General features: G+C 64.3%; 50 protein-coding genes and 1 pseudogene (1 of these 51 running past the window's edge). 21 read left to right on the top strand and 30 right to left on the bottom strand.

Annotation, left to right across the window (positions count from 1 at the left end):
• A protein-coding gene (locus TL10_RS20060) for an NADH:flavin oxidoreductase (RefSeq protein WP_043986998.1) crosses the window boundary here: on the bottom strand, positions 1–1,866 show its 5' portion. The gene continues 183 nt to the left of window position 1, outside the view; 1,866 of the gene's 2,049 nt are visible here — the first part of the coding sequence; it begins with the start codon at positions 1,864–1,866; its stop codon lies beyond the left edge, outside the window.
• A 164-nt stretch (positions 1,867–2,030) separates the two neighbouring features.
• On the opposite strand from TL10_RS20060, the gene TL10_RS20055 reads away from it, so the two are divergent.
• Both TL10_RS20055 and TL10_RS20050 read left to right on the top strand, forming a co-directional pair.
• Positions 2,031–3,428, top strand: coding sequence for an L-serine ammonia-lyase (locus TL10_RS20055; RefSeq protein WP_043986997.1), 1,398 nt, complete (start codon positions 2,031–2,033; stop codon positions 3,426–3,428).
• Positions 3,429–3,455: 27 nt separating this feature from the next.
• Positions 3,456–3,695, top strand: coding sequence for a hypothetical protein (locus TL10_RS20050; protein ID WP_043401961.1), 240 nt, complete (start codon positions 3,456–3,458; stop codon positions 3,693–3,695).
• A 24-nt stretch (positions 3,696–3,719) separates the two neighbouring features.
• Here TL10_RS20050 and glmM read toward each other — a convergent pair whose 3' ends face one another.
• The 14 genes from glmM to eccCb all read right to left on the bottom strand — a co-directional run bounded on the left by glmM (position 3,720) and on the right by eccCb (position 20,316).
• Positions 3,720–5,057 carry a phosphoglucosamine mutase gene (gene glmM, locus TL10_RS20045; protein WP_043986996.1) on the bottom strand — a complete coding sequence of 446 codons (1,338 nt, stop codon included), beginning with the start codon at positions 5,055–5,057 and terminating at the stop codon, positions 3,720–3,722.
• An 88-nt stretch (positions 5,058–5,145) separates the two neighbouring features.
• Positions 5,146–5,625, bottom strand: coding sequence for a 30S ribosomal protein S9 (gene rpsI / locus TL10_RS20040; RefSeq protein ID WP_043401957.1), 480 nt, complete (start codon positions 5,623–5,625; stop codon positions 5,146–5,148).
• Positions 5,626–5,636: 11 nt separating this feature from the next.
• Entirely contained in the window at positions 5,637–6,080 is a 444-nt protein-coding gene (gene rplM, locus TL10_RS20035) for a 50S ribosomal protein L13 (RefSeq protein WP_043401953.1), read from the bottom strand.
• Between the two features lie 176 nt (positions 6,081–6,256).
• Positions 6,257–7,531, bottom strand: coding sequence for an HAD family hydrolase (locus TL10_RS20030; RefSeq protein ID WP_043986994.1), 1,275 nt, complete (start codon positions 7,529–7,531; stop codon positions 6,257–6,259).
• 16 nt (positions 7,532–7,547) lie between these two features.
• Positions 7,548–8,330, bottom strand: a complete 783-nt coding sequence (gene eutC / locus TL10_RS20025) for an ethanolamine ammonia-lyase subunit EutC (RefSeq protein ID WP_043401949.1) — start codon at positions 8,328–8,330, stop codon at positions 7,548–7,550.
• A 2-nt stretch (positions 8,331–8,332) separates the two neighbouring features.
• Positions 8,333–9,742 carry an ethanolamine ammonia-lyase subunit EutB gene (locus TL10_RS20020; RefSeq protein WP_043986993.1) on the bottom strand — a complete coding sequence of 470 codons (1,410 nt, stop codon included), beginning with the start codon at positions 9,740–9,742 and terminating at the stop codon, positions 8,333–8,335.
• Positions 9,739–11,184, bottom strand: coding sequence for an ethanolamine permease (eat, locus tag TL10_RS20015; protein ID WP_043986992.1), 1,446 nt, complete (start codon positions 11,182–11,184; stop codon positions 9,739–9,741). The genes TL10_RS20020 and eat overlap by 4 nt, the downstream gene beginning before the upstream one ends.
• Positions 11,185–11,351: 167 nt before the next feature.
• Complete coding sequence (gene adh, locus TL10_RS20010; RefSeq protein WP_043401945.1) at positions 11,352–12,875, bottom strand: aldehyde dehydrogenase; 1,524 nt, start codon at positions 12,873–12,875, stop codon at positions 11,352–11,354.
• A gap of 114 nt (positions 12,876–12,989) precedes the next feature.
• Positions 12,990–14,282 (bottom strand): GAF domain-containing protein, encoded by a 1,293-nt coding sequence (locus TL10_RS20005; protein WP_043986991.1) that lies wholly within the window; start codon positions 14,280–14,282, stop codon positions 12,990–12,992.
• A gap of 98 nt (positions 14,283–14,380) precedes the next feature.
• A complete protein-coding gene (locus tag TL10_RS20000; RefSeq protein ID WP_131630776.1) occupies positions 14,381–14,650 on the bottom strand; it encodes a hypothetical protein in 270 nt (89 codons plus the stop codon).
• 279 nt (positions 14,651–14,929) lie between these two features.
• On the bottom strand, positions 14,930–15,226 hold the full coding sequence (locus TL10_RS19995) for a WXG100 family type VII secretion target (RefSeq protein WP_043401937.1): 297 nt from the start codon (positions 15,224–15,226) through the stop codon (positions 14,930–14,932).
• 13 nt (positions 15,227–15,239) lie between these two features.
• Positions 15,240–15,563 carry a WXG100 family type VII secretion target gene (locus tag TL10_RS19990; protein ID WP_043401934.1) on the bottom strand — a complete coding sequence of 108 codons (324 nt, stop codon included), beginning with the start codon at positions 15,561–15,563 and terminating at the stop codon, positions 15,240–15,242.
• A gap of 74 nt (positions 15,564–15,637) precedes the next feature.
• Entirely contained in the window at positions 15,638–16,777 is a 1,140-nt protein-coding gene (locus TL10_RS19985; RefSeq protein ID WP_052506477.1) for a type VII secretion-associated protein, read from the bottom strand.
• On the bottom strand, positions 16,774–20,316 hold the full coding sequence (gene eccCb / locus TL10_RS19980; protein ID WP_043986990.1) for a type VII secretion protein EccCb: 3,543 nt from the start codon (positions 20,314–20,316) through the stop codon (positions 16,774–16,776). The genes TL10_RS19985 and eccCb overlap by 4 nt, the downstream gene beginning before the upstream one ends.
• Before the next feature lie 111 nt (positions 20,317–20,427).
• On the opposite strand from eccCb, the gene eccD reads away from it, so the two are divergent.
• Positions 20,428–21,699, top strand: a complete 1,272-nt coding sequence (gene eccD, locus TL10_RS19975; RefSeq protein WP_082068019.1) for a type VII secretion integral membrane protein EccD — start codon at positions 20,428–20,430, stop codon at positions 21,697–21,699.
• Complete coding sequence (mycP, locus tag TL10_RS19970; RefSeq protein ID WP_043986986.1) at positions 21,696–23,015, top strand: type VII secretion-associated serine protease mycosin; 1,320 nt, start codon at positions 21,696–21,698, stop codon at positions 23,013–23,015. Before eccD ends, mycP begins: the two co-directional genes overlap by 4 nt.
• 958 nt (positions 23,016–23,973) lie before the next feature.
• Here the strand turns inward: mycP and TL10_RS19960 are convergent.
• Positions 23,974–24,735, bottom strand: a complete 762-nt coding sequence (locus tag TL10_RS19960; protein ID WP_043986985.1) for a membrane protein — start codon at positions 24,733–24,735, stop codon at positions 23,974–23,976.
• A 251-nt stretch (positions 24,736–24,986) separates the two neighbouring features.
• Here TL10_RS19960 and TL10_RS19955 point away from each other — a divergent pair, with 251 nt between their 5' ends.
• The 7 genes from TL10_RS19955 (at position 24,987) to TL10_RS19925 (ending at position 33,416) form a co-directional block, all read left to right on the top strand.
• Positions 24,987–26,183 carry an MCE family protein gene (locus TL10_RS19955; protein WP_043986984.1) on the top strand — a complete coding sequence of 399 codons (1,197 nt, stop codon included), beginning with the start codon at positions 24,987–24,989 and terminating at the stop codon, positions 26,181–26,183.
• Positions 26,183–27,214 carry an MCE family protein gene (locus tag TL10_RS19950; protein ID WP_043986983.1) on the top strand — a complete coding sequence of 344 codons (1,032 nt, stop codon included), beginning with the start codon at positions 26,183–26,185 and terminating at the stop codon, positions 27,212–27,214. Before TL10_RS19955 ends, TL10_RS19950 begins: the two co-directional genes overlap by 1 nt.
• The gene (locus TL10_RS19945) at positions 27,204–28,271 is read left to right on the top strand and encodes an MCE family protein (protein ID WP_043986982.1); all 1,068 of its coding nucleotides are present in this window, start codon (positions 27,204–27,206) and stop codon (positions 28,269–28,271) included. Before TL10_RS19950 ends, TL10_RS19945 begins: the two co-directional genes overlap by 11 nt.
• Complete coding sequence (locus tag TL10_RS19940; RefSeq protein ID WP_043986980.1) at positions 28,268–29,671, top strand: MCE family protein; 1,404 nt, start codon at positions 28,268–28,270, stop codon at positions 29,669–29,671. Before TL10_RS19945 ends, TL10_RS19940 begins: the two co-directional genes overlap by 4 nt.
• On the top strand, positions 29,668–30,852 hold the full coding sequence (locus tag TL10_RS19935) for an MCE family protein (protein ID WP_043986979.1): 1,185 nt from the start codon (positions 29,668–29,670) through the stop codon (positions 30,850–30,852). Before TL10_RS19940 ends, TL10_RS19935 begins: the two co-directional genes overlap by 4 nt.
• A complete protein-coding gene (locus TL10_RS19930) occupies positions 30,852–32,570 on the top strand; it encodes an MCE family protein (RefSeq protein ID WP_043986978.1) in 1,719 nt (572 codons plus the stop codon). The genes TL10_RS19935 and TL10_RS19930 overlap by 1 nt, the downstream gene beginning before the upstream one ends.
• Positions 32,571–32,741: 171 nt before the next feature.
• Positions 32,742–33,416: a TetR/AcrR family transcriptional regulator gene (locus TL10_RS19925; protein WP_043986977.1), complete on the top strand. Its 675-nt coding sequence runs from the start codon at positions 32,742–32,744 to the stop codon at positions 33,414–33,416.
• 223 nt (positions 33,417–33,639) lie between these two features.
• Here the strand turns inward: TL10_RS19925 and TL10_RS19920 are convergent, their stop codons facing one another.
• Together TL10_RS19920 and TL10_RS31745 are read right to left on the bottom strand one after the other, a co-directional pair.
• Positions 33,640–34,227 carry a TetR/AcrR family transcriptional regulator gene (locus tag TL10_RS19920; RefSeq protein ID WP_043986975.1) on the bottom strand — a complete coding sequence of 196 codons (588 nt, stop codon included), beginning with the start codon at positions 34,225–34,227 and terminating at the stop codon, positions 33,640–33,642.
• A 169-nt stretch (positions 34,228–34,396) separates the two neighbouring features.
• Positions 34,397–34,543: a hypothetical protein gene (locus TL10_RS31745; RefSeq protein WP_234711490.1), complete on the bottom strand. Its 147-nt coding sequence runs from the start codon at positions 34,541–34,543 to the stop codon at positions 34,397–34,399.
• Here TL10_RS31745 and TL10_RS19915 point away from each other — a divergent pair.
• The gene (locus TL10_RS19915; RefSeq protein ID WP_234711489.1) at positions 34,533–36,017 is read left to right on the top strand and encodes an FAD-dependent oxidoreductase; all 1,485 of its coding nucleotides are present in this window, start codon (positions 34,533–34,535) and stop codon (positions 36,015–36,017) included. The two genes, TL10_RS31745 and TL10_RS19915, sit on opposite strands and share 11 nt — an antisense overlap.
• 87 nt (positions 36,018–36,104) lie before the next feature.
• On the opposite strand, the gene TL10_RS19910 is transcribed toward TL10_RS19915, so the two are convergent.
• A complete protein-coding gene (locus TL10_RS19910; RefSeq protein WP_423136073.1) occupies positions 36,105–37,514 on the bottom strand; it encodes a cytochrome P450 in 1,410 nt (469 codons plus the stop codon).
• Here TL10_RS19910 and TL10_RS19905 point away from each other — a divergent pair.
• Entirely contained in the window at positions 37,480–38,061 is a 582-nt protein-coding gene (locus TL10_RS19905; RefSeq protein ID WP_234711488.1) for a TetR/AcrR family transcriptional regulator, read from the top strand. The genes TL10_RS19910 and TL10_RS19905 overlap by 35 nt on opposite strands.
• 123 nt (positions 38,062–38,184) lie before the next feature.
• Here TL10_RS19905 and TL10_RS31290 read toward each other — a convergent pair whose 3' ends face one another.
• The 3 genes from TL10_RS31290 to TL10_RS19890 form a co-directional block, all read right to left on the bottom strand.
• Positions 38,185–38,520, bottom strand: coding sequence for an Imm51 family immunity protein (locus TL10_RS31290; protein ID WP_043986972.1), 336 nt, complete (start codon positions 38,518–38,520; stop codon positions 38,185–38,187).
• 31 nt (positions 38,521–38,551) lie between these two features.
• Positions 38,552–39,562: a leucine-rich repeat domain-containing protein gene (locus TL10_RS31285; protein ID WP_043986971.1), complete on the bottom strand. Its 1,011-nt coding sequence runs from the start codon at positions 39,560–39,562 to the stop codon at positions 38,552–38,554.
• 82 nt (positions 39,563–39,644) lie between these two features.
• Positions 39,645–42,110, bottom strand: coding sequence for a polymorphic toxin-type HINT domain-containing protein (locus TL10_RS19890; RefSeq protein ID WP_131630775.1), 2,466 nt, complete (start codon positions 42,108–42,110; stop codon positions 39,645–39,647).
• Positions 42,111–42,398: 288 nt separating this feature from the next.
• Between TL10_RS19890 and TL10_RS32040 the strand changes: the two genes are divergently transcribed.
• Positions 42,399–42,587 carry a hypothetical protein gene (locus TL10_RS32040; protein ID WP_338048668.1) on the top strand — a complete coding sequence of 63 codons (189 nt, stop codon included), beginning with the start codon at positions 42,399–42,401 and terminating at the stop codon, positions 42,585–42,587.
• 18 nt (positions 42,588–42,605) lie between these two features.
• Here the strand turns inward: TL10_RS32040 and TL10_RS32035 are convergent.
• Positions 42,606–42,758: pseudogene (locus TL10_RS32035) on the bottom strand (MerR family DNA-binding transcriptional regulator); the annotation flags it as partial.
• A 57-nt stretch (positions 42,759–42,815) separates the two neighbouring features.
• On the opposite strand from TL10_RS32035, the gene TL10_RS19880 reads away from it, so the two are divergent.
• The 5 genes from TL10_RS19880 (at position 42,816) to TL10_RS19865 (ending at position 46,978) form a co-directional block, all read left to right on the top strand.
• The gene (locus TL10_RS19880) at positions 42,816–43,772 is read left to right on the top strand and encodes an oxidoreductase (protein ID WP_043986967.1); all 957 of its coding nucleotides are present in this window, start codon (positions 42,816–42,818) and stop codon (positions 43,770–43,772) included.
• A 388-nt stretch (positions 43,773–44,160) separates the two neighbouring features.
• Positions 44,161–44,460, top strand: a complete 300-nt coding sequence (locus TL10_RS30695; protein ID WP_110789150.1) for a tetratricopeptide repeat protein — start codon at positions 44,161–44,163, stop codon at positions 44,458–44,460.
• A complete protein-coding gene (locus TL10_RS19875) occupies positions 44,423–45,385 on the top strand; it encodes a GlxA family transcriptional regulator (RefSeq protein WP_043987016.1) in 963 nt (320 codons plus the stop codon). The genes TL10_RS30695 and TL10_RS19875 overlap by 38 nt, the downstream gene beginning before the upstream one ends.
• Before the next feature lie 248 nt (positions 45,386–45,633).
• Positions 45,634–46,053 carry a RidA family protein gene (locus tag TL10_RS19870; RefSeq protein WP_043986966.1) on the top strand — a complete coding sequence of 140 codons (420 nt, stop codon included), beginning with the start codon at positions 45,634–45,636 and terminating at the stop codon, positions 46,051–46,053.
• A 184-nt stretch (positions 46,054–46,237) separates the two neighbouring features.
• A complete protein-coding gene (locus TL10_RS19865; RefSeq protein ID WP_043986965.1) occupies positions 46,238–46,978 on the top strand; it encodes an SDR family NAD(P)-dependent oxidoreductase in 741 nt (246 codons plus the stop codon).
• Positions 46,979–47,310: 332 nt separating this feature from the next.
• Here the strand turns inward: TL10_RS19865 and TL10_RS19860 are convergent, their stop codons facing one another.
• On the bottom strand, positions 47,311–47,607 hold the full coding sequence (locus TL10_RS19860; RefSeq protein WP_043986964.1) for an antibiotic biosynthesis monooxygenase family protein: 297 nt from the start codon (positions 47,605–47,607) through the stop codon (positions 47,311–47,313).
• Between the two features lie 432 nt (positions 47,608–48,039).
• Between TL10_RS19860 and TL10_RS19855 the strand changes: the two genes are divergently transcribed.
• Both TL10_RS19855 and TL10_RS19850 read left to right on the top strand, forming a co-directional pair.
• Positions 48,040–48,936 (top strand): uroporphyrinogen-III synthase, encoded by an 897-nt coding sequence (locus tag TL10_RS19855; RefSeq protein ID WP_082068015.1) that lies wholly within the window; start codon positions 48,040–48,042, stop codon positions 48,934–48,936.
• Between the two features lie 395 nt (positions 48,937–49,331).
• Positions 49,332–49,553, top strand: coding sequence for a hypothetical protein (locus tag TL10_RS19850; RefSeq protein WP_043986963.1), 222 nt, complete (start codon positions 49,332–49,334; stop codon positions 49,551–49,553).
• A gap of 165 nt (positions 49,554–49,718) precedes the next feature.
• Here the strand turns inward: TL10_RS19850 and TL10_RS19845 are convergent, their stop codons facing one another.
• The 6 genes from TL10_RS19845 to TL10_RS19820 form a co-directional block, all read right to left on the bottom strand.
• Entirely contained in the window at positions 49,719–50,933 is a 1,215-nt protein-coding gene (locus TL10_RS19845) for an acetyl-CoA C-acetyltransferase (RefSeq protein ID WP_043986962.1), read from the bottom strand.
• Positions 50,934–50,997: 64 nt separating this feature from the next.
• Positions 50,998–51,828: an SDR family oxidoreductase gene (locus tag TL10_RS19840; RefSeq protein WP_043986961.1), complete on the bottom strand. Its 831-nt coding sequence runs from the start codon at positions 51,826–51,828 to the stop codon at positions 50,998–51,000.
• Between the two features lie 96 nt (positions 51,829–51,924).
• Complete coding sequence (locus TL10_RS19835) at positions 51,925–52,866, bottom strand: AraC family transcriptional regulator (RefSeq protein ID WP_043986960.1); 942 nt, start codon at positions 52,864–52,866, stop codon at positions 51,925–51,927.
• 238 nt (positions 52,867–53,104) lie between these two features.
• Positions 53,105–54,403, bottom strand: a complete 1,299-nt coding sequence (locus TL10_RS19830) for a lipase family protein (protein WP_043986959.1) — start codon at positions 54,401–54,403, stop codon at positions 53,105–53,107.
• A 361-nt stretch (positions 54,404–54,764) separates the two neighbouring features.
• Positions 54,765–56,279, bottom strand: coding sequence for a long-chain-fatty-acid--CoA ligase (locus TL10_RS19825; protein ID WP_043986958.1), 1,515 nt, complete (start codon positions 56,277–56,279; stop codon positions 54,765–54,767).
• 50 nt (positions 56,280–56,329) lie between these two features.
• A complete protein-coding gene (locus tag TL10_RS19820; protein WP_043401900.1) occupies positions 56,330–57,298 on the bottom strand; it encodes a polysaccharide deacetylase family protein in 969 nt (322 codons plus the stop codon).
• Between the last annotated feature and the right edge of the window lie 373 nt (positions 57,299–57,671).

Here is a 57,671-nt window from a genome sequence, read left to right as displayed (position 1 = left end):
CCCGAAGTAGAGCTCGTCCGACGGCAGGGTGCCGTGTTCGACGACGACGTGGTCGACCATGCGCTGCCGGGTGGCGTGCGCATATTCGTTGTACAGATCCACTTCGAGCCGACCGTCCTTGCGGCGCACCGCAGTCAGCCGCTCGTTGAGCGTGACGTGCACGTCGTGCTCGGCGAACACCTTGAAGTAGCCGGGGTAGTTCACGCCACCGACGTCGGGCGCCAATGTCCGCTCCGGCGTGACGAATTCGACGGCGACGCCACTGCGGGCCAGCACCTCGGTGGCATCCAATCCGGGGTGACCACCATTGTCGTCGTAGAGCATGACCTCGCCGCGCGGATGCACCGCACCGCACAGCACGTCCCAGCCGTCGGTGACCAGATTGGCTCCCTCGGTGAGGAATTCGGTGTTCGGCACGCCTCCGGTGGCGACCACGACGATGTCGGGATTCTCGGCAAGCACCTCGTCGACGTCGACATAGCGGCTGGTCCGGATGTCGACCCCGAGCAGTTTGCACTCGTCCAACCGCCACTCGATGATGCTGATGAGATCGCGCCGGCGCGGTGACGACGCCGCGATCTTGACCTGGCCGCCCGGCGTATCGGCGGCCTCGAAAACCACGACCCGGTGGCCCCGCTCGCCGAGCACCCGGGCGGCCTCCAGTCCTGCCGGTCCTGCCCCGATGACCACCGCGGTCCGCGCTGGCCCGGTCGCCTTGGACACGTGATGCGGTAGCCGATCCTCACGGCCGGTGGACGGGTTGTGGACGCACTTCGCGTCGCGGTTCTGGTAGATCTCGTCGAGGCAGTAGGTCGCGCCGACGCAGGGACGAATCCGGTCCTCCTCGCCCGCTTGGATTTTCGCGACGATGTGCGGGTCGGCGATATGCGCGCGCGTCATGCCGACGAGGTCGAGGAGGCCGTCGCGGATCGCATGCCGGGCGGTGGCCACATCGTTGATCCGGGCAGCGTGCATGACCGGGATCCCGAGTTCCTTCTTGACCTGTCCGGCGAACGACAGGTGCGGGGCGACCGGGGTGCCCATCGGCGGGATGACGCGCGACAGCGCCTCGTCACTGGCCATGTAGCCCTTGATCACGCTGATGAAGTCGATGCCCTCGGGCACCAGGCGTTTGGCGATCTCGATGCCGTCCTCGTACTGCAACCCGCCGGGCAGGTCCTCGTCGAGTGACATCCGGATGCCGACCGCGAAGTCCGGTCCGGCGGCCTCGCGGACGGCGCGAATCACCCTCAGCGGGAAGCGAAGTCGATCCTCCATGCTCCCCATGCCGTACTCGTCGTCGCGGTGGTTGGTCAGCGGCGACCAGAACGCGTCGAGCAGATGCGTGTAGGCCTCGAGTTCGATGCCGTCCAGGCCGGCTGCGCGGCACCGTGCGGTGGCGTCGGCGTATGCCTTGACGATGCGGTCCATGTCCCACTCCTCGGCCACCTTGGGGAAGGACCGGTGGGCGGGCTCGCGGATGGCGGACGGGTACACGACGGGCAGCCAGTCGCCGTCGTAATTGCTGGTCCGGCGGCCCAGGTGGGTGATCTGGCACATGACGGCGGCGCCGTGCTCGTGGACGCCGTACGCCAACTCGCTCAGCCACGGCACGATCTCGTCTTTGTAGACGTGCAGATTGCCGAAGGCGGACGGGCTGTCCGGCGCGACGACGGCCGAGCCACCCATCATGGTCAGCGAGATGCCGCCCTTGGCCTTCTCCTCGTGGTAGAGGCGGTAGCGGCGCTTGGGCATGCCGTCCTCGGTGTAGGACGGCTCGTGCGACGTGCTCACCACGCGATTGCGCAGGTTCATGTTCTTCAGCTGGAAAGGCTGCAGGAGCGGATCGATGAGCTGATGCGCCATGGGCGAGTCCGTTTCTTTCTGATGGTTCGGACGTGCTTCACACGTCGTCTTCAACCCCACAAGTACCCCTTGACCAGCGACGAATGCTGATCTACCGTATGTGAGATAACTAATATATCACTCGTCTATCAACCCGTCTACGGACTTCAAAGGGGGAGATTCCGATGACCATCAGCGTGTTCGACCTCTTCTCGGTGGGCATCGGTCCGTCGAGTTCACACACCGTCGGACCGATGCGGGCAGCCGCGCGATTCGTCGACGATCTGCACACTCTCGGGGCCTTCGAGGGTGCCACCGGAGTCGCGGCCGTCCGCGTCGATCTCTACGGCTCATTGGCCGCCACCGGCGCCGGCCACGGCACCATGACGGCGATCCTGCTCGGACTCGAAGGCAACCGTCCCGAGGAACTCAGGACCGATGTCATGGAACAGCGCGTCGAGGAGATCCGGGCCGGCGGCCACATCATGCTCGGCGGCCTGCGCCCGATCCCGCTCACCGAGGCCGACATGACCCTGCGCCCGTTGACGGTGCAGCCCTTCCACCCCAACGGCATGACGCTGACCGCGCTCGATGCCCACGGTGCCGAGTTGCACCTGCAGACCTACTTCTCCATCGGCGGCGGATTCGTCGTCACCGAGGCGGAAAGCCTGGAACCGGCCGCGCGGACCGCCGCGACCCACACCCTGTCCTTCAACTCGGCCAAGGAGATGCTGGAACTCTGCCACCAACGTGGTTGCAGCATCAGCGATCTCATGCTCGCCGTCGAATGCGAGACCCGAACCGCCGATGAGGTCCGGGCCCGGCTACTGCATATCCGCGATGTGATGGTCGAATGCGAACAGCGCGGCATCGCCCGCGACGGCTACCTGCCCGGGTCGATGCGAGTGCGCCGCCGGGCCAAAGACTGGTACGAGCGTCTCAATGCCGAGGATTGGAACAAACAGCCCGAATTCGCCGAGGACTGGGTCAATCTCGTCGCACTGGCCGTCAATGAGGAGAACGCGTCCGGCGGCCGGGTCGTCACCGCTCCCACCAACGGCGCCGCCGGCATCGTGCCCGCGGTGATGCACTACGCCGTGCACTACACCCGGGCCGGCCGCCGGGACCCGGACGGCACCGCGGTCCGTTTCCTGCTGACGGCCGGGGCCATCGGTTCGCTCTACAAGGAGCGGGCATCCATCTCCGGCGCCGAGGTCGGGTGCCAGGGCGAGGTCGGCTCGGCCGCGTCGATGGCTGCTGGTGCACTCGCCGAAATCCTCGGCGGCACAACCGAACAGGTCGAGAACGCCGCCGAGATCGCCATGGAGCACAGCCTCGGGCTCACCTGCGATCCCATCCAGGGCCTCGTGCAGGTGCCGTGCATCGAGCGCAACGCCATCTCGGCCGGTAAGGCCATCAACGCAGCGCGGATGGCCCTGCGCGGCGACGGCGCCCATTACGTCTCGCTGGATCAAGTCATCGAGACCATGCGGACCACGGGTGCCGACATGCTGTCCAAGTACAAGGAAACGTCCACCGGCGGCCTCGCGGTCAACGTGCCGGTGAACTACGTCGAATGCTGAATGTTGTTGTAGGAGAGGGAGACAACCATGCACCTCGACTGGTACGACCGGGGCATCCTCGCCTTTGTGCTGGGTTGCGAGTCGGGTTCAGGACCATCCGACGACGCGTCCCTGGCACAGTTCGGGATCACCACGCCCCGGGTGATGCGTCGCTTCGACGCCGTCCTCGACACCGTCAGATCACATCAGATCCCGCTTGATGACGCTGACCTGACGCTCGTCCGCCAGGCTGTCGACTATCGAGACCACATGCCGCGCACGGGGTAACCCGGCCACTCCCGCCGAAACTCGCTAGGGCTGGTCGCTGACCGACTCTGCGACGCGGAACGCCACCATCCGCGCGGTGTCCTCGTCGGCGGCTTCCACCATGACCCGGACCACCTGTTCGGTTCCGGAGGGCCGCAACAGGATTCGGCCAGTATCGCCGAGTTCGGCCTCGGCTTCGGCAACCGCGGTCTGCACTGCCGGCGCCTGCGCCACCGTGGTCTTGTCGGCCACCTCGACGTTGATCAGCACCTGCGGCAACGTCTTCATGGGCGCGCACAGCCGCGCCAGGGACTCCCCCGTCTGCGCCATGCGCGACATCAGCCGCAGTCCGGTGACGATGCCGTCACCGGTGGTGCCGAGCTCGGGCATCACGATGTGGCCGGACTGTTCGCCGCCGAGGGCGAACCTGCCGGCGCGCAGCTCCTCGAGCACGTACCGGTCCCCCACGCCCGTGATGCGAACCTCGATGCCGGCTTCGCGCATGGCCAGGTGCAGACCGAGGTTGCTCATCACGGTGGCCACCAACGTGTTCGAGACCAGCTCGCCCGCGTCGCGCATGGCCAGCGCCAGCACCACCATGATCGCGTCACCGTCGACCAGCGCGCCCGACGCATCGACGGCCAGACAGCGGTCGGCGTCGCCGTCATGGGCGAGGCCCAGGTCGGCCCCGTGCTCGATGACGGCCTGTTGCAGCTGCGCCATGTGGGTGGAACCGCAGCCGTCGTTGATGTTGAGCCCGGTCGGCTCGGCGCTGATCGCGATGACAGTCGCGCCCGCGGCCCGGTACGCCTGCGGGGCCGCGGCCGAGGCGGCGCCATTGGCGCAGTCGACGACCACTTTCAACCCGGCCAGCGGCGCAACCGCGGCCTTGGCGGCGTGGGTGAGGTAACGGTCCAGCGCGTCGGCGGCGTCGAGAACGCGTCCGATGCCGGCGCCCGTCGGCCGGGTACCCGGACCGGCAGCGACCAGTTCGGCGATGCGGTCCTCGGTGTCGTCGTCGAGCTTGTGCCCGCCGGCGCCGAAAATCTTGATGCCGTTGTCCGGCATTGGGTTGTGCGAGGCGGAGATCATCACGCCGAGCTGCGCGTCATAGGAGGCGGTCAGATACGCCACCGCGGGGGTCGGCAGCACGCCGGCCCGCAGCACGTCGACGCCCTCGCTGGTGATGCCGGCGATGACCGCGGCCTCCAGCATCTCGCCGCTGGCCCGGGGATCTCGTCCAACCACCGCGACACAACGGCCGGCTCCTGAGGTCGAGCACAGCCGTCGGGCTGCCGCAGAACCCAGCGCCAGCGCCAACTCGGCCGTCAGATCACGGTTTGCGACGCCACGTACGCCATCGGTGCCGAACAGCCGACTCATAGACCCGCTTTCCTTCAGAGATGTCCTCATGAAACGCCGAAGGCGGGCGTGTCCAGACTGCGACACGCCCGCCCACGAGCAGAAACGATCAGCGCTTGCTGTACTGAGGCGCCTTACGGGCCTTCTTGAGGCCGTACTTCTTGCGCTCGATGGCACGCGGGTCACGGGTCAGGAACCCGGCCTTCTTCAGTGCCGGACGATCCTCAGGCTGAACAATGATCAGCGCACGGGCGATGGCCAGACGCAGCGCGCCGGCCTGGCCCGAGGGGCCGCCACCGTCGAGGTGGGCGTAGATGTCCACCGTCTCGACGCGGTCGACGGTCACCAGCGGGGCCTTGATCAGCTGCTGGTGCACCTTGTTCGGGAAGTAGTCCTCGAGGCTGCGGCCGTCCAGGTTGAACTTGCCGGTGCCGGGCACCAGGCGAACGCGGACGACGGCTTCCTTGCGGCGACCGACGGTCTGGATCGGACGGTCGATGTACACGGGCTCGCGGGGGGCCGACTCTTCGGCCGCCTCGAACTCGGGCGCTTCGATTACTTCTTCGGTCACTTCGGTCACTTCAGTCACGTCAACTTCAGTCACTGGGCCACCTGCTTGATCTCGAAAGGAATCGGCTGCTGAGCGGCGTGCGGATGGTCAGGACCCGCGTACACCTTCAGCTTCTTCTGCACCTGGCGCGCCAGCTTGTTGTGCGGGAGCATGCCGACGATCGCGTTCTCAACGGTGCGGGTCGGGTGCTTCACCAGCTGTTCGCCAATGGAGCGCTTGCTCAGACCGCCCGGGAAACCCGAGTGACGGTAAGCAAACTTGTCGGTGAGCTTCTTGCCCGACAGGGCAATCTTCTCGGCGTTGATGATGATGACGAAGTCACCCTCATCGGAGTTCGGCGTGAACGTCGGCTTGTGCTTGCCGCGGAGCAGCTTGGCTGCTTCCACGGCGAGCCGGCCGAGCACCACGTCTTGGGCGTCGATGACGTACCACTTACGCGTGGTGTCACCCGCCTTCGGCGTGAATGTAGGCACAGCTATACCTCTTCTTCTCGGGTTGAGTCCCGGTGCTATCCGGGTGTCGGTCAAGTGCGCGACCTGGTATTTCCCGGCGACCGACGGTGACCCGGGAACCACTGGCCTGACGGCCTGCAGCGCACCAACGTGGGAGCTTACCCGCGGGCGTCGCCGCAGGTCAAAACGCGCAGAGGTCAGTACACCCGGTCCTGCTGGTCAGGCACGACGCTGCCGTCCGGCCGGTGCAGCGGCGCCTTCGCGCCCGTCGGCTCGATGTAGCCCTTCGTCGCGCAGGCATACGGCTCGCTCTGCTTCTTGGGGTCGATGAACATCGGGTTGACCAGCCAGTTTCCGCCCGCGTTGTCGTACGCCGTGCACATCAACTCGGTCTTGTTCCGGTTGAGTACCAGGCGCAGGGCAGTGGCGTCGGTCAGGAACGTGACGTCGGTGTCGGAGTCGCCGGCGGCGAACGCGGCGCGCTTGGGTTCAGGCAGTTGGGTGAACGCGGCCGGGCCGCTGACCCCGAACACCTCTTCATTGACCCGACAGCGCTTGCCCTCGATATAGGTGATGGCGGTTTCGCCGCCGCAGGGCACCAGCCGCGGTGTCAGCACATCGCCGTCGCGTTCGGTCCGCACACCCATCACGTGATCGGCGGGGATACCGAGTTCTTCAGCCCACACCCGGGCAATCAGCTCGGGCGAGGCCGAGATGACTCGCACGTCGAATCCGTTGGCGTGCAAGGCTTCCACGAGGTCGCGCATCTGCGGGTAGTAGCGCACCCAGGCGGTCTCCACCCCGCTGCCGATCTTCTGCTCGGCGCCGACCGGGGCATCGAGGTTCTCCGTGCGGGCCGCCTTCGCGAATTCGGTCAGCTCGGATTCCGACCAGCCGGCGAGCATCTGCGCGTTCCAGGCGTACGCCGGTTCGACTCGGCGGGCGTTGAACCCGGCGAATGCGGGTTCGCCGGCCTTCGTCTCGCTGCCGGTGTAGACCGAGATGATCTCGTCGGCGCACGCGGTGTCGGTGTCGGTCGCCATCGGCTGGCCCGGCTTGGCCGCGGCGCAGGCCCGGCTGAGGGCCGAGGCGGCCTGCGGGGTCAGGAACGTGCTGGTAGACGCCCAATTGCCGTCGGACGGTGCCCGCAGCTTGCCGTTGCGCACCATCCAGAAGAACGTGGCGTCGCCGATGTCGTTCTTGACCAGGGTGTTGTCCCAGTCGAACAAAGCCAGGGGCGCACCCGCGTTCACCGAACCGGTCGCGCCGCACGTGCCCAGCTTGGCGAGCATGGCGTCGATCCGGTCGCGGTTGTCGCCGTACCAGGCCGCGCTCTCCGCCAGCGTCCGGCACGACGCCTTGCTGGTGGCCGGCGATTGCGCCGCCGGGGTGCTGTCGTGGCTGCTGCAGCCGGACACGGCGAGGAGGCCGGCCAGGGCAGCGGCACCGGCCAGTCGGGTAAAGCGGGTCACGGTTCTCCTGGTGGTGTCAGGTCAGTTCGGCGGCGCTGGGCGCCTCGAGCGAGGTGTCACGTGAGGTGTCCTTGAGGTCGACGCCGGACCGGCCCAAGGCGCGGGCACCGGACACCAACCCCGCGGCGACCCTCGCGGCCTCGGTGTAGCCGAGGCCCTCGGGCGGATGGATGTTCGAGATGCAGTTGCGGTCGGCGTCGGTACGCCCCGGGATGGGCAGATGCGTCAGGTAGATGCCCAGGCTGTCGGCGACGGACAGGCCCGGCCGCTCCCCGATGATCACCAACAAGGTCCGCACTTTCGCCGCCGCGCCGATGTGGTCGCCGAGGGCGACGCGGGCCTGGGTGGCGATCACCGGCGGCGCCAGCGTGTAGTCGTCACGCAGGGTGGCCACCAGTTCGGCGAGCAGCGCCGGACCGTGTTTGGCCAGGGCGTAGGGCGAGAGCCCGTCGGCCAGCACGAAGCCGATGTCGGCCGGCGTCTCCAGGACATTCATGGGCTCGGCCGGGATCCGGCCCAGGTCGGGACGGCGCAGATACTCGCTGCGGGACTCGGCCTGGCTGCGGACCACCGCGGGTTCACCGAGGCCGATGTCCCGGACCCGGGCCGCGAGGGTGTCGACGTCGAGCGGCTCGTGCACGGCGTCCCGGGCAGCGGCATGGGCCGCCGCCAGTTCGAGTACCTCGCGGGTGGGCAGCGCGTTCCCGGCACGGCCCAGCCCGATACGGGCCTGGGTGGTCTTGCGGAGCTCGTCCCAAAACTGTTGGACGGCGACGGCTTCAGAGTTCTCCGAGGTCATCGTCAGCCCGCCGCCGTCAGCGCACGCAGCGCCGAGCGCTGCAGATCGAAGTTGGTGAGCTTGCCGGCGTCATCGGTCATGCCGACCTTCTTGAGCCAGGCCTCGAACTCGGGCGCGGGCTTCAATCCCAAGGTGCGACGGACCGCCACGACGTCGTGGAAGGACAGGCTCTGGTAGCCGAGCATGACGTCGTCGGCGCCGGGCACCGTGATCACGAAGGCGCAGCCCGCCGCGGCGAGCAGGGTGAGCAGGGTGTCCATGTCGTTCTGGTCGGCTTCGGCGTGGTTGGTGTAGCAGACGTCGACGCCCATCGGCAGGCCGAGCAGCTTGCCGCAGAAGTGATCTTCGAGCCCGGCGCGGATGATCTGCCGGCCGTCGTAGAGGTACTCGGGGCCGATGAAGCCGACGACGGTGTTGACCAGCAGCGGGTCCAGGGCGCGGGCGACGCCGTAGGCGCGGGTTTCCAGGGTCTGCTGATCGACGGGCCGGCCGCCGGTGCCGAGGTGGGCACCGGAGCTCAGGGCCGAGCCCTGCCCCGTCTCCAGGTACATGACGTTGTTGCCGACAGTGCCGCGGTTCAGGGACCGGCCGGCCTCGTTGCCTTCCCGCAGCAGCGCCATGTCGACACCGAAGGCCTTGTTGGCGCCCTCGGTGCCCGCCACGGACTGGAACACCAGGTCCACCGGAGCGCCGGCCTCGATGAGACCGATCGTGGTGGTGATGTGGGACAGCACGCAGGACTGCGCCGGGATGTCGTAACGGCTGCGGATGTTGTCGAGCAGGTGCAGCAGGTCGGCGGTGGCCTGCGGCGAGTCGGTGGCCGGGTTGATGCCGATGACGGCGTCGCCGCAACCCATCAGGAGACCGTCGAGCACCGCGGCGGCGATGCCGCGGGGGTCGTCGGTCGGGTGGTTGGGTTGCAGCCGGGTGGCCAGGGTGCCCGGCAGCCCGATGGTGCTGCGGAAGGCCGCGTGCACCTGGGTGGCCGCGGTGACGGCGATCAGGTCCTGGTTGCGCATGATCTTGCTGACCGCGGCCGCCATCTCCGGCGTGATGCCGGGTGCGACGGCCGCGATCCGGCCTGCGGCGTCGTCGCCGGCCACCGCGTCCAGCAGCCAGTCCCGGAACGCTCCCACCGTCAGGTGGGAGATTTCCGAAAATGCCTGCTGGTCATGGGAATCCATGATCAGACGGGTGACCTCGTCGGTCTCGTAGGGCACCACCGCGTCATTGAGGAAGGTGTCCAGCGGAAGCTCGGCCAGCGCCCACGCCGCGGCGGCCCGCTCGGCGTCGCTGTGGGCCGCGCACCCGGCGAGTTCGTCACCGGAGCGCAGCGGCGTGGCCTTGGCCATCAAGTCGACAAGGCCGTCGAAGGTGTAATTCACCCCCGAAATCCGCTGGTGGTACTTCATTTCAGCTCGTCCTCGGCTTCTGCGAGCATCGCGAACTCTTCATCAGGAGAGTTTGCCACCAAACGGTGCCGGCTGTAGAGCGCGAAGTACAGCATGAACGCGCAGAACACCAAGAGACACAGACCGGCGGCGACCGGGTTCACCAGGAAGGTCGCGATAACCGCGACAACCGCGATGACGAGAGCGAACGACGTGGTCACGATGCCACCCGGGGTGCGGTACGGCCGCGGCATGTTCGGCTCGCGACGACGCAGCACGATGTGACTGACCATCATCAGGACATAGCTCACCGCAGCGCCGAAGACGGCCATGTTCAGCAGCAGGTCGCCCTTGCCGGTCAGCGACAACAGGAAGCCGATGACGCCGGGGACGATGAGCGCGAGCGTCGGCGCCTTGCGCGAGTTGGTCACCGACAGCTGGGTCGGTAGGTAGCCCGCCCGGGACAGGGCGAACAGCTGGCGCGAGTAGGCGTAGATGATCGAGAAGAAGCTCGCGATGAGGCCGGCCAGGCCGATGTAGTTGACCAGCTTGGCTCCGGCGCCGGAACCGAGTGCCTCCACCAGCGGGTTGCCCGAGCCCGACATCTGTTGGGCCCCACCGACACCCGTGGTGAGGATCAGCACGACGGCGCAGGTGACCAGCAGGACCGTCATTGCCGCGATGATGCCGCGCGGCACGTTCTTCTCCGGGTTGGCGGTCTCTTCGGCGGCCAGCGGCACACCTTCGATGGCCAGGAAGAACCAGATGGCGAACGGGATGGCGGCCCAGATGCCGAGGTATCCGTGCGGCAGGATGTCGGAAGCTCCGGCCGCTCCGGTGTCAACGGCGATGGTGGTCAGGTTCGAAATGTCGAACTGCCCGACGGCACAGACCGCGAAGATCACCAGGCCCAGCAGGGCGATCGCGGTAATCACGAACATCACCTTGAGCGCCTCACCGACGCCGGACAGGTGGATGCCGATGAAGAAGGCATAGGCCGCGAGATACACCCACCAGCCGTTGTGAATCCCGAAGAGCCCCAACGATTCTACGTACGCGCCGATGAAAGTCGCGATGGCGGCCGGGGCGATCGAGTACTCGATCAGGATCGCGGTGCCGGTGGCGAAACCACCCCATGGACCCAGCGCGCGGCGGGCGAAGGTGTAGCCGCCGCCCGCGGCGGGCAGCGCCGAGGACAGCTCGGCCATGCCCAGCACCAGGGCCAGGTACATGCCGGCGATGATGACGGCCGCGATGGCGAGGCCACCGAAACCGCCTTGCGCCAGACCGAAATTCCAGCCGGAGTAGTCGCCGGACACCACGTAGCTGACACCGAGGCCGGCGAGCAGCAGCCAGCCCGCCGTGCCCTTCTTCAGCTGACGTTTCGCGAGGTATTCGTTGCTCTCGACGTGTTCTTCGACACCGTGAGCGGAGTGCTCACTGGGTGGATTGGTGATGGACACTGCAGACTCCTGAGGGGGATGGCGGGATGCCGAGGTGGCCTGCCCCCAGGAGCTATCTGGTGCCGGCCGGAATCATTTTGTCGCCGTACGCATTTGAGATGCGTCGACCGAGCCCGAAGCGAGCGCCCGCGTATTCGGGGGTTACGCGGGCGCTCGCGGATCGGGGATCAGAAGAAACCTTGAGCCTTCGTCGAGTACGAGACGAGCAGGTTCTTCGTCTGCTGGTAGTGGTCCAGCATCATCTTGTGGTTCTCCCGGCCGATGCCGGACTGCTTGTAGCCGCCGAACGCGGCGTGCGCGGGGTACATGTGGTAGCAGTTGGTCCACACGCGACCGGCCTTGATGTCCCGGCCGGCCCGGTAGGCGACGTTGCCGTTGCGCGACCAGACGCCGGCGCCCAGGCCGTACAGGGTGTTGTTGGCGATGGAGATGGCGTCGTCGTAGTCCTTGAACGACGTCACCGACAGGACCGGCCCGAAGATCTCTTCCTGGAAGATGCGCATGCCGTTGTGGCCGGAGAAGACCGTCGGCGTCACGTAGTAACCGCCGCTGAGATCGCCACCGAGCTCGGCCCGCTCACCACCGGTGATCAGCTGGGCGCCTTCGGATTTGCCGATCTCGATGTACGACAGGATCTTCTCGAGCTGGTCGTTGGAGGCCTGCGCGCCGATCATGGTCTCGGTGTCCAGCGGGTCGCCCTGGCGGACGGCCTTGGTGCGGATCGCGGCCAGCGCCAGGAACTCGTCGAAGATGTCGGCCTGGATGAGGCTGCGCGACGGGCAGGTGCAGACCTCGCCCTGGTTCAGCGCGAACATGGTGAAGCCTTCCAGGGCCTTGTCCTGGAAATCGTCGTTGGCGGCCATGATGTCGCTGAAGAAGATGTTCGGGCTCTTGCCGCCCAGCTCCAGGGTGACCGGGATCAGGTTCTGGCTGGCGTACTGCATGATCAGCCGGCCGGTGGTGGTCTCACCGGTGAAGGCGATCTTGGCGATGCGGTTGCTCGACGCCAGCGGCTTGCCCGCCTCGACGCCAAAACCGTTGACCACGTTGACAACACCCGGCGGCAGCAGGTCACCGATGAGCGAGAACAGGAACATGATCGAGGCCGGGGTCTGCTCGGCGGGCTTGAGCACGATGGCGTTGCCGGCGGCGAGCGCGGGCGCCAGCTTCCAGACAGCCATCAGGATCGGGAAGTTCCAGGGGATGATCTGGCCGACGACGCCGAGGGGCTCGTGGAAGTGGTAGGCGACGGTGTCGTCGTCGATCTCGGAGAGCGAGCCTTCCTGGGCCCGCAGCACGCCCGCGAAGTAACGGAAGTGGTCGACCGCCAACGGGATATCGGCGTTCAGGGTCTCGCGCACCGGCTTGCCGTTGTCCCACGACTCGGCAACGGCGATGGCCTCGAGGTTCTGCTCCATGCGGTCGGCGATCAAGTTGAGCACCCGGGCGCGGGCGGCCGGCGCGGTCTTGCCCCAGGCGGGCGCGGCGGCGTGCGCGGCGTCGAGCGCCTTCTCGATGTCGGATTCGTCCGAACGGGCGATCTCACAGAACACCTGGCCCGTCACCGGGGTACGGTTCTCGAAGTAGCGTCCGGCAGCGGGTGCCACCCACTCGCCGCCGATGAAGTTCTCGTAGCGGGCCGGGTAGGTCATCACCGAACCCTCGGCACCGGGACGCGCGTAAACAGTCATGGGTTCACTCCTCGCAATGGGTGACATACACAGATGTGCTGCTGGTCACTTACGGTACGCAGAAGTGGGTTGCAACACAGTTGCATCGTTCAACGCGATTGAACCGGGACCGCGTCAGCCGAGGTCGGCGTCCAGTCCCGCCAGATGTCCGACGGCCTGCGCCCGCACGACCGGGTCGGCCGACGGGTGGTTGCGCAGCAGCTGCCAGCCGTGCCGGTCGTCGCGCCCGTCGGGCAGGGCCAGCCAACGGCGCAACAGGCCGACATGTCCGGCCGCGGAGGCCGACAGCACCGCAGTGCGCAGGCTCTCCCCCAACTCGGTGCGCAGCCGGGCGATCGCCGGCGACACCGACTGCGGCAGCAGCGCACCCGAGTAGTGCGACAGGGCTGCGTCGACGTCGCCGCGGTGCAGCGCGGCGAAGACCTCGGCGACATCGCTCTCGATCGGGGTGAGCAGCCGGTAGGGCCGTGACGCCACGTACTGCGCGCCGATCACGCGGCGCAGGCGGGACATCTCGACGCGGATGGTGACCGAGTCAAGATCGTTGTCGTCCAACAACATTGCGAGATGGTCGGCGCTCAGGCCCTCGGGATGGCGGCTCAGCAGGACCAGGATGTCGGCGTGCCGGCCACTGAGGGTGTGCTGGTGGGGTTGTCCGTCGTCGCCGGTGGCGATCCAGCGCGGACGGTCGCCGCCCAGCACGGTCAGCCGAGCCGCGATCACCGGATTGGCGGCCGGCTGGAGCAGCCGTTGCAGCGCCAGGTGGTTCTCGATGGCCATCACCGTGGCGCGCACCAAGCCGAGGGTCTGCGCGGAGGCGATCTGGCTGTCCCCGGTCAGGTCGACGCAGCCGATGAGTTCGCCCGTCGTCGGATCGTGCACGGGCACCGCCGTGCAGGTCCACGGCTGCACCAGCCGGGCGAAGTGCTCCGAGCCATGGATCTGCAGTTCCCGGTCCAAGGCCAGCGCGGTGCCCGGGGCGTTGGTGCCGGCACTGCTCTCGCTCCAGTTGGCGCCGGGCACGAAGTTCATGGCCTCGCCCTTGCTCAGCGCCGTCGGGTCACCTTCCACCCAGAGCAGGGTGCCGTCGGCCGCGGCGACCGCGACCATGACGCCGCTGTCCTTGGCGTCCTCGACCAGCAGCTTGCGGATCACCGGCAACGCGGCAGAGATGGGCTGGTCAGCGCGGATCTGGTCCAGGGTCTTCGGCACAACAGGGGTGAACTGCGCACCGCCGCGGTCCGGGTCGACGCCCGTGGCCAGGCTGCGGCGCCAGCTGTCGGCGATGACGGGGCGGACCGCGGCGGGGTCCAGGTGCTGGGCGTCGATCTCACCGGTGACGAACCGCTGGTGTACCGCGCGCAGCACTGAGCCGGCCGGCGACCCCTTGGTGCGGCTGGTTCCCACGACACTCACACTCCTCGCAGGTCGGATACACACCTGCGTGGCCGCCAGGGTAGTCGACCTGGGTGTTCTACGACACGATCTTGCCCCTGGGACGTGAGTCAGGCAGCGCTGACTATCGTCGCTGTGCTCAGCAGGTCCTTCAGGCCGGCCGTGCTACGACCGAAGTATCCCGAGCCGACGAGGGCTGATGCCGCAGCAATTTCCGCCTCCGTAAGCCCATCGTTCTGCAACGCCTCGGTCAACCCGTCCAATGCCAGTAACCGCCAGTCGTGATAGTCGATGCTCGTCAACCGAACAGCCACCTGACGCTCCGACAGCGCTGGGCGCCGTCGATCAAAGATCGACCTACCGAGCTCGGCCGCGTTCACGATCCCAGTCTATCTGCGTCATTGGATGTCCAGTCGCCAAATACCAGCTGCGCGTCCCCAATACCGGCCGCACCCGAAGGACTCCGCTTACGTTCAGGTAGCGACCGAAAAGGCTGAAACCGTCCCCTCGCACTCGTTGCGGCGGCGCTTTCCGCTCGGCGCTGCCCACTCTCGTCTCCCGGTCTATCTCGCTCTGCCGGCCGGCCAGGCGAAATGACTGTGTGGCCCCGCCCCCGGCTCTCCATTCCAGGGGCAGGACCACACAGGGCTTCTGGTGGGCTAGAAAACCCAGTCGCCGGCCGCGCGCCGGTCGGTGGCCGCGATGTCGTCGGCGCCGTCCCGGACGGCGTTGCCGAGGCTGTGCAGAATCTCGTTGAGGGCGGCCGCCGACTGGTTCCAGCGGGCCTGCTCGGCCTGGAATGCCTCGGCGGCTTCGCGGGTCCACGTCTGTTGCAGAGGCGCGACCAATTGCCGAAGTTCTTCCAGCGACGTGTTCATCCGTGCCGACGTGGCATGAATCTGTTGGCGGACGGTGAATTCGATCTCGCCGAAGTGGTAGGACAGTGCTGATTGCATGTGCTGTGTCCCGTCAGATCGTGTGGCCGGTAGCGCCGATGCGCTGGGCGTGCGTGTCGGCCGCCTGGCTCAGCACCGCGGCATTCGATCGGATGGTTTCGGCGATACGTTGAAGCGAGGCATGCAGTTTCATCGACTCGCCGTTCCACCGGTTCACCACGTCCTGGAATCGGGTCGCCGCGACACCGCCCCACACCGTCGGTGGGATGGCCGTCATCTGGCCGATGAAGTTGCCGAGCATGGCCCTGATCTCCTCGTTGCGCACCTCGACCTTGCCTGCGATACCCGTCATCAGATCGAAATCCGTAGTCAGGGTGCCACTTTGCGGAGCTGTCATGATTTCCTCTCCATTGGTTTTGATTGTTTAGACGTTTCCAGGGAACGTTCGGTTCCATTGCCGCCCAAGTTTTTTCAATCGGTTCGGCGTGCAGAGCGGATGGCGGTGTCACAGGCTGCGCGGACCGACGCGCCCTGGCATCCCACGGCGATGCGCACCGGGCCATCGAGCAGCACCGTCCACTCGACGACCCGCCTGCCCCGCACCTCGCGGTACCGCACGGCCGCGCGTCCGGCACTGACACCGGCGTCCTCGAAGTCGACGATGACGCCGCCCGGCAGCTTCGTCGCCGCCGCTCGCAACGACCGCGCGGCCACGTCCAGCGTCTGGTCCGGCGCCACCACCGATTGGGTGAGGTGAATGATCTGGCCGCGATCATCGGGCGAAATGATCTGCAGCCGAGCCGATCCCGTGCCCGTCAGCGTCCGCTCGACCGGCCAGCGTGCCGGGACCTGTACCGCGATACGGCCTTCCACGAGCCACGTGAGGTCCGGATCTACGGCGGTGACGACTGCCGCCGGGGTGTCCCGGCTCGACAGGCCCAGTCCCACGGCACCGACGACCGCGACGGCGGCCGTGGCGACAATTGCAACGCGACCCCGCGCAGACCGCGAGCCGACTGCAGCGGGAGTGTTGTCCGGATCGCCATGGTCGAGCACGTCGTCGCAACTCAAGATCTGAGCGGTGACGCCTTGATCCTGCAGCAGCGCCCGTATTTCAGCGGCCAGGGCCGCGGCACCGGGGACGCCGATCGGCGCGTCGATCACCGCATGTGTGCCCCACGCAGTTCTTGCAATGACGGCCTCTGCGGTGGCGCCGTCGGTGCGTCGCACGACGAACGGGGCGGCTCCTGGCCCGGAGATCGTCACGAGGTCCTCCCCCAGTTCGACCACCGCGCAATCGGATTCGCCGGTGGCCGCACGGAGCGCCGCGGTCCGGTGCTGGATGACGACGCGTGTGCCGCCGGCGTGAGCAGCGGCTCGGATCCGGTCGACCCTCGACGCCGACCACCAGGTCGGGCACACCACCGTGGCGGCTGGTACGGCACCGATCGCCGCGGTCATCGCGTCGCGCCAGATGCGTTCGGCGGGCAGGACTGTCGCATCCAGGAGACCCAATTGCTCGTCGATGCACTCCAATGCGGACGTAACAAGTTCGGCGTCGATATCCCCCGGTCCGATGATGGTCGCCGGCCCCACCACCACGGCCGTCATGGCGGATCGGTCCAACCGATTTGGACCAGCTGATCGGGCCGCCCACGACGCGTCACGACGGCCCGGCCGGGCGGAAGCGTCATCGGGCGCGCGGTACCGAGCAGCGGCCCTTCCTCGGGACTGGTGCTCATGATGATGCCGGTGGCGCCCAGGTCACGCATGCGCGACAGGAGCGGGTCGAACATGGCGCGCGCGGCCCCGCCGGAGCGGCGTGCGACCACCACGAGGAGCCCGATGTCCGATGCGTGCGGCAGCAGGTCGAGCAAGGGGCTCAACGGATTTCCCGCCGCACTCGCGACCAGGTCGTAGTCGTCGACTACGACGTGGATTTCGGGACCGGACCACCAGGATCGGTCCCGCAGTTGCTGCTGAGTGATGCCGGGTCCCGGCAGCCGGGCGGTCAGCAGCGACAGCGCGGCCGCCAATTCTGCGGCCGCCGTGACAGTCGACATCGCATAGCCGAACAGATGCGGCGGCTCCACCACGCCCAGCAGCGATCGCCGGAAGTCCACGACCAGCAGCTGGGCCCGATCCGGATCCGTCTGTCCGATGATCGCGTGGCACAGCGTCCGCAGCGCGGAGGTCTTGCCGCAACCTGTGTCGCCCAACAGGATCAGATACGGATCGTCGTCCAAATCCAGTGCGAACGGTTGCAGTTCCTCCTCGGCCACTCCGACGACGTACCGCGGCGGCGCTTCCGCGGCGGCCACCAGCTCCGCGTAGTCGACATGCGGTGGAAGCAGTTCGATGACCGGCGCGGGACCCGAGGGATCGGTCGCCATCCGGTCGAGCTGTTGCGGCAGCGCGACCACGAACTCCTTCCCGTCTCTGGTGAGGCCGCGACCGGGTGGGCACGTGCTGAGCAGCTGGGCACGACGACGGTCCATTTCGGACTCCGTCGGGTCACCGAGCCGCAACTCGATCCGGGTGCCTATGTGATCTTTCAGCATGGGGCGCAGCTCAGCCCACCGACTGGCCGTGAGCACCACGTGGACGCCGACCGACAGCCCCTGCGCCACCACTGCGGTGATGGTGTCCTCGAGCGCATCGAAGTCGCGGCGCAGCACGGCCCAGCCGTCCACCGCCAAGACGACCTCACCGTAGTCATCCGGAAAAGGCACCCCAGGTCCGTGCTGCTGCCGAAAGTCCTGGCGACGGCGGCACAGGGTCAACAGTTGAGACGCGATGCGCCGCAGTAATTCTGGCTCGTTCCGGCCGGCGACGGCGCCGACCTGAGGATGCCACCGCAACGCCGTCAGCGCACCGTCACCCAGATCCAGGCCGTAGACGCTGAGCCGTGGTGTTGTTGCGGACAGGCCGAGCACCACTGCCTGCAGCGCAGTCGATTTTCCTGAGCGCGGGCCGCCGACGATCGCCACATGTCCACCGGAGCCACTGAGGTCGACGATCAGCGGGTCGCGGCGCTGCTGAAATGGATTGTCCACCAGACCGATCGGAACAAACAACGGATGGTCCGCGCCGGCCGCCAGCAACTCGGACAATGCGGGCGAACCTGTCAGCGGTGGCAGCCAGACCTGATGGGCTTTCGCGCCGAGCCCGGTCAGCCGGTCCAAGGTCATGTCCATCAGGGTCGGGCCGGCCGACGGCTCCGGCGACACCGCCGGGACTCCGACGGTGAACAGTCCGGGCACCGGATCGTCGTCATCGCTCGATGGGGCCGGCCCGGATACGAACGTGGACTGAAATCGCAACAACTTTCCGTCCGCGGTCCGCAGCAAGCCGGCGCCCGGTGTGCCGGGCAACTCATGCGCGTCGGTGACCCCGACGACCGCACGGGACTCGGCCGCCGAGAAGGTCTTGAGGCAGACCCGGTACGAGAGGTGGGTGTCCAATCCACGCAGGCGGCCTTCGTCCAGTCGCTGGCTGGCCAGCAGCAGATGAATGCCCAGTGATCGGCCGAGTCGTCCGATGGCGACGAACAACTCCGCGAAATCCGGATGCTGGCTGAGCAATTCGGAGAACTCGTCGACCACGATGAACAACGCAGGCAGTGGTGCCAGGTCGGCACCCGCCGCGCGGGCCCGGCGGTAGTCGCCGATGCCGGACAGGTTCCCGGCCGCCCGCAACAGCCCTTGGCGCCGGGTCAACTCGCCGGCGAGGGCGTCGTGCATCCGGGCGACCAGATGTGCCTCTTGCGCCAGGTTGGTGATGACCGCCGCGACGTGGTTCGCCTTCTCAAAACCGAGAAACGTTGCGCCGCCTTTGAAGTCGACGAGGATCAGGTTCAGCTCGTCGGGCGAGTGCGTGCTGATCAGCCCCAACGTCAGCGTCCGCAATAGCTCGGATTTCCCGGAACCCGTTGCGCCGATGCACAAGCCGTGCGGACCCATGCCGTGCTCGGCCGGCTCTTTGAGGTCGAGTTCGACCGCCGCCCCGGTGTCGTCGGTGCCGATCGGCACGCGCAGACGTTGCCGGGCCGGCCGGGGCGACCACGTGGGCGTCCAATCATGTTGCCGCCGAATAATGTTCGCACTGCCGGCCAGTTTGTAGCGCGCCAGTCTGCGTGCACAGGTCTCCGCTTGTGCTGCCGTCAGCGTGTCGGCGGTCGAGCAGGGCGGGAGCGTCGACGCTGAGCCCGGGCCACCGACCACCAGCAGCGTCACCGCCGCCGTGTCCTCGAACCGCACGGCCAGGGCGGCGTCCACCAGCACCACCAGGTGGCAACCGGCGATGGCAGACACGGCGCCGAGTTCCGGGAAGCGCAGTGGCACCCCACCGATGACGCCCGAACGGTAATGGTGCGGTAGCCATTTCAGCCAGTCCCACTCGCCCGATCGGGTGACCGCGGCGATCTTCACGTGATCAGGTCCGTGCCACAACGCCAGTTGACAGACCATGGCACGTACCCGTCCCGGGGCCTCGCCGCCGCCGATGTCGATCCGCCGATACCGGTTCACGGCGATGGTCACCGGGACATCGGCCACTGTGGCGGCGGTTCGCAGCAGCCGATCGACTGCCGAGGCGGTCAACGGGTCGGCGACTCCGTCATCGGCGACTTGCGTCGGCACCAGCGTGGTGCGGAGCGGGCGGTCGCCGATGCCGACGCGAATCTCGGTGAAATCGTCGTCGTTCCAACCGCGTTGCCACATCCGCTTGGTGCCGGCCACGGTCCACAGCGCGCCGGGCGGTGGATGGTTGTGATGCAGCCAACGATGCTGTTCGGCGGCAGTGCGTCCCGCGCACTCACCGATCGCGTCCAGATACACCAGGTACTCACGACGATCGGCGTCGATCTCACCGGCCCGGCGCGCACCGCGCGACCCGAGAACGGTGCTACCGATCATCGACAGCACCATCATGGCCGGGAAGAGCAGGAACATCGGGTTCCGTCCTGCCACCGAACCCGACCGGAAGTAGAACACCATCATCCCGGCCATTGCCAACAGCATCAGCACGGGTGCGAGGCGGGTGACGACGTTGCCCGCCGACAGCCGCGGCACCTGCGGTGGCGTGCGGACCTCGATGTCTCCCTCAGCCGGTTCGGCTGCGGGAGATCGCGCGACTCTGGTGAATTCCATCGAACTATCAGACGCACGCGGAGGTCGTTCGGTTCCATCGATTTTCCTGTCGGGCAGGGGTTCGATGGGCGGTTACGGTGGGATCGGGCACGTCGATCCGGAGGGGGTGCGATGTCCGAATCTCTTTGTCGGCTTTCGGTGCGACTCGACGGCGAACGCACCAGCGAGACCACTGATCTGGTCTTGCCAGCGGGTGCCGCGGTGGACTCGCTACTACCTGACATCGTGGCGTTGGCTCATCCCCAGGAGTCGCCCGATGGCGTGAGCTGGTGCCTGGATCGGGCGGCCGGCGACCCGATCGACGGCTCATTGTCGTTGAGACAAAACGGCGTTCACGACGGTGACGTGCTGCAACTGCTGCGCAGCATGACCCCGGAGCTCGGCGTGCTGCGGACGCACACGGCAAAGATGGCCGCCGACCACGCCCCCGCTGGTCCGACCGCTCATCTGGTCGGGCCCGTACTCGGGTTGTGGGCAGTGAGCGTCGCCGCCGTGATCCTGATCTGGTCCGCCATGCACGATGATCAACCCACAGCAGCCGTGGTCAGCTGTGGTGGCGCGCTGGCCGCGCTGATGGCGGCGTGGCGGTCCGGCCGTGGGCAGTGGCCGGTCGCTGCCGTGATACTCGCTTTCGCGGCCGGGTTCTCGGCCGTTCCGGACGGACCCGCGGCTCCGAATGTCCTCCTCGGTTCAGCGGCGGCATTCGCGGTGGCCCTCGTCCTGCTGCGAATCGGCGCACATCGCGCATCTATTGCGGCCGCGTCGTTTTCGGCGCCGATGATCGCGGCGACGGCGGTGGCGAGCGTCTGGTCGCTACCAATGACCAGTACCGGTGTGGCCATGACCGCAGTCGCTTTGGTGGCGCTGTCGGCCGCACCGCGGTGCGCTGTCACCGTCGCCGGACTCACGCCGCATTCGGCGACGGTCGCCGACGGCGACGCTCAGCGGGTCGCACGTGCGCATCTGGCGCTCACGGCGTTGGTGATCGGCGCGGCTGCGGCCGCGGCGGTCGGCACGATCGTGGTGGCGGTGGCCGCCGTGCACCGGCCCAGCACCGCGACGTTGGTGTTCAGCTGGGTGGTGGCCGCCGCGATCGCATTGCGAGCGCCGTCCTACCAGCTTCCGGCACGCCGATGGAGTGTCCTGATCGCGGGAATGATCTGCACCACTGGGGCTTTGGTCGTCACCGTGATGGTGTATCCCGCCTGGTTGGCATGGCTCGGGGGCGGCTGTGTGGCGGTGGTTCTGGGTATCCAGCGGATCGGGCCGGTGAGCGCCACGACGGGCCGGCGCCTGGTGTATCTCGAATACGCGGCGCTGGTCGCGATGGCTCCGTCGGCGCTCTGGGCCGCAGACGTTTTCCGATTGGTACGCGGCGGATGAGACACCGCGATCAGGTGATCGCCGTCGCGTTGACGGTCGCGATGACATCCGCGACTCCGTGCGCATATGCCATTGCCCCGAAGCCGGTTGATCACAGTCAACTGCCCGGACCCGCGGCACCAGCGCCGCCGGGTAGAACCGAACAGTCGGACCGGTGCTCGACGGTGAAGCCGGTCGACGAACGTCCCGCACAGCAGCTCGACATGCTCAACCTTGCTGCGGTGTGGCCGCTTTCCCGCGGCAACGGACAGACGGTGGCGGTGATCGATACTGGCGTCGCCCGGCACCGATTGCTGCCGCATCTGGTTGCGGGCGGTGATTACGTCTCATCGGGGGACGGTACTCAGGACTGCGACGGCCACGGTACGGCGATCGCCGGCCTGATCGGCGCCACGGCCACTGAACCCGCCACCTTCAGCGGTGTGGCGCCCGATGCCACCATCATGGCGATTCGCCAGTCCAGCAACAAATTCCGACTGTCCGACGATCACGAGATATCTGGTGTCGGCGACGTCGAGACGCTCGCCCGCGCTGTCCGCTCGGCAGCCGACGCGGGCGCCACCGTCATCAACATCTCGTCCGTGGCCTGCATGCCCGCCGCAGACCCGCTCGACGACCGGTCGCTGGGGGCTGCACTGGCCTACGCCGTGGATGTCCGCAATGTCGTGGTGGTCGCCGCAGCTGGCAACGCCAGCGGTGAATGCGCACAACAGAATCCACTGTCCGATCCCAAACGCCCAGGCACGCCGGACTGGGACACCGTGCACACCGTAGTCAGCCCGGCGTGGTACGACGACTACGTGCTGACCGCCGGCTCGGTCAGCACTACCGGTACGCCATCACCATTCAGCCTGGCCGGACCCTGGGTCGACGTCGCCGCACCCGGCGAATCGGTGGTGTCACTCAGCGCGCAGGGCGACGGTCTCGTCGACAGCCGGCCAGACTCCCGCCCGCTGTCCGGGACCAGCTACGCCGCGCCTGTCGTCAGTGGTGTTGTGGCACTGCTGCGTTCGCGACAACCGCAATTGTCTGCGCGGCAGGTGATGGCCCGCATCGAAGACACCGCGCGCCATCCCGCCGACGGCTGGAACGCACAGGTCGGACGCGGTGTGGTCGACCCGTTGGCCGCGGTAAGCGGCGGTACGCCGGCACCTGCCCCCGCGCGGATCGCCGCCGCACAGGCACCACCTGCGTCCGGTCCCGACCATCGGCCATCGCGCCGAATCGCCTTCCTCGGCACCGCCATCTGCATCGCGGTGGCCGCCGTCGCCGTGACCGGGCGCCGGCGATCACGACTTGAACCGTCCCGGGTTTGATGCCGCTTCCTTCTGTGAGAAAGACGGCGATTGTGCCCAAGCATTACCCGGTCGAGCAGCGTGAGCGTGCGGTGAAGATGATGCTCGATCATCTCGGTGAGTATCGGTCGGTGTACGCCGCCAGGCGATCGGCCCCAAGGCCGGGGTGGGTGTGGAGTCGTTGCGCCGGCGGGTGTTGCAGGCCCAGGTCGATGGCGCCGAGCGCCCAAGTGTCACCTCCGAGGAAGCCCACCGGATCAAGGACCTTGAACGGGAGGCCCGAGATCTGCGGGAGGCCAACGAATTTTGAAGGCAGCCTCGCTTTTCTTCGTGCGGGAGCTCGACCCGCGCCGCCGCTGATCTGCGGATTCATCGACCAGATGCGGGAGGCCGGCATCAAACCCGGGACAGTTCAGGGCGGTGTTTATGCAAGGTATCTGTAAAGCACTGCGTGCGAGCGCTATTCGCCGCAGCGCTTAGCGCGACGCGGCAGATTCACGCGACGAAGTATTCGCGAAACATCCGACAATAGACAACTGTCCAGTGACGGTTGGTGGAGACTTCCGCTTCCTTCAACGTGTCCCGGGCGCGATGCACTGTCGAAATAGATTCACTGCCAACGACATTGGCGCTGACAGTTCCCTAGCAGGGAGGGCTTCCGCGAGTCGTGGCCGCCCTCCGCAAAGCGGGAGCGTACAGCGCAGCCCCGGAGCCGACGATCGCGCTCGCACCACCGCTTGGACATTCGGCGGCCGCGAGATCGGTTGCGGGATAGCAATGCGGATTGCTCACAACTACGCGAGGAAGACATGCTGAGAAGTTGCATAGATCTCAGCAGCAATTCGCCGCCACGAGCAAGGCTCACAGTTCACGACCCGAGCAGAGTGGTCACTGAAGCGCTCGCCAGCTCGTGAGGAAGGTGCGCAGTTGCGTTTCCTGAACACTCCGGACAAAGAGCACGCGCCTGGCGGCGGTAGCGTTAGAAACGCACCGCTAGGTCTTGGGTGACTAGTCTGCGCACACCCCAGAAGTAGGTCACTAGGGGCATGGTGCACCACAGCACGTTGATCAGGACAAATTTCACCCACATCTCCAATGGCGACGACATGCTTCGGAGGTTGTTGGCGATCTCGACGCCGAAGTAGACCGCTGGCAGCGTCACCTCGACTATCATGCCGGCCATGATCAGCGACAACTGAATGATACTGAACCGCTTGCCATTTCGGAAAAACTGAAACAATGCATACGTTTCGAACAGTCCAGCGAATAAGGCGATCCATTCCAGGCAGACGATCAGCGGGTCTGCATTGAGGTAGCGGGCGTCACCTCCGAGCAGAATGGCTGACCACATGTAGGTCCAGATTGATCCGCTCTCCACTCCTGCCCGGATCTGGTTAAAGAGCAGCAGCCACGGCAGTTCCCAAATAAAGCGCGGGATCAGGGCGATGAACACCCACACGATCACCATGGCGCCGAATCGTTCAGCCCGCGTCCGCGTCCGCTGGTCGGCGAAGGCGATCCAGGGCAGGACCAGCGCGGCCACGAAACAGCCAATGACAACGAGCACCATCGCGGTCGATGCGACGTCATGTGGCAACCCGACGTGAAACTCCAAGTACCAGAACACCGGGTGTATCGCAAAAAAGAAGGCCAGCACGCCGAACAACGCCTTCTGCAGCGAAGAGAGTCCGCGGCTGGGCGATGTGCATCGGGTGTCATGGCGTCGGATTGTGTCTGTCATAAGGGGCCTCCACGTTGAGGGGACGGTGGACGATGCGAGCCTGACGCCGCGGACCTACCGCCGGCTTCGCGTGAAAAGCCTTGCGTCAATTACAAGGCCACCCGCCCATCAGTTTATACCATCTGTTATGTTATAACACGTGTTAGGGTTTGCATCTGTGACCGGTTGCGACCGCTCGCCATCACCGATTGCGGTCGATGGCGCGGGCTGCTGCGTGGACTGATCTACCTCGAAAGGAGCGCGAAGTGCGGATGTCGTTCGGGCGACGAGCGAAGGTGCGATTGGCTGCGCTGGTCTTAGTGGCCTCGTTCGTGGCAACCGTCGGCGTCACGTACCAGTCGTACCGGGGTGCATTCACGCCCACCTTCGTCGTGACCTTGACTTCGCCGCGCGCCGGCCTGGTGATGGACCGTGACGCCAAGGTGAAGTTCCTCGGCGTTCAGGTCGGCAAGGTTTCCCAGATCACGTACGACGGCGCGTCGGCTCAGCTGACTCTCGCCATCCGGTCCGATGAGTTATCCAAAATTCCGGCGAACGTGACCGCTCGGATTGCCAGCAGCACGATTTTCGGTGCCAAGTCGGTGGAACTGCTTCCGCCGGCTCAGCCGGCAAGAAACCGACTCGCGCCCCAGGCGCATTTGCGGGCCGCCGACGTCAGCGTGGAGGTCAATACCCTGTTTCAAACGCTGGTCGACACCCTCGACAAGATCGATCCGGTTCAGCTCAACGCGACGTTGACGGCGCTGGGAAATGGCCTGCGCGGCAACGGTAAGCGCGTCGGTGATGCCCTGGCCACTCTCGACCTCTACCTAGGCGCGATCAATCCACACCTGCCGACACTCGAAGACGACGTGCCGAAGGTGAGCGCCGCGGGCGACATCTACAACGCGGCTGCTAACGACCTAGTATCCACGCTGGGCAACGTCGCGCCGATCAGCCGCACCATCGTCGACGAGCGCGACCAACTCAGCGCCACGTTGCTTGCTACCACAGGCCTGGCGAATACCGGCGCCGATACCCTCACCCCCGCCGCGGCTGACTTGACCGCCGCCATCCAGCGGCTGCGCGCTCCGCTGAGCGTCATGAGCCAGTATTCACCCGAATACGGTTGCCTCATCACCTCTTTGGCCAAGGCATACAAGAAATTCGGCCCCTACATCGGCGGCGTTCAACCAGCCCTGTTTGTCAACGCCGGTTTCATCCCCGGGTCCGCGGCCTACACGTATCCGGAGAGTCTGCCGCTGGTCAACGCTTCTGGAGGCCCCAACTGCCGTGGCCTGCCCGACCTTCCCACCAAACAGGGAGCCGGCTCCTGGTACCGACCGCCGTTCCTGGTGACAGACAACGCCTACGTTCCCTATCAGCCCAACACCGAACTGCAGTTTGACGCCCCCTCGACGCTGCAGTTTCTGTTCAACGGTGCCTACGCCGAACGTGACCGCTACTGATGACCACACAACGAACCACACTGAAGGTCGGCATCTTCACCGCCGTCATGTTGCTGGTGATGGCGGGTCTCGTCGTCACCTTCGGCCAGTTTCGATTCGGCTCCGCCAACACATTTCACGCAGAGTTCGTCTCGGTGTCGCGCCTCAAAACTGGTCAAGACGTGCGTATCGCCGGTATCGCCGTGGGCACAGTCAAAGACATCGCGATCGACGGCGACCACGCAACGGTCACGTTTACCGTCGACAAGCGGCAGCAGCTCTACAGCTCCACCCGCGCAGCGATCCGCTACCAAAACTTGACCGGCGACCGTTATCTCGAGATCCTCGCCGGCCCGGGAGAACTGCGGAAGCTGCCTTCTGGAGGAACGATTCCGCGCAGCAACACCGAGCCGGCACTGGATCTCGACGCGTTGCTCGGTGGTCTGCGCCCCGTGCTCAAAGGCCTGGACGGAGCCAAGCTGAACCAAGTCAGTAACGCGCTGATCGAACTGCTCCAGGGCAAGGGGGCGACGCTGTCGACCGTGCTGGCCAACACCGCCGAGTTCACCCAGGCCGTCACGAGCCACGATCAGCTCATCGCGCAGACCATCGACAATCTCACCTCTGTACTGTCGGCCGCTGATCAGAAAAGCACCGAACTGAGCATCAGTGTCGACCAGCTTCAGCAGCTGATCACCACCCTCAATCGCGGGCGCGACCCGATCGCAAACGCATTGCCGCCGTTGGCCGATGCCCAACGCGACCTCACTGACGTGCTCAGCACGGCAAGGCGCCCTTTCCGGGCCATCATCGACGCCTCTGGGCCGCTGGCGACAGCGCTTGATGACCGTAAGAAGGACGTCAACGTCACCATCGAACCGCTGGCTGAAGACTATCTGCGGCTCAGCGCATTGGGCGCGTACGGCTCGTTCTTCAACATCTACTTCTGTGCGGTCAAGATCAAGATCAACGGCCCGGCCGGCAGCGACATTCTGCTGCCCGCCGTCAAACCACCAGCATCGGACCACGGAAGGTGCGACTTTGCTAAATGATCCTGGTAGCCGAGATCCGTTGCGTACCGGTGTTTTCGGCATCGCTATCGTCACATGCTTGGTGTTGGTGTCCTTCGGTTACACCGGGCTGCCGTTTTGGCCTCAAGGCCGTCACTACACCGCCTACTTCGCCCATGCCGCCAGCCTCGCGGAAGGTAATCCGGTACAGGTCTACGGATACACCGTGGGACACGTCGACGCCATTGATCTCGACGTTCCCGGGCAGGCAGCGAAAGTCGGTTTCACCGTGGATCGCAAAATCCGCGTCGGAGACCAATCCTTGGTAGCTATCAAGACCGACACGGTGCTCGGGCAACGCTCGATCGAGCTGACTCCCCGCGGCTCGGGGCTGATGACCCTGATCCCGCTGGCGCGCACCAGCACGCCCTACACACTCAACAACGCCTTGCAAGACCTCGGGCACAACGTTGGCGAGCTCGACCAACCCAAATTCGTCGAAGCGCTGCACACCTTGACCGCCGCCATGCGCGACGCCACGCCCCAGGTTCATGCCGCTCTCGAGGGCATCACCGCCCTCGCCAGCAGCGTCAACGCGCGAGACGAGCAGGTGCAACAGATGCTGCGCCATGCCGCGTCCCTGTCGCAGGTGGTGGCCGAACGCGCGGGCCAGATCAACCAGCTGATCACCGACGGCAACACCTTATTCGCCGAACTGGCCAGCCGGCGCAACGCCATCGACCAACTCATCTCGGGCATCAAAAGCCTTGCTGACCAACTGTCGGGGTTCGTCAAAGACAACGAACAATGCCTGGGGCCGGCTTTGGTCAAGCTGAACCTGGTTCTGGACAATCTCAACGAGCGGCGCGAACACATCTCCCAAGCGTTGACACGGCTGCCCGCCTATGCCACCGCGCTGGGGGAAGTGGTCGGATCCGGTCCCGGCTTTCAAGCCAACGTCTTCGGTGTTCCGCCCCCCACACTCGGTGGCGTCTTGTTGGACTCGTATTTCCAACCCGGAAAGCTCCCCGCCAGCCTGGCTGACTTCTTGCGTGGATTCATTACCGACCGCACGATCGTAAGGCCGAAATCGCCGTGAGCAGATTCAACGCTGCCCTGCGCAGACGCTATGTGGTGATTGTTCTGGTCGTCGTGCTGCTCGGCTCGGCTACCGGCGCGCTGGCGATGCAGTGGTCCAGGTCCGCTCCACTGACCATCACCGGCTACTTCGCGTCAACTGTCGGCCTTTATCCCGGCGACAATGTCGAAATCCTCGGCGTGCCAGTGGGATCGGTCACCCGTATCGAGCCCGGACCTGACCACGCCGTGGTGACATTCACCATCCGTGCCGGCGTTCCCGTGCCCGCCGACGTGACCGCGGTGATCATGGCACCGAATCTGCTGTCAGCGCGCACACTCGAGTTGGCGCCCGTCTATACCACCGGCCCGAAACTGTCCGACCACACCACCATTCCTGTGGCGCGCACCGCCGTTCCGGTCGAATGGGACGACGTCAAAGACCAACTGACCCAACTGGCCACGCAGCTAGGCCCACAAAACGGGACCCCTCAGGGGCCTCTGCGTGAAGCGATCGACCAGGCTGCGGACACCTTCGACAACAACGGTGTGTCGTTTCGCACCGCGGTGCGCGAACTGTCCCAAACTGCAGGGCGCCTCGGTGATTCGCGCTTCGATCTCGTCGGCACCATCAAGAACCTACGGGCGTTAGTCGACACCCTGTCAGGGAGCAACGAACAGATCGTCCAGTTCACCGACCACGTCGCCTCCTTGTCGCAAGTTTTCGCCGACAGCTCCACCGATCTCGCCCAGTCGCTGGACGCACTCAACGGCGCACTCGCCCAGGTCAAATCCTTTCTGACCAAGAACAATCCGACCATCAGCGGACAGGTGACCAAGCTGACCGACTTCACCTCACTGCTGACCCAACACAGCCAAGACATCGAACAGGTGCTGCACGTCGCACCCAACGGGCTGGCGAACTTCTACAACATCTACAACCCCGCACAAGGCTCTATCGGCGCCATTTTGTCCCTCCCGAACTTCGCCAATCCCGTCCAGTTCCTGTGCGCCGGCGTTTTCGACGCCGGTGGGACACCCGATTACTACAAGCGCACCGAGATCTGTCGGCAACGCATGGCCCCAGTTCTGAAAAGGATCATGATGAACTTCCCGCCGGTGCTGTTCCATCCGATCAACACCATTACCGCGTACAAGGGCCAGATCACGTACGACACCCCAGCCACCGAAGCCAAGGCCCAAACGCCGGTATCGCAATTGCAGTGGCAGCCGCTGCGCGGACCGAGCGGGCCCACCACGTCCTCGGCGACCGACCTCTCCAGCCTGCTCCTGCCTAGCCCATCGACGCCGTCACCTCCGGGTGGCGACGCCGCCGCAGCTGCCCCCGGCGGCCCGGCCATGCCAGCGGCACCCGATCAGCCTTCCTCTGTCACCGCACCGGGACCGGGACCGCACCAATGAGCACCGCAGCGGCCCGCCGCCGGCCGGCGCGTCTGCTCGCGACGATCGGATCCACCGTCCTCGCGATCAGCGGATGCGAATTCGGCGGGCTCAACTCCCTTGATATGCCGGGCACACTCGGCCACGACGCCGGATCGTTCACCGTCACCGTCGAGCTGCCCGACGTGTCCGCCCTCCCGCAGAACTCGCCCGTCCTCGTCGACGACGTCACCATCGGCAGCGTCTCCGGACAACGCGTCGCGCAACGCCCCGACGGCACGTTCTACGCCGCTCTGCAGCTATCGCTGAGTTCGGCGGTGCACCTGCCGGCCAACGCCACCGTTACCCTCGGGCAGACCTCGCTGCTGGGTTCTCAACACGTCGAACTTGCCGCACCGTCGGCAGAACCACCGGTGGGAGTCCTCAGCAACGGCGCCACCATCCCGGCGCAACGGGCCGGCCGTTACCCCAGCACCGAAGAAGTGCTATCCACCTTGGGCGTGGTGGTCAACAAGGGCAATCTCGGTGCGCTGCAAGACATCACCGACGAGGCCTACGCCGCCGTCGCCGGGCATGCCGGGCAATTCGCCAACCTGCTCCCACAACTGGAGACACTCACCGCGGCCGTGGACCGACAACGCAACAACATCGTCGACGCGATCGAATCGATCAACAAGGTGGCTGCCAAATTCGCCGCCAACTCCCCCACCGTCACCGCTGCACTGGCGGCCCTGCCCGAAGCAGCCCAAACCCTCAACGCCAACGCTGAGCGGATCGTCGACACCTTCACCGCGCTGCGGCGTTTCAGCGAGAACGCCTCACAGATCCTGACCCAAACCAAAACCGACATCACCGCCGACCTCACCCACTCCTACACCGTGATCAAACCGCTAGCTGACCATGCGCAGGAACTTATTGACGCCTTACCCATCATCGCGACTTACCCGTTCCCCCAGACCGGCATCAAGCAAGCGGTGCGCGGGGACTACCTCAACGCGATCGCCACGCTGGACCTGACCCAACGGCGCCTGGGCGAGAACATCTTCACCACCTCACCGCTGGACCCGAACATGAAGCACCTAGACGAAATCCTCAATCCCCCCGACTTTTTGATGGGCGAACAAGCCAATCTGTCCGGACAGGCCGCGGACCCTTTCGCCATACCCACCGCACCCGATCCCGCCACGGCTGGCAGCCGCTGATGCTCACCCGGCTCATCCGATGGCAATTGACCATCTTTGCCGTCGTTTCCGTCTTCGCGGTCGGAGCGGTAGCCATCTTTTACCTGCGCGTACCCGAGGCGTTGGGCATCGGACGCTACGACGTCACCGCGAACTTCGCCGCCAGCGGCGGACTGTATTCCAACGCCAACGTCACCTACCGCGGAACCACCGTCGGCCGAGTCACCACGGTCGACCTCACCGACAAACTCAGCGTCGACGTGCACATGCGCCTCAACTCCGGTATCGCCATACCAGCCAATGTCACCGCTTCAGCCAAAAGCGTCTCGGCGATCGGTGAACAATACGTCGATCTCATCCCCCCCGCATCCGACGGCCCGCTCGGCCCCGTGCTGCACGACGGATCGGTCATTGATCGTTCCCATACCGCGCTGAGCGGTGACATTGCGGGCCTGCTCCGCCAGGCACAGGGTCTGGTCGACTCCCTGGACCAGAGCAAACTCAAGGAACTGCTGCGCGAAACCGCGGCCGCATTCAACGGCGCCGGCCCCGACCTCGCCCGGCTCGTCAATAGCGCCAGCGCTCTGCTCGATCAGCTCAGCGCCCACGCCGAAGACACCACCGTCCTGATCGACCGCATAGGCCCGTTCCTCGACGCTCAGATCCGCAGCGGTGACAACATCGCCGCGCTAGCCGACCGATTGTCCCGCTTCACCACCAATGTGCGCACCGCCGACCCACAACTGCGATCATTGCTCGACATCGCACCGGCCGCCGCAACTGCGGTCACCCGCACCTTTGACGGTATCCGGCCGTCGTTCCCCATGCTGGCAGCCAACCTCGCCAACTTCGGCCGCATCGGAGTCATCTACCACAAGTCGATCGAGCAGACACTGGTCGTCCTTCCCGCCGTTACCGCTGTGCTCATCAGCGCCGCCGAACAGCTACCCCCCGATGAAGGCGTCAAAGTCGACTTCAAACTGGGGTTGGGTGACCCGCCGCCGTGCAACGTCGGCTTCATCCCGCCGACGCTCATCCGATCCCCCGGCGATCAGACTCTGCGCGACCTACCGAAAGACCTTTACTGCAAAGTGCCACAGAGCTCGTCGGTGGTGGTGCGCGGCGCCCGCAACTACCCTTGTCAAGAATTCCCGGGCAAACGCGCGCCCACAGTCGCGCTCTGCCGCGATCCCCAAGGCTACGTTCCGATCGGCAATCAAGCCTGGCGTGGACCGGCCGTGCCCGAAGACACACCGATCACCGATCCGCGGAACATACTGCCCCCCAACAAATATCCGTTCATTCCACCGGGCGCAGACTACGACCCGGGGCCTCCCGTCACGCAGCTACCACCGGGGGTGGCCCCGGGGCCTGGGCCCGCCGAGTACGCCCCGTACCCCTTGCCGGTGCCTCCGGCCACCCCCGGCCCTCCGCCGGCGCCACTGCCCTACGCCCCCCCAGCAGATCAACACATTCCGCCGTACGGTCAAAAACCGCCTCAGCCCCAAAAAGATCCGAGTACCAACGCCCCGGCAAACTGGCGGTCCGCCGGAGCAACAAACTCCTCGGAGGCCGCATCGCCCAATCCAATACGGCCTCAACTCGCCACGTACGACTCGGCTAACGGTCTCTTCCAAGACCACAACGGGGACATCGGCGTATTTGCTGTCGACGACAGCAAGCGCCTGCCCACCGAGAGTTGGGTTGACCTCATGCGCGCACCGCGGCAGCAGTCCTGAATGCGCTCCCACGACGTGCAGTCATCGCGCTACGGCACCCACATAGGATCGACGCGTGCAACCGCCGAGGATCGTATGTGTTGTGCCGCGCCACGGCCACAGCGCAACGCGAGACAACCGCACGCCGCGACACTGCTCCCCCAACATTTGGATAGACGGGATCGCACACCGATGACAGCAGGACCTCAAAACCGCATCACGCCGAGGCAATCCCGGCACCGCAGCCAAGAACGCGCCGAACGCACCCGGGAACTCGTCATTGAAGAAACCATCCGGTGCATCCGCGAAGAAGGATTTGCCGCAGCCAGTACCCGACACATCATCGAACGCGCCGGAGTGAGTACCGGGGTCGTCCAATACCACTTTGGCGATCGAGACGGGCTGCTCACCGCCGTCGTCGACCACGCCATTACCTCGCTCGTGGTGTCGGTAAACGACCTCGCCGACGAAGTCGAAGGAATTGCCGACACCGACGAGCGCATGAAAGCCCTCGCCGACGCCGCCTGGAAGACCTTCCTCAACCCAGCCAGCATGACGGCCATGGAAATACTCATCGCCACCAGATCACTGCGGTCAACCCTGGGAATAGAACAACTCGCCAAGCTTCAACCAGGACTACAACGCATCGCACAACTCATCGGCACACGCTCACCCCACGCCAGCGCGATCGCCGACCTACTGTGGGCTGCGCCGGTCGGACTCATGGTCGGTCAAATGGTCACCGAGATGCCCCTACCCACTGAACCGCAACGACAAGCCATGGCCCAAATGATGTCCGATCATCTGCGAACCGCCGCGCAACTTGATGGCGCACCGCAGCGCCGTCGTCCCGGCCGCCAGCGCTAACAAGGTGCGACAATCTCTTCGATCCGAGGCCATTCCGCAGCGACCTGCCGATGAACGCCGGAAGCGCTGATCCACTGCATATTTCGGCATACACGTGGTGGCCTGCGAAGCCCTTGACACCTCGTCATCCCACTGGATCTAACTGACGATGGCACGAACCAACCTGCGGTGGAATCGAATTCAGCACGCTGCGCACCGCTTGTGATGCGGCGTTCGCGGCAGCCTAATGGTCGGCAAGGATGACCGAGACCATGGTTTCCAGGTGGGTGGCCATCGTTCGGCGACCCACGAGGCCGGTCTTCATTTGCAGGAGCGCGCCCCAGAACACGGTCTCCAGGGTGGCTACCACTTCCGGCCAGGCGCCGCCGCCCAACGCGGCGGTGACGCGGCGGTGCAGTTCCTCGCCGATGCGGGTACGGATTTCGGCCACGCAGTCGTCCTCCCCGAGCAGGGCGCGGGTGCACACGATTGCCAGCTCAGGCTCGTCATCGAAGATCTCACTGATCATTCGCAGCTGTGCACTGACACGGCAGGCCAGCGGAATCGAGGGGTCGGCGTCCAGTGGCAGGTTCGTCATGCGATCCAGGTAGAGGTCGGCGAATACCGCGTCGATCGACGGAAAGTGTGCGTGCAGCGTCGACTGGGTGATGCGCGCCTGAGTCGCCAATTCCGGCGCAGTAGGCCCGCCCGCGGTCCGCGAAGACCAATGGGCCAACGCAGTGGCCGCGCCCAACACGCGACGCCGCATGAGGACGCGCTGCCGGTCTGGATCAGGCCGGGACGCGCCAGGCAGAAACGCAATACTGGACATGTGTCCAGGGTATTCAAAGGGCGCTTCAGGGGCAACAGCTGCGAGGAAGCTACCAATTATAAGAGGATTTCACGCGGATGCGACGGAGAGCATTGACGGTTATGGCCAATCGGAGCCCGCACTGCGTATCTAAATCGGACACTTGTCCAGTATCATTTGACTCGTTCACTTAGATGGCCGGAAGAGGTGTGACCGTGGCGTACGTCATCACGCAGAACTGTTGCAAGGACGCGAGCTGCATTCCGGTGTGCCCGGTCGACTGCATCCGTCCGGCGCCCAGCGCCGGCGGATTCGACGCCGCCGAGATGCTGTACATCGACCCGGACAGCTGCATCGACTGCGGCGCCTGTTTTGACGAATGCCCGGTCGACGCAATCCATTACGACGACGATCTGCCGCCGCACCTGGAGCGCTTCAAGCAACTCAGTGCCGACTATTTCGCCCTGCACCCGCTACAGGCCGATCCCACACCCGAACCGGCGCGCCACTCGCCGGTGCGGCCGGGTGGGTTGCGCGTAGCAGTGGTTGGCGCCGGCCCGGCGGCCTGCTACGCCGCAGCCGAGCTGGTCGGCACCGACGGCGTGGAAGTTGACATGTTCGAGCGGTTGCCCACACCATTCGGACTGATCCGGGCTGGCGTCGCGCCCGATCACCAGCACACGAAATCGGTAGTGCGCCTGTTTGATTCGGTTTTCGCCAACGACCGCGTGAGCTGCCACTTCAATGTTGAAGTCGGACGGGACGTCACTCACGACGAACTCTTGGCCTCACATCATGCGGTCATCTATGCGGTGGGTGCGTCGGACACGCGTGCCCTCGGGCTCCCCGGCGAGGACCTTGCCGGCAGCCACCCGGCCGCAGACTTCGTCGGTTGGTACAACGGCCACCCCGACCATTCGTCCCACCATTTCGACCTGACGGGCCGGCGCGCAGTGGTGATCGGCAACGGAAACGTCGCGCTGGATGTCGCTCGCGTCCTCACGATGGGCCCGCTCGAGCTTGGCGGCACCGATATCGCGGAACATGCGCTCGATGCCCTGCGCGGCAGCAACATCGACGAGGCGGTGATTCTGGCCCGGCGCGGGCTTGCCGATGCCGCGTTCTCGGTCAGCGAGTTCCTGGCGCTGGGCCACCTGCCGGATGTGGACGTCGTCATTCAAGGCGACCCCATCAACGAGGAGGCCGCAGTTGACTTCGATTCTGCGAGCAAGATTGCCATCGCGCGGGAGTACGCAGCGCGTCCCGTCACCCCGGGTAATAAACGGATCGTGTTCAGATTCGGCGGGAGGCCGGTTGAAATCGTTGGTTCGCAGCATGTTACCGCGCTCACCCTCGACGATGGCGAGGTCCTGGAGACGTCGTTGCTGCTGCGATCGATCGGCTACCGCGGCATCCCGATTGACGGTGTCCCCTTCGATCCGGCCCGCGGCGTGGTGCCGAACAACCAAGGTCGGGTTCTCGACGATTCAGGCGTACCGGTTCCCGGCGTCTATGTCACCGGATGGATCAAGCGTGGTCCGCGCGGCGTAATCGGTAGCAACCGCGTATGCGCGGCGGAGACGGTGGCAGCGCTGTGGGACGACTTCGATTCCGGCACACTGGGTCGAGATGTCCTGCAGCGGGACGTGTTACGCAATCTGCTGACCGAGCGCGGTGTCGTACGACTCGATTGGGACGGCTGGCGAGCCATAGACGAATCAGAGTGCGAGCGGGGCCAAGCAGCCGGACGCCACCGTTCGAAGCTGGTATCACGGCACGAGCTGATCGCCGCCGCATTGGCCCACCAATAAGCCCGACGAATCGGGCCGCACGCACACCGCCGTAGACGTGCGTGCGGCCCTACCGATTTGACCGAAACGGCTTGCGGATGCCGGGGGCTACGAGTACGTGACGTCGAGTCTCTTGACGCCGTTGATCCAGCCCGAGCGCAACCGTTCGGGCTCGCCGAGCTTGGCGATGTTCGGAATCTGGTTGGCGATCTCGTCGAAGATGAGCTTGATTTCCATCCGGGCAAGATTCGCACCGATGCAGTAATGCGCGCCGTTCCCACCAAATGCCAAGTGCGGATTGGGGTTACGGAGAATATTGAACTCGAACGGCTTGTCGAAGACGTCCTCGTCGAAGTTGGCCGAACTATAGAACAAGCCCACCCTCTGACCCGCCTTGATATGTTCGCCGCCGAGCTCGACGTCAGCGTTGGCCGTGCGCTGGAAGCAGTGCACCGGCGTCGCCCACCGGATGATCTCGTCAACGGCCGTGTCGGGGCGCCGCTCTTTGAACAACTCCCACTGGTCGGGGTGTTCAAAGAAGGCATTGATGCCGTGCGTCATGGCATTTCGCGTGGTTTCGTTGCCGGCCACCGCAAGCAAGATGACGAAGAACGCGAACTCGACGTCACCCAGCGCCTCGCCGTCGACGTCGGCTTCGATCAGGCGCGTGACGACGTCATCGGCCGGGCACCGACGGCGGTCCTCGGCCATGCTGTACGCATAACCCATGATCTCGGCGTTGGCTGCGGTCGGATCGCCGGCGAACTCGGGGTCGTCGGTGTTCATGATCGCATTGGTCCAGTCGAACAGCTTTTCGCGGTCGGCCTCGGGTACGCCGATGAGATCGGCAATCGCCAAGAGCGGGAGCTTCATCGCGATGTCGTGGACGAAATCACCGGTGTTCTTGGCCGCGGCCTCGGCGACAATGTCGCGGGCCGCGGCCGCGAGTTTGCTTTCCAGCGTCACGATGGCTCGCGGGGTGAACAGTCGTGAGACCAGCTTGCGCAGCCGTGTGTGCTCGGGTGCATCGTGATTGATCAGCAGCGCTTTGGTGAGTTCCAGTTGATCGGCCGTCACGCCATCAGGCAACCGCATTACCGCTCCCTTGCGGTTGGTTGACCACAGGTCGCCGTCGCGGGAGATCGCCTTGATGTGCTCGTGCCGGCTCACCACCCAGTAGCCGCCATCGTCAAAGATCGATTCGGGCTGCTCGTTCCACCAGACCGGAGCCGTCCGCCGAAGATGCGCGAACTCGCTGATCGGAATCCCCTTCAACAGCACCTCGGGATCAGTGAAGTCGAAGCCGAATCCGAACGGACACACTGCACTTGCCACAGAAGGCCTCCTCGTTTGCACCTTCCACTGATCATACAATCTCTTGTCAACTGTATGACCACCTTGGCGCGGGGTTCGATAACGTTTATCCACCCGATGCAACATGAAGGGCGGAGGCCGAATGCGGACCCGTGGCTGGGGTGGGAATGTGCCCGCCAGTGACGCCGAGGCGGTGTCGCGCATCCTGATGGCGACCCGCCAGACCATCGATGAACTCGGCGAGGCCACCAACATCACGGCCGTGTCGCGTCGGCTCGGAGTGACACGCCAAACCATTTATCACTACTTTGCAAGCAATAACGAGCTCATTTCGGCAACCGCAGCGGAGGCGTCGTCGTCGTTCATTGATGAGTTGGTCGCCACTCTCGCGGGTATCAGAGACCCGGCCGAGGCCATCGTGGAGGGCGTCGCCGTCGCCGTAGAACGGCTGCCGGACGACCCGTACGTGGGTCTCCTACTGAAGGAGCACCGCAGTTCGGCTTTCGCCGAAATCGTGTCGCTGGCGAATCCGACCGCCGCGCTCACGGTGCGCTCCATGTTCGAACGACTCGATGTCGACTGGTCGCTGTTCGATCCGGCCGCCGTCGACGACGACATCATCCACATCGTGCTGCGAACGATGCAATCACTCATCCTGTCGCCGCCGAATTCGCCAGGCCCAGAACTCCGCAGACTGCTCAATGTTTGGATTGCACCGGCCGTCAACGCCCTTCGCCGCCAACCCGTCTAATCATCACGACGCGAGACACTCGCACCGACGCAAGCACCACTGCAACGGAAGACCGCATCATCGCGACCGGAGTCCTTCTCCAAGTCCGTTGATTCGCTGAAGCACTTTGAGATTCGTCTGTTCCTAGTCGTCGAATTCGTGGCCAGCTGCGGTGGCAGTAGAGATGAGCGCTCCGATCGCATCGGAGTCGGTCACCGCAGGGCGCATCAGGTCGGCCAGTGCCAGCAGTTGGTCACGATTACCGTACGCGGCGAATGTTCCTGCCTCTGGGTCGAATTCGAACACATCGGACAGATCTGGGCGGTAGTTGCTGATCAGGTATTCGGCGACCCCTGTCCAGAAGTCGCCGTTGGGTGTATGGCCGTGCGCTTCCACGGCCGCGTCTACGGTCAGATCGCCCGTGCTCAGCAGCAGGGCCACCGATGCGGGGTCTTCGTCGTCGAGGAAGAACGGGTCCACTGGCGAAACCTCTGATTCTCGTTGTGTGCGTTTATTGTTCGCCGCGGATGCGGGCGGCGAGTTCGTGTTTGAACGCCCTCTGGTAGTACGGGTTGGTGGCGTCGCGGTCCAGATTGAGCATCTGGTTGACCTGGTAGCTGAGCTCGTCCGTGCGCAGGTTCGCGTCGATGACCTCCAAGGTGGGGTGGCCCGCCAGCACCATGAAATCTTCTGGCTGCAGGGTTTTGCTTTGCGCCCGCAGATACCGCAGGTTCGGGGCGTGTGCGATTGGGGTGAGATCATCGAGGCCGTTGAGTTTGGCGACCTCCAGGACCACCAGATCGCTGAGTGCGCCCAGATCGGGCAGTGCCCCAACGGGCAGGCCCTCCAGCCACGCGCTCACCAGGGATGTGCATTCCCCGATCGGGGTCAGGTCGGTGACCTTCGTGCGATACATGTCCAGCGAGATGAGATGCGGCAGCCGGGTCAGGGCAGACAGGTCATTGATCCGCCCCATAGTGAGGTACACCGATCTCAACTGTGTTGCCCCGGCGAGGAATTCCAGATCGTCGCGTTTGGCGCTGGTCAAGCTCACCGAGCGTAGACCAGGAATCTGGCCCAGGACATCAAGCTCCCGTGAATGATCAGTGATCGACACGCTCGTGAGTTCGGGGAGTTCGGTCAGCACTTCCAGCGATACCCGCCGCTTCGTCGGCCCTAACGCCACGCGCCGTAGATTGGATAGATGCCGTAGCCCGTCCACCGACTGCAGCGACATGCATTCCACCGTCAGATCGGTCAGCCATCCGAACTCGGCGAGAAAATCCAGGTCATGCAAGCCGTCCCCGGTGGTATCCACGAATAACCCCAGGTGCGGGTGCTGGGACATGTACTCGGCCAAAAGCTGCCAGTCAGCGGCCGACGGCAGGTCATCGTCATCTTGAATGATGATCCTGCGGAAATCCGGATGTTCGGGCAACTGATCCGGGGTGACCGGCCACCGCACGAAATGGGATACCGGCGGCCGCGATTTCGGGACTGCCGGAGGTTGATTGGTATTCATCTCGTTTCCCGCCTCGGTGTGCGTATTTCCCCGATCGGCGATGCTACCGCCGACCGGGGAATATTCGCCGCTCTCGTTTGCCCTACGGATGGTTATGATGCGACTTGCTCTTACGCCGTTTCGGCTTCTGTCTGCCCTTCGAGCTCTTGCCTTCCTTATTGCCGGATGCCGATGAGCCGCTCTGGGATTCTCCCCGGCGGGACTCGTTGGCTCCGTGTGCCGAGCTCATTGCTTCGGAGCGTTGCTGATCTGCAGCGGCTCTCGAACGGTCCTGCTGGTCCAGGCGCTGCTGCACCCGCTCAGGTAACTGGGTGATCTCCGGTTCTTTCTGCATACGACTCAAGTAGTCGTTGGCGGCTCGCTTGTACTGGCCTGCGCGCGGATTGCTTTTCGCGACGCCACGAACCAGGTTGCGACCCGCAGGATTACGTTCTGCGTCACGCGGGGACAACGTCTCATGCTTGTCGATGAAGTGCTGTTCAAGGCCACGCTGTTCAGAACGCACGTCGGTCCGGTAGAGCTGGATACTGTCGCCCGGCTGTAGCTTGCCATCCCGCCCCGCCTGATCGTAGAGGCGATTGTCGAGGACCTTAGCCCGACCTGTGTAGCTGACATTGCCTTCTGCGTCGTGGATGACGTACACCCCGCCTTTAGGTTCTTCGGGTCCGTACGGTGTGGCGCCCGGCATCGGGCAGTTGTGCACCAGCACAGCTGCGGTGAGGGTGGCGATGTAGAAGGTGTGGGTGTTCTCGACGCTGAGGTCCCACATATCGGCCGTACCCGACACCGGCGCGCTGGCCGCGACGTGCGCAACGCTGTCCCGGAACGGGGTGGCCAACCGATCACCGGAGCGTAGGTCTTTGGCATCAACCCAATCAGCCCCCGAGCGATTCACCGTCCCGGTGGTGGCCGCCAGCTCGGAAACCTCAGACGACGACGTCTGGGCGCGGGCCGTGCGGTAGAACGGGTGCTTGGCGGTGGTGTGCACCACCGAAGCCACATCGGCAGGGTTGGTGATTGTCAGGTCGAGCAGATCGGTGTCGTGATCGACGAGCACCGCCTGCACCAATTGTCCACTGGTGCGCCCGGTTTCCGGGTCGGTGGACCACACCCGGTCCCCGGCCTTAAGCGCCGAGATAGGGCGTTTGGTGCCGTCGGCCAGCAGCACCAGCGTGTCCGGGCTAAACGACTGCCCCGCGCACGGCGCGCGCTCACCCAGTGGCGTTGACGGTGGTTCGGAAGCCTTGACCGATACCGGCGGCGCGTTCGGCGCTTTGGGTGTCTCCACGCCGGGCAGTGGCGGCTTTCCTGCGGTGCCGGCGGCGGCGATCTCCTCGCGGAGCTGTGCCGGGTTGGGAACGGCCTTGGCGGCGTCGATGACGTCGTCGGTGTGGGTGAGAACTTGTTTGGCGGCGAGCTCAGCGCCTTCTTCGGCGATCTTCTTGGCCGCACCGGTGGGCGTGAGCATGGTCGCCGCGTTGGCCACCGTAGACATCACCCCGAGGGTTTGGTTGTCCGGCATGGCTTCTGAGGCAATCTGCAGGCCCGCGGCACTCACGTTGGCGACGGCCGCCGCGATCGCCGCGGCACCGGCCGGCCCGCCCACACCGGTCACCGCCACCGCAGCCCCGGCGACAATGATCGCAGTTTCCATCGGGTTGTTTTTCACGAACGTTCCCACGGCTTTCGCCCCGGACACCGTCGCGGAGGCTGCGGTAGACACCGCTTCCCCGACGGCATTGGCTGCGCTGGACACGGTGCTGGTGATCGAGTCGAACAACCCTGCCGGCAGCGGTCCACCACCGGGGCCACCAACATGCAGCGGCGGGTCGACATACACCGGCCACACGGTGCCCGGGCGCGGGTCGATGACCTCAGAAAGCTGATACAGGCCCGGCCGCAGCTGGCGGGCCACATACGACGAGGGCACGAGTTTGCCTGCGGCATCGCGGGTTTCGGCCGGAGCGAACATCCCGACAGTTTCCGCGGTCGGGGTCGCCCGATTGATCGTCAGATATCCGTTGGGGTGGGCCAGCATCACCGTATCGGCCGGCGTGCGTACGAAGGTGGTGACCATCCGCACCCCTGCCGGGCTGTTGATGCGAGCCACCGTGCGCGTGCCGGTGCCGGTGTTCTCGGCCAGGAAGTCGAAACCCGCTCCGGTGTCGGGGTATACGACCGATCCGCTGCTGGTGTGTTGGGCCGTGCCGAGGCCATCGGGCAGGACCAGCTGCACCGGCCCGGCCGGTGTCGCCGACGTCAGGCCGGCGACCGGGTTCGCAGGCAAGCCCGCGGCCCGCTCGCGGGCCGTCACCGCCGGATTCGGGACCGTGACCGTGGTCGACCCGCTGAACGCTTCCATTGCTGCGTCGGCGAACTGCTGCGCAGTTGATGCAGCAGGCTCACCTGCTGACCCTGACCGTCCCGAACTGGCAAACCAATGCAGTCCGCCGGCGGTGAGCGCGACAGTGACCACCAATGCCACCACCACCGGCCACCAACGAACAACACTCGACCACGGCCGGTCACCCGGCAAAAAGTCCCCCACGACGATTCCCCCTGAACGCACGCGTTCTGATAGCCGACAGCAACGTCCGACCCTTGCGCAGGTGTAGTCGGCGGCCTACTCCGAAACCGAACGCCACGCGACAGTGATCTAGCGCACAGCAAACGACACCCCCGGGACGCTAGCCGGAGGCCAAGTAGTGCGTCTGCGCGCTGCGATCCCAGTCGGCCCGCTGCGGCACGCCGGACCCGGCTCTTGCCAGAACGCCGCGGGAGATCAGCGCTCGACAGCGGTCGGGTCCCAGAGCCCTTGCGCGCCAGAGTGTTCGACGTGGGTCTGGTAGACGGCCACTTTCATTTCGATGACGTCAAGGCAGTGTTGGAGGCTGGCCAGTTGCGCCCGAACGTGAGCTTCGTGCTGGCGCAGAAGCTCCAGGCGTTGGACTTCATTTCCCGGGCCTTGGCGTACCAGGGCAGCGAATTCGGCGAGATGCGCGAGCGGCATACCGGATTCGCGTAGGCGTACGCAGATCGCCAGCCATTCGATGTCAGTTTGGGTGTAGCGCCGACGTCCTGAACTGGTCCGCGCTACCTCGCCGACCAGTAGGTTCTCGCGCTCATAGAATCGCAGGGCATGGACACTCAGGCCGGTGCGTTCTGCTGCCTTGCCAATCGTAAAAGTTTGTGTCATAAGAGCATTCATCCCCGGGGTTGACCTAGAGGACACTCTAGCTTCTAGCGTGGTGGCATGACTGAAACCACCGCACAGCAGCCCATCGCCTCTGGGTTCGGCCATGAATCGAACAGCCAGGACGTCATGGCCGGGGTGAATCTCACTGGCGCCGTGGCCGTCGTCACCGGCGGCTATTCGGGCCTGGGATTGGAAACCACCAACCATCTGGCCCGCGCAGGAGCCCACGTCATCATCCCCGCCCGCCGCACCCAGGACGCCGCACGCGCCGTCGACCACCTCGGAGATGCCGTGACCGTCTTGAGTGCCGATCTCGCCGACCTGGATTCGGTATCGGCGTGCGCGCAACGCATCAGCGACACCTGGCCACAAATCGATCTGTTCATCGGCGCTGCCGGCATCATGGCCACTCCCCTACAGCGCGTCGGCCAGGGCTGGGAGAGCCAATTCGCCGTCAATCACCTCGGCCACTTCGCATTCGTCGCGGACTTGTGGCCATCGTTGGTGCGCGGCAACGCACGGGTTGTCGCGTATTCGTCTGCCGGGCACCATATTTCGGGTATCTGGTGGAACGATCCACAGTTCACCACCGGATACGACAAGTGGGAGGCCTACGGGCAGTCCAAGACCGCGAACATCCTGTTCGCGCTGCACCTGGATTCACTCGGCGCGGCCACGGGCGTGCGCGCGTTCTCGCTGCATCCGGGGTCCATCCTCACTCCGCTGCAACGGCACCTCGAGTCCGCCGAGATGGTTGACCGCGGCTGGATCGATGGTCAGGGCAACGTCGCAGACCCAACGTTCAAGACCGTGTCCCAGGGCGCCGCAACAGGACTGTGGGCGGCGACCAGCCCGCAGTTGGCTGGGCTCGGTGGTCTGTACCTCGAAGACTGCGACATCGCAGGCCCCGCCGCGGCCGATGGCACCGGAGTCATGGACTACGCGGTGGACCCGCGAGAAGCCGAGTCCTTGTGGAACCTCAGCGTGAAGCTGACCGGCCGCGACCTGAACTGATCAGAGCTCTGGACCGGTCGGCGGCGTGATCAACCGCGGGACGACGTCATTGAACGACAACCTGCGACTCATGCCCTCTTGCGATGACATTTGATCAACGTCGGCGTGCGATGACATTCTTGTCCGAAATCAGTGATCCCCACCCGCGTGCCCGAACTCGGCAGCGATCAGGACGCCGATGTCGGCGCACGATCGGCGTTGACGACACTGATACCCCATGCTCGCTAGTCTGGCGCGATGCTGACGAACCGGATCAGTCTGGGATTGGCGATACTCAGCGCCCTGGCGATCCTGACTGCGGCTTGCCCGAACCTGCGAACCCGCTAAACACCACTAGGGGAATTCCAATGCGCACACCACAAAATCAATAGCGGCGCAACATAATCCGATGACCGAAATCGATCTAGACGCTGCGCTCCACCTGGCCCGCACCTACATCGAGTCCGGCAATGTCGAGCGCGCCGGGCAGGTCCTGCGCACGGCACTGGCCACTAAGCCAGACCATCACGAATTGCTGACCGAACTCGCCCACGTCGCCATCCGCCGCAAGGACTACACCCTCGTCCGCCACCAGAATGGCCGGATCCTTGCGATGTTAGGCGTAATCGCCACTGTTCATACGAGTGCTGGTAGGTCAGTGTCAGTCAGTGATGGAGAAACAGCACCGTATTGCAGTGGTGGCCCTTGACGGTGTCACGGCACTGGACATTGCGATTCCTCTCGATGTCTTCACAGTTGACTCTGATGTCCCCTACGCCTTGAAAATCTGCGGGATGTCGGATCGCGTCAGTACTGCATCGGGCCTGTCACTGGTGGTCGGCCACGGAATTGATGCAGTGAGTGAGGCCGATACCGTGATCGTCCCGGGGTATCAGCCGGTGGATCGACCCGTCCCCGCCCCAGTTCTCGACGCCATAGCAGCGAGTGCGGCACGAGGTGCCAGGGTGGCGTCAATTTGCACTGGGGCATTTGCCCTGGCGGCCGCTGGCGTCCTCGACGGCCAACGAGCCACCACGCATTGGCAGCATCTTGAGGAATTCGAGGCGATGTTTCCAGCGGTGCAAATCGATCGGGATGTCCTCTATGTTGACAACGGCAATGTCCTGACTTCTGCCGGAATGTGCTGCGGGATCGACATGTGCTTGTACATGGTGATGCGAGATCTAGGTGCCGCGAGCGCTAATCGTGTCGCGCGTGCACTGGTTGCCCCTCCTCATCGCGAAGGAGGGCAGGCGCAGTATGTCCCCGCGGCGGTTGCGATTGTCGGAGATACGTCCTTGGCTGCCACTCGGGCCTGGGTATTGGGCCGTCTCGCCGAGACAATCACCGTCACAGAGATGTCCAAGCACGCCAGGATGTCGGTGCGAACCTTCATGCGTCGTTTCACCGACGAGACAGGAACGACTCCGTTGCAATGGCTAGTCAACGCACGCATTACCGCTGCACGCGAACTACTTGAAACCACCGACTATTCGATCGACCGGGTCGCTCAGGCCTCCGGCTTGGGGTCGGCCGCCAATCTTCGCCTTCACTTCCGCCGCAGCCTGGCCACAACGCCAACCGCTTACCGTCAGGCCTTCTCCTGTGACTACGCCACAGCGACTGCCGTCTGAACAGTCAAACCTAGTAATCGAACAGACAGTCCGGTTGGAGTTTCGGACAGGCGATTAGACACGATGCAATCGCCTACCGACTCGGCCGTAGCGTGCGCCGCGACAAACGCGAACAACGCCCCACAGTGCGATCGCCGGCGAATTCCCGAGCAGAACCGAGGCTTTCAGCCAGTTCGTCAGGGAGCGAATCCGCTGCCCGTCTCGCTGAAACGACTGACCCGCATGGGTCACAACGAAAGGAATACGCAATGACCATCCAGGCTGTTCAGGTCCCCGAAAACTCCAAGATATTCGGCGAGACCGTAAGCGCTTTTGCGAGTTTTGGCTATTCCGCCGCGGTGCGCTCACATGGGCACCTATTCATTGCCGGCACCATCGGTCGACGCCCCGACGGCACCATCCCCGAGTGCATCGAGGAACAGACCGAGATCGCCATTGGAAAGCTGCAAGAAATTCTCCGTCTAGAAGGTCTAGACCTGTCCGCGCTCGTCGATGTCACCAGCTATCACGTCGACATCCACCAACACCTGCCCGGGTTTACCAAAGCAAAGGAGCGCCACATCAAGGCTCCGTACCCGGCTTGGTCACTTATCGGCGTCAACGGGCTCGCTAGCCCCGGACTGCTTGTCGAAATCCGGGCGACTGCAGCGTATCCCGACGAATACTGAGCGCACGTCCCCTCTTACGTCTAAGCGCACACCCAGTCGCACTGCACGCGAACTACTTGAACCGCAGACTATTCGATCGATTGTGGCCAAATCCTTTTGCGAGTTGTCGATTCCGACACTCGTGTGACGTTTGGCGGAAGAGGACTCTGGTCAGAGCAACATCAGTCGTTCGAGAGGAACCAATGTGTCGGATCTGACAGGAAAGCGGGCTCTGGTCACCGGCGCCGCACGAGGCATCGGGGCGGCCATCGCCGTGGATCTGGCCGCTCGTGGCGCCGATGTGGCCATCACGTACCAGCACTCGGCTGACTACGCGGAGACGGTCACCGCCAAGATTCGGTCGCACGGGAGGAGGGCGGCGGCGATTCAAGCTGACAGTGCAGACGCGGCTGCGGTCACGTGGTCGATCGATGAAACTGTCTCGCAAATCGGCGGTTTGGACATTTTGGTCAATAACGCTGGTGTGTTGCATTCGGCGCCGCTGGCCGAGACCACACTTGAGCAGATCGATCACATGATCGCGGTCAACATTCGCTCGGTCGTGCTCGCTTCCCGAGCCGCGATTGCCTATCTGCCGGATGGAGGCCGAATCGTCTCTCTGGGTTCGTGTCTGGCTGAGCGGGTGGCGATCGACTACGCAACGGTCTATTCGATGTCGAAATCTGCGTTGCTGTCTTTCACTCGTGGCCTGGCACGCGAACTCGGCCCGCGTCATATCACTGTCAACCTGGTTCATCCGGGACCGACGGATACCGATATGAATCCTGCAGACGGTGCCGGCGCCGATGGGTTAAGGGAGCTCATGGCGCTCGGACGTTTTTCAAATGTGGTCGACATTGCATCGGCAGTCGGATTTCTGGCTAGCCCGGCGGCCCGAAATATCACCGGTACTGGTATCACCGTTGATGGCGGCATGAACGCCTGAACGCCTGAACGCGCGGTCTACCTGCTGCATATAGAGCAGTGGCACATCGGCGAGATCCAAATCCGGTTACGGAAGGAAACGCCCCCGATCGCCACAGTCGTTGTCCTATTCTGGCTGCGCATTGCCGCTGGACGGGACCGTACGCCGCGCGTCCTGCCAACCTCTGCTGCTCGTCGATACCTGTCGAGCGGTGAAGACGCCGAAATTCGTTAGAAGGCGGCCGATCGCCAACCGACAATCTCGAATCACTACCGAGGACGCGGGGTTAGCCATTGGCGCCAAAGCGCCCCCACCGATGACTTCATCGGTGAGGGCGCTTCGCCCTGGCAGGCTCAGGGCAGGTCGACGACCTCGAACTCGAGCAGGTCGGCGCCGGTGGCCACTGGTTTGCGTCCATCGATGACCGGCCCGTGGTCAGCCGTCTTCGTCCGCCAGGCATCAAAGGACTCCTGGCTGGCCCAGATCGTCATCACGAAGTACCGATCATCACCTTTGACTGGGCGCAACAAGGTGAAACCTTCAAACCCGGGTTCGCCGTCGACCATGCGCGCCCGTGCAGCAAAGCGACCTTCTAATTCAGCGCCCTGGCCTACGGGAACATGCAGGGCGTTGATCTTGACTACAGACATCAGTCTCCTTGTGTCATCGATAATTAGTGGCAGTCGCTGAGCGGTGAGTGCCACCGATCTTCGGTGATGGACCCAGCTTGATGCTGTTCACCGACGCCATTCGATACTACTGAAGTTTCCGCTCACAGGCATTGCGACTTTCCGCGTTTGCCGATGCGAAACACGTTGGCACACAGCAGATAACGTGATGGCAGCAATCTGGCGCAGCTTGGCAATATCGCAGCTGGCAACGCCAGATCGTGCCGGCGATGATGAAGTGGCCGGATTCTTCGCAGACAAAAGGAAGAGGTCAACGCTCTTGATTGCCATGTCCCAACCGCTGGAGGACTCGTTCGTACATATTCACGCGTCCGCATCTTTCTTCCCGTTGTCGCAGTGACGAATTCGAAGCTCGTCAGTGGCGATAGCTGGTAGCGATGTCGGTATCAACACATGATGCTGGACGGTGAGAGTGGCCCCCGCAGCACGTTGGACGGCAGGAACGTGACTGCGTCACCGCTGCGACCAGACGATTCGTCGCGGTCCCTTGAAGGTCGCCGGATCGGAGTGACAGCGGCTCGGAAGGCCCGAGAACAGATCGAGATGTTTCAGCGACGCGGCGCCGATATCATATGGGCGCCCGCGCTTTCACTTGCTCCGTCGATGATCGACGAGCGGGAGCTTCGCCGCACTACGCAGGTGGTCGTGTGCCGGCCGGTGGATCTGTTTCTGGCCACAACCGGTACCGGCATAAGGTCCTGGTTCGAAGCCGCCGACTCATGGGGATTGGGTCACGATCTGGTCCGGGTCGCCTCCGGCGCCGAGGTACTAGCTCGGGGGCCGAAGTCGGCCGGTGCACTAGTCGGGCGGGGAGTACGCGTCGACTGGTCGCCGCAGAGTGAGTGCTTCGCAGATGTCCTGGCCTACCTGAACCGCAGAGACCTGTCTGGCAAGCGAATCGTCATGCAGGAGCATGGCCACTCACTGAATCACGCCGCCCAGCTCTTGCGCGCGCGGGGCGCTGAGGTGGTTATCGCCTCGATCTACCGCGTCGAGGGACCTGAGTCGCCTGCGCGGCTTGATGAACTTCTCGATCTGGTCGTCGGTCATGCTCTGGACGCACTCACCTTCACCTCGGCGCCTGCCGTTGCCTCTATCATGCGTGCCGCCGGACTCACCGGTCGTGAATCTTCCGTCGTTGATGCGCTACGTGGCGACATGATGGTCGCGTGCGTGGGACCGGTGGCTGCAGATGCATTCTCACCCTGGCGTATTCCTGTCGTCGTGCCTCGCCGCTATCGGCTCGGCGCGCTCGTCAAACTCGTCGAATCCCACCTAGCGCAACACTGACCCGTGGACCAGAGTCGATCGACACGCTCACTCACTCCGCATCCCGGTACGAGACGGCTCCCGGGTCCAGTGGGCTCGATCACCGGTCGAACAACAAGTGCCGGCAGACCCTTTGTCGATCTCTCTAATGGGAGTGGACATTTCGGCATGGGTGGATCGTTATGAGGCAATCGCATCCTCGCCATGTTCGTTGGATCGATCTGATCCGCTCCCGAGCATCGGGGATTGCTCTTCTGGTTAGCTTCGGAACGGTATGCGAGATACTTGGCTCCGCCTGTGCGGCACCGGTAGCTCCGCGCACTGAAACCCCATGGCCTACTGCGGCTAGCAGCTCTCACATAGCACGTGACGTTGTTGATGCACTGAAACGCAGCGGGTTACACGCGGGACATCCCGTGGACACCAGCGCCGCGGACTGTCCGACGATTGGTTGTGCGCAGTCGATCACCACCGAGCGCATGCAAGTCCTCTCGTTTCGGACGAGTGGTGCGGCTCAGGTATACGCAGCAGATCACGGCATGCGCCAGGTGATGACGGTAGTCGTCGCTTTTGCCCCGACGGTGCATGCCGACGAGCGTCAGGCATACTGGGCCGCCATCACTCGTCTGGTGAGTTAGATCGGGTCGCAGGGCTAGTCGCGCTTGGGTGCGATGTACGGACTTTCGGTAGGTGCCCTGATGGTGACACTGGGCTGGGCAAGACAGGGCCTGTGAGAGTCGAATTCCGGTCAATGACGTCACTGGACGCCCCTGTCGAGTGACGCCACCAACTTCTGGGGTCTGTTATGACAGGCGTTCGAGAATCATAGCCATGCCTTGGCCGCCCCCGACACACATGGTTTCTAGCCCGAATTGCTTGTCATGGAACATCATTGAGTTGATCAGCGTGCTGGTGATCCGTGCACCTGTCATGCCGAATGGATGCCCGAGCGCAATGGCGCCACCGTTGATGTTGACCTTGTCGTCGTCGATGTCGAGGTCGCGCATGGATGCAATGGCCTGGGCTGCAAAGGCTTCGTTGATCTCGACCAGGTCGATGTCACCAATGTCGAGGTTTGCCCGTCGCAGGGCTTGCTTACTTGCTTCGACGGGGCCGAGCCCCATGATCTCTGGTGACAACCCACTGACGCCCGTGCTGACGATCCGCGCCAGAGGGGTGATGCCGAGCGCGGCGGCCTTGGAATCTGACATCACCACGAGTGCGGCGGCTCCGTCGTTGAGCGGACAGCTGTTGCCGGCGGTAACCGTTCCGTTTCGCCTGAAAACGGGTGGCAGTGCAGACACAGCTTCGAGAGTGACATCAGCGCGGGGACAGTCGTCCGTGCTGACGTAGCTGCCGTCGGAAAGGAGCACGGGGGCGATATCGCGAGCCCAAAAGCCGTACGCGGTGGCAGCTTCGGTGCGATTCTGGCTGCGTACAGCGAAAGCGTCCTGATCGGCGCGACTAACTCCCTTGAAGTTGGCGACGTTCTCCGCGGTCTGTCCCATCGTGATGTAGAGATCTGGTAGCTGATCGTTGGCGCGGGGATCTGCCCATCCTGAGTTGTCTTGCGCGCGGGCGGCGGTGCGGGACTGAGCATCGACGAAGACCGGGTTTTGTCCTTCGGGGTTATCCGCGGCACCGTTGAAGTACCGACTGACTGTCTCTACGCCGGCGGAGATGAAGACGTCGCCTTCGCCAGATCTGATGGCGTGCAGTGCCATCCGGGTTGTCTGCAGGCTGCTCGAGCAGTAGCGATTGACTGTCACGCCGGGGAGCCGGTCGAGACCGGCCAGCACGGCTACCGCTCGCCCAAGGTTGTTTCCGGATTCTCCGGCAGGCTGCCCTACGCCGAGCATGAGGTCGTCGATCTGGGTGGGGTCGAGTTCGGGAATCTTGGCGAGTGCGGCGAGCACTGCGTGCGCGGCGAGGTCATCGGCACGTAGGTCTCTGAGGGATCCTTTGACTGCGCGGCCGATCGGGGTTCGCGCGGTGGAAACGATGACTGCTTCGGGCATGCCGATACTCCTGTGCTGTTCGGTCCGGGTGCGTGTGGTGATAGTCGTTGTCGGGCAGATAGATTCAGTGCGTTGCGCCGCTGAATCCCCCGTCGACAGGTAGCACGGCCGCAGTGACGAATGCGCCGGCTGCTGAGGCGAGGAATCGGACTGCCCCGACAATGTCGTCGGACTGGCCGTAGCGGCCGAGGGGAACGGTGTTGATTAGTTCGTTTTCGCGTGCTGGGTCTGCGGCGATATGGCTGAGCATGTCTGTGAGGAAAGGGCCGGGAGCTATGGCGTTGACGGTGATGCTGTCACGTGCCAGGCGGCCGGCGAGATGGCGGGTGAGCATGTGCAGTCCGGCCTTGCTGGCGCTGTAGGAGTAGTTTTCCCACTGCGGTGCCACCAGTCCGTCGACGCTGCCGATGTTGATAATCCGGGCAGGATGCTCTGGGCGGGCGCCGTTTCGAAGCAGCGGTAGTAGTCCGACGATGATTCCGAACGGGGAGACGAGATTGGTGTTGAGTACTTTGTTCCAGCCAGATAAGGGGTACTCCTCGAGCGGTGCTCCCCACGTGGTCCCTGCGTTGTTGACAAGAATATCGATGTGCTCGTGGCGATCGTTGACCGAGTTGACCAGATGTTCGATGCCGGTCGACGTCGACAGATCGGCACTGATGTAGCTGCAGCGCCCGGAGCTATCGAAGGCCTCTGCCTCGCTGTTGATGTGATGCGCTGTGGCGCGGCATTGTTCGACCCTTCTGCTGGTGATGATCACCTCGGCGCCGGCGGCAACGAGGCCTCGGGCGATCATGGCGCCGATACCGCGCGACCCTCCAGTCACTACGGCTGTGCGGCCGCTGACAGAGAACAGGGTGTCGTTATCGGCGAGAGGATGAGTTGTCGATTCCATGCTTCGACGCTAAGAGATGGTTCGGCGTACCAGCTTGGAGCCTTGCGCACGTATGTTGTTGTGCGCGCGGTGTTTAACTGATAGTGGCGGCACAATTCAGTGAGCTGTGCGGGTGTCTGATGGTCGTTCGCCGAAGCTGCGGTGGTAGGCGTTGCTGAAGGTGCTCAAATCCCCGAATCCTGAGGAGAAGGCGATCTGGGTAATGCTCTGTGCCCGCCAACCGGGATCCTGAAGGCGAAGTCGCGCCAGTGCGAGCCGTTCCTCGCGGATCAGATCAGAGGGTGTGGTGCCCACGCGTTGCAGTTGGTTTTGAATATGGCGCAGTGACCAGCCCAGGCCCGCGGCGATGCCTGCGCCGGTCAGCGCTGGATCGTGTGCGTTGCTGCGCACATAGCGGCGGATTGAATCGACTAGCGCGTCGGTCGGAACACCGTCCAGCGGTGCGCTGAGATCGTTGTAGGCGATGGCGATGAGGTCGACGATCCGGTCCATGACTGCGTCGAACTGGAAGCCGTCCAGCTGATCGCGCTCGCCACGTATCGTGCGTAGCTGATCGACGACGATCCGGCCGAGCCCACGCCTCGCATCAAGCGCTATTGGACGGTCATTGGTCGACCGCGTCAGCCGAGAGTCGAGGTGATCTCGTGGAATGACAAGGGCTACCGCCGACACGTTGTCGCCATGTCGCATATCCATCGCAGCATCCAGCGAGGTGAGCGTCAGAGTGTGCGGCACCGCCACGACGTCACTGTCCCCTTGTGCAAGCTGCAGATGACCATGGACTGGGATGAGCAACTCGTATGATCCGTGCGGAGATCGCCGAATCTGGGTGGAATCTCGAGTTAGTGCTTCAGCGTCACCCCACCAGCGGACCAGTCGATAGCGACCCGACTGCTGATATTCGATCCGCCCGGAGTAGTCATCGGCGAGCGCGAAGGACATCGGACAATGAATCTCTGACACGCGCTCTCGCCACCAGTCGCTGCGTTCCTTGGCACCCAGATCCTGGGTACTAAGGGCCTGCACGATGTAACTCATGTCCGAACGTCGCTTCCTCGTCGTTGGCGCCTCTGCCAATGGCCAAGCGGGCTGCGCTGGTCAGGCTTGGTGGCAGCGCACCCACTCTAGAAATGTGATCTGGAACACGTCTTGGCTACATGCGCAGCCTACCTTTCGCTGTGCGCATGGCCGCGTAGCGAACTGCATTCGGCCGATTGCTGAGCAGCTGTTGCGCGTTCAGGCGAGCTCACAACCGGACAGCGGCAAACGTCACATGTCAGGACGGAGCCGGAATCTGTCCGCAGTTGGGCGCGCTGGGTATCCCATTGAACCGGTCGGCGATCCACCCCATACTTCGCTCTCCGTCGACAAAGACGGGCAGCATGGAATTGATGTCCAATTTGTTGAACAGCGGTGGCTGTTCATTCGTCCACAGCGTTACGTCGGCGCCCATTGCACACCAGTCGGCTGCGGTTTGTTCTACGGCGGAGTACGGATCAAAGGGATCCCACCGGTTGTGCGTCAGATAGACAGGGCCGGTGGGTTTGACGTTGCCGATCCGCTGAGCCCACAGCAGGGACTTGAACGGTTCTGCGGCGGCGGTGGCGAAGATGTCCTGTTTGAACCAAAACTGGATATGCCGAAACATGTAGTCGACACCGGTCTGCAGCAGGCATTGACGGCCGGTATTGGCCAGCATTTCCGCGCCGCGCGGGGTGAGCGCATCCCAGATGGGCTGCTCGGTCGCAGGATAGGACGCCATGATTCCTCGCAGGACATAGCCGAGTAGACCGGCCAAGAAGTTGCCATCCATGGCGGGCAGGACTGGCGCGATATCTGTTGGTGCCGCAGCGGCGTAGGTGCCGACGACGTGCAGCTCGGGGCCGTAGTTCGCGGCCAACTCTGCCGCCGACAGCGCCGCGTGTGCGCCTGCGAGCCACCCCCAAAAGGCGACGGGGCCGTGCGGATCCAGGGAGGTGCCGGGCAGCTTCATTGCAGCGCGGGCGGCGTCTATGAGTGCAGCTCCGCCAGCGTTGCGGTTGAGGAATTGCGGAGACCCAGAGTCATGGATACCCATCCCGACACCGTCAGTGATGACGATAGCGAAGCCACGCGCCAGCAGGGTCGCGACCCATCCCTCCTCCAGGTTGAACATCACATCGAAACCGGTCTGCAAGGAGGCGTGGATGCCCTGATTGAACATGCGCGATGGTGCACACTGCTCGCCCATGCCAAAGCCCATGACTGCGTATGCGAGAAGGGGGCGGGGGCCGCTGCCTGGCCAGGGGACGTCGGGTTCTATATAGGTGCCAGTCACCGCCACGGGCTGCCCTTGGGCGTCGGTGCTGCGGTACATGATCCGGGTTCCGGTGCCGACAAACGTGCCGAGTTGCCCGGATGGTTCGAGCACCAGTCGCGACGGTTCGGTGCGGATGAGGTCGCCCGGCCGGCCGGGCGGGAGTGGACTAGGTGGCGTGTAGAACGGGAGATAGGCAGTTTCGTCTGCACGCACGACCGGCGGCATTGCCGATCCGCAGACGGCGAGCACGATGACCGCGACGGCCAACCCGACCATGCGCGCCAGGCAACTCGTCACCCGAGTGCGCTCGAAATCTGCCACCTCAATGGTTTGAGACCAGGTCAGCGGTGTGGCAGTGCATTCGGGCGTGAGATGAGCCATGTTGGTTGCTCCGGGGATTGAGGTCTAGGTCATGAAATTCGGGAAGCAGCACAACCCGCAGTCGGATCGCTCGGCCTGCGGTTAAGGCGTCTGCTGCGATGGCGGGCGCGAACGAGTGATGCGGCGCTCATCGCCATGGTGCTGCGGTCCGGGCGCCGATTGTGAAACCCCGGGACCAGCGGTTCCGTCTGCCCTCCGAGCACTAGCGATGCTCAGGAAACGCGTTGTGGCGCAGTGTTGTTGATCCGAGCCGCGACTATGCGATGGTGGCGCTGCTCGCGTCTTTGAGCTGTTGTTTGAGCACCTTGCCCGTGGCGTTGAGCGGAAGCTCGTGGCAAAACTGAACTGTGCGTGGGCATTTGTATACCGCCAGGCGGTCACGGCACCACGCGATAACTTCAGATTCGGCAAGCGTCGTACCCGGCCGAGTGATCACGAAGGCTTTGATCTCTTCGCCGACGCGTTCATCGGCAATCCCCACCACCGCGGCAAGGGTGATGTCGGAATGAGCCATCAAGGTCTCCTCGACCTCGCGGGGGTAGACGTTGAACCCGCCGCGCACGATGAGATCTTTGGCACGATCGACGATGTAGAAGAAATTGTCTTCGTCGCGAGTGGCGATATCGCCGGTGTGAAACCAGCCGACAGGATCGATGACCTCATCAGTCGCGTCAGGGCGGCCGATATATCCCTTCATGACGTTGTGCCCGCGGACGATGAGTTCACCGCGTTCGCCAGGAGCGCAGTGCTGGCCATCGGCACCGAGCAGCGCGAGTTCAACTCCCCACGCCGGCATCCCGATGGAGCCTGGGCGGCTGGGTCGGTCGAGTCGATTGAAAGCCACCACCGGACTTGTTTCGGACAAGCCGTACCCTTCGCGGATACCTACGCCGAAGACGGTCTCGAATCGCTTGAGAAGCTCGACGGGTAGCGCGGCGCCACCGGACATGGCCACTTTGAGCTGCCTGCCGAGTGCTGTGATGTCGTCGCGGTTTGCGGCCGCGCCCAGCAGCGCCCAATACATGGTGGGTACGCCGGCGAACACCGTGATCTGATGATCACTGATCAGGTTCAATGCGGTGTCGGCATCGAATCGGGGCAACAGCACCAGCGTTCCACCCTGGCTGAAACCGGCGTTCAACTGGACAGTTTGGGCGAACGAGTGAAACAGCGGCAGTGTCACCAGTTGCGACTCACCGAGGACGTCGAAAAGGCGGTGACACGTCAGCGCATTCAGGACAAGGTTAGCGTGTGTGAGCTCGGCGCCCTTGGGCTTACCTGTGGTGCCGCTGGTGTACAGGATGACCGCAGTATCAGTCGCTTCGGTCGGGACCAACACGTCCTCGCCAGAGTGCTCGCCGAGGAGTTCAGCCAGGTCGCTGACGCCAATGGCGAATTCGCAGGCGGCCACGTCGTCGAAGCCACGCCATGCATCGTCGGGCAGGTAGTCATCGGCGAAGAAGTAAGCACGCGCGCCCGAGTCGCCAAGATGGTAGGCGACTTCGGCGCGTTTCAGCATGGTGTTCATCGGTACGACGACCGCACCCGCCTTCAGAATCCCGTAGTAGATGACGGGGAACTCGAGAACATTCGGGACACTCATCGCGACTCGATCACCGACGTTCACTCCACGGCGAATCAACAGCGCCGCAATCTGATTGGCCGCAGCATTGACCTCACCGTAGGTCATCCGCCGGTCCCCTTCGAGCACCGCTGTCGTCGCGGGTCGTTCCCGCGCGGTATCAGTGAGCATGACAGAGAGATTGAGCACGAGTTACTTTCGCTTTCTTATGATGTGACGGCCTCGACAGCGCACCGCGGTTACGACCAGTCCCATAGATAGGGCGATCCCACGCGATCAGCGATCGGCTTAAGGACCTTCTCGTCGTAGTACTGAAGGGTGTCCATCCCGTTAACCGGGCACTTGAACAGGATTTCACCGAAAAGACCTTCAGAAAGGTCGGGTTTGGAGATGCCGGCCGCCATCGCATAGCGCTGAAGGTGGTTGCTAAAGGAATCCTCGACGGGCGGCATGCTGAAGTTCACCGGATGCTGCATTGCCTTCTCAAGACTGACGAATTGCACACCTCGCTGCTTGTACGCCTCGATAATGCGTCCGATAGTGCGTGCGGCCAGGGGCGTGCCATGCACCATCCAGATGTGCGGCACGTCGGTGCCGAACATAGCGCGGGCAGATGCAGCATGCGCCTCCAGCCCTTCGACGGCGCCCTGGACGTGAAGGTCTTCTAACCTGGCCTGTGCGTCAACATCTCCGGTGATGAGGGACCGCTGATACGGCACGATGTAAACGAAGTCACCAAACCAGCAGGTGATCGGCGCGTTTCGATATCCGTTGTCGCGCAAGAAGTCCTCAACTTGTCCGCGTTTGCCCTCCGACCCGGACGACATATCCATCGGGTAGCGGAAGTAGCGCTCGGGAGCTAGGTCGACAAGCGAGCCGATGAGCTTCTCGGCCTGATCAACGTCACGACAGAAGTCGTCAGCGCTCATCCAGCGCAATGGAGCGTGTTGATGGGTGTGATTACCCAGGTGATGGCCGGCCTCCAGCCACGCGTCCCAGCACGCCAAGCTAGCCGGATCCTTGGCGATGCTGTAGGTGTGCGCGAATCCGTAGACACCATTCTGGCCGGCACCGGTCAACGCCTCCGCGAGTGCGCGGGTCACGTCGAGCGAGCTATGCCCTTCGGGAAGCGGCGTACCGTCCCACAGCACGAAATCATCGACCGTAATGGCCACTTGGACGTTACTGAGCGAAGCCTGGCCAGTCATAGCAAAGTTCCTTCTGCTGACGCTGTGGCGGTCCGGCTGAGCGCCACTCGACATTGAACCTATGAATGTGATGGGGAGCACGTCTTGGGTTCAGGCGCACGCCCACTTTCACCCCGCGCACGGCGCCGGACGCCATTCACGTCGATATGTGATGCAGCGCTGGAATCGAACTCTGTGCGCATGTAGCCAAGCCGCACGGCTCCGCCGGTTTCTACCGTGGCATGGGCGGCCGCGCGAGCCGGCCATGAAAGGACTCTCAATGACGTTGTCAAGCCGCTGCAGAGGCGATTTGATGCGCGTCGGGTTCCCAGGTCCGGTTGTCACGAATGAGTGCGTAGAGGACGTTCACGCGGCGGCGGGCCAGGCAGATGGT

This window comes from Mycolicibacterium llatzerense (assembly GCF_000878195.1).
GTDB lineage: Bacteria > Actinomycetota > Actinomycetes > Mycobacteriales > Mycobacteriaceae > Mycobacterium > Mycobacterium llatzerense.
Note: the sequence above shows the minus strand (reverse complement) of the source record. Positions and strands in the feature narration are given on the sequence as shown.

Coding starts and splice junctions, on each gene's coding strand:
- TL10_RS19955 (WP_043986984.1), top strand. CDS start 24,987: ATGTCGTTCGGGCGACGAGCGAAGGTGCGATTGGCTGCGCTGGTCTTA.
- TL10_RS20020 (WP_043986993.1), bottom strand. CDS start 9,742: ATGAAGTACCACCAGCGGATTTCGGGGGTGAATTACACCTTCGACGGC.
- TL10_RS19840 (WP_043986961.1), bottom strand. CDS start 51,828: ATGGAATCGACAACTCATCCTCTCGCCGATAACGACACCCTGTTCTCT.
- TL10_RS19950 (WP_043986983.1), top strand. CDS start 26,183: ATGACCACACAACGAACCACACTGAAGGTCGGCATCTTCACCGCCGTC.
- TL10_RS19860 (WP_043986964.1), bottom strand. CDS start 47,607: ATGTCTGTAGTCAAGATCAACGCCCTGCATGTTCCCGTAGGCCAGGGC.
- TL10_RS19960 (WP_043986985.1), bottom strand. CDS start 24,735: ATGACAGACACAATCCGACGCCATGACACCCGATGCACATCGCCCAGC.
- TL10_RS19995 (WP_043401937.1), bottom strand. CDS start 15,226: ATGCAATCAGCACTGTCCTACCACTTCGGCGAGATCGAATTCACCGTC.
- TL10_RS19880 (WP_043986967.1), top strand. CDS start 42,816: ATGACTGAAACCACCGCACAGCAGCCCATCGCCTCTGGGTTCGGCCAT.
- TL10_RS19855 (WP_082068015.1), top strand. CDS start 48,040: ATGATGCTGGACGGTGAGAGTGGCCCCCGCAGCACGTTGGACGGCAGG.
- TL10_RS19985 (WP_052506477.1), bottom strand. CDS start 16,777: ATGACGGCCGTGGTGGTGGGGCCGGCGACCATCATCGGACCGGGGGAT.
- TL10_RS19820 (WP_043401900.1), bottom strand. CDS start 57,298: ATGACTGGCCAGGCTTCGCTCAGTAACGTCCAAGTGGCCATTACGGTC.
- TL10_RS19990 (WP_043401934.1), bottom strand. CDS start 15,563: ATGACAGCTCCGCAAAGTGGCACCCTGACTACGGATTTCGATCTGATG.
- TL10_RS19925 (WP_043986977.1), top strand. CDS start 32,742: ATGACAGCAGGACCTCAAAACCGCATCACGCCGAGGCAATCCCGGCAC.
- mycP (WP_043986986.1), top strand. CDS start 21,696: ATGAGACACCGCGATCAGGTGATCGCCGTCGCGTTGACGGTCGCGATG.
- TL10_RS19910 (WP_423136073.1), bottom strand. CDS start 37,514: ATGCGCGACACCGCCTCGGCGTCACTGGCGGGCACATTCCCACCCCAG.
- TL10_RS19920 (WP_043986975.1), bottom strand. CDS start 34,227: ATGTCCAGTATTGCGTTTCTGCCTGGCGCGTCCCGGCCTGATCCAGAC.
- adh (WP_043401945.1), bottom strand. CDS start 12,875: ATGACTGTTTACGCGCGTCCCGGTGCCGAGGGTTCGGTGATGACCTAC.
- TL10_RS19915 (WP_234711489.1), top strand. CDS start 34,533: ATGCTGTACATCGACCCGGACAGCTGCATCGACTGCGGCGCCTGTTTT.
- TL10_RS19845 (WP_043986962.1), bottom strand. CDS start 50,933: ATGCCCGAAGCAGTCATCGTTTCCACCGCGCGAACCCCGATCGGCCGC.
- TL10_RS19830 (WP_043986959.1), bottom strand. CDS start 54,403: ATGGTCGGGTTGGCCGTCGCGGTCATCGTGCTCGCCGTCTGCGGATCG.
- TL10_RS19875 (WP_043987016.1), top strand. CDS start 44,423: ATGGAGAAACAGCACCGTATTGCAGTGGTGGCCCTTGACGGTGTCACG.
- TL10_RS20050 (WP_043401961.1), top strand. CDS start 3,456: ATGCACCTCGACTGGTACGACCGGGGCATCCTCGCCTTTGTGCTGGGT.
- TL10_RS19835 (WP_043986960.1), bottom strand. CDS start 52,866: ATGAGTTACATCGTGCAGGCCCTTAGTACCCAGGATCTGGGTGCCAAG.
- TL10_RS19935 (WP_043986979.1), top strand. CDS start 29,668: ATGAGCACCGCAGCGGCCCGCCGCCGGCCGGCGCGTCTGCTCGCGACG.
- TL10_RS31285 (WP_043986971.1), bottom strand. CDS start 39,562: ATGAATACCAATCAACCTCCGGCAGTCCCGAAATCGCGGCCGCCGGTA.
- eccD (WP_082068019.1), top strand. CDS start 20,428: ATGTCCGAATCTCTTTGTCGGCTTTCGGTGCGACTCGACGGCGAACGC.
- TL10_RS31745 (WP_234711490.1), bottom strand. CDS start 34,543: ATGTACAGCATCTCGGCGGCGTCGAATCCGCCGGCGCTGGGCGCCGGA.
- eutC (WP_043401949.1), bottom strand. CDS start 8,330: ATGACCTCGGAGAACTCTGAAGCCGTCGCCGTCCAACAGTTTTGGGAC.
- TL10_RS20055 (WP_043986997.1), top strand. CDS start 2,031: ATGACCATCAGCGTGTTCGACCTCTTCTCGGTGGGCATCGGTCCGTCG.
- glmM (WP_043986996.1), bottom strand. CDS start 5,057: ATGAGTCGGCTGTTCGGCACCGATGGCGTACGTGGCGTCGCAAACCGT.
- TL10_RS19930 (WP_043986978.1), top strand. CDS start 30,852: ATGCTCACCCGGCTCATCCGATGGCAATTGACCATCTTTGCCGTCGTT.
- TL10_RS19870 (WP_043986966.1), top strand. CDS start 45,634: ATGACCATCCAGGCTGTTCAGGTCCCCGAAAACTCCAAGATATTCGGC.
- TL10_RS30695 (WP_110789150.1), top strand. CDS start 44,161: ATGACCGAAATCGATCTAGACGCTGCGCTCCACCTGGCCCGCACCTAC.
- eccCb (WP_043986990.1), bottom strand. CDS start 20,316: ATGGAATTCACCAGAGTCGCGCGATCTCCCGCAGCCGAACCGGCTGAG.